This is a genomic window from Campylobacter concisus (genome assembly GCF_002913045.1).
Taxonomy (GTDB): Bacteria; Campylobacterota; Campylobacteria; order Campylobacterales; family Campylobacteraceae; genus Campylobacter_A; species Campylobacter_A concisus_AP.
Genome location: NZ_PPAF01000038.1, coordinates 56,877 through 113,941 on the forward strand (window position 1 = coordinate 56,877; position 57,065 = coordinate 113,941).

At 38.4% G+C, this 57,065-nt stretch carries 60 protein-coding genes (2 of these 60 cut by a window edge); 19 read left to right on the forward strand and 41 right to left on the reverse strand.

Annotated elements, in window-relative coordinates; genetic code table 11:
* From rpsB to CYP43_RS07535, 13 genes are all read right to left on the reverse strand, one after another.
* Positions 1 to 132, reverse strand: the 5' portion of a protein-coding gene (rpsB, locus tag CYP43_RS07475) for a 30S ribosomal protein S2 (RefSeq protein WP_084109563.1). The gene continues 657 nt to the left of window position 1, outside the view; the window shows 132 of its 789 coding nt (coding positions 1-132); it begins with the start codon at positions 130 to 132; its stop codon lies off the left edge, out of view.
* A gap of 145 nt (positions 133 to 277) precedes the next feature.
* A complete protein-coding gene (locus tag CYP43_RS07480; protein WP_103583094.1) occupies positions 278 to 493 on the reverse strand; it encodes an acetyltransferase in 216 nt (71 codons plus the stop codon).
* Between the two features lie 77 nt (positions 494 to 570).
* A complete protein-coding gene (locus CYP43_RS07485) occupies positions 571 to 1,350 on the reverse strand; it encodes a DUF4198 domain-containing protein (RefSeq protein ID WP_103583095.1) in 780 nt (259 codons plus the stop codon).
* Between the two features lie 155 nt (positions 1,351 to 1,505).
* Entirely contained in the window at positions 1,506 to 2,237 is a 732-nt protein-coding gene (locus tag CYP43_RS07490) for a polyphenol oxidase family protein (protein WP_103583096.1), read from the reverse strand.
* A 10-nt stretch (positions 2,238 to 2,247) separates the two neighbouring features.
* A complete protein-coding gene (locus tag CYP43_RS07495; protein ID WP_103583097.1) occupies positions 2,248 to 2,862 on the reverse strand; it encodes a riboflavin synthase in 615 nt (204 codons plus the stop codon).
* Positions 2,863 to 3,133: 271 nt separating this feature from the next.
* Positions 3,134 to 4,105, reverse strand: coding sequence for a YwqG family protein (locus tag CYP43_RS07500; protein WP_180998664.1), 972 nt, complete (start codon positions 4,103 to 4,105; stop codon positions 3,134 to 3,136).
* Complete coding sequence (locus CYP43_RS07505) at positions 3,996 to 4,850, reverse strand: CbrC family protein (protein ID WP_103583099.1); 855 nt, start codon at positions 4,848 to 4,850, stop codon at positions 3,996 to 3,998. Before CYP43_RS07505 ends, CYP43_RS07500 begins: the two co-directional genes overlap by 110 nt.
* A gap of 192 nt (positions 4,851 to 5,042) precedes the next feature.
* Complete coding sequence (gene accA / locus CYP43_RS07510) at positions 5,043 to 5,978, reverse strand: acetyl-CoA carboxylase carboxyl transferase subunit alpha (RefSeq protein WP_103583100.1); 936 nt, start codon at positions 5,976 to 5,978, stop codon at positions 5,043 to 5,045.
* Position 5,979: 1 nt separating this feature from the next.
* Positions 5,980 to 7,191, reverse strand: a complete 1,212-nt coding sequence (locus tag CYP43_RS07515) for a beta-ketoacyl-ACP synthase II (protein ID WP_103583101.1) — start codon at positions 7,189 to 7,191, stop codon at positions 5,980 to 5,982.
* Positions 7,192 to 7,224: 33 nt separating this feature from the next.
* On the reverse strand, positions 7,225 to 7,458 hold the full coding sequence (acpP, locus tag CYP43_RS07520) for an acyl carrier protein (protein ID WP_021091725.1): 234 nt from the start codon (positions 7,456 to 7,458) through the stop codon (positions 7,225 to 7,227).
* Between the two features lie 87 nt (positions 7,459 to 7,545).
* A complete protein-coding gene (fabG, locus tag CYP43_RS07525) occupies positions 7,546 to 8,289 on the reverse strand; it encodes a 3-oxoacyl-ACP reductase FabG (RefSeq protein ID WP_021083753.1) in 744 nt (247 codons plus the stop codon).
* 56 nt (positions 8,290 to 8,345) lie between these two features.
* Positions 8,346 to 8,765 carry a pyridoxamine 5'-phosphate oxidase family protein gene (locus CYP43_RS07530; protein WP_103583102.1) on the reverse strand — a complete coding sequence of 140 codons (420 nt, stop codon included), beginning with the start codon at positions 8,763 to 8,765 and terminating at the stop codon, positions 8,346 to 8,348.
* Complete coding sequence (locus tag CYP43_RS07535) at positions 8,766 to 9,134, reverse strand: L-arabinose ABC transporter (RefSeq protein ID WP_180998665.1); 369 nt, start codon at positions 9,132 to 9,134, stop codon at positions 8,766 to 8,768.
* An 83-nt stretch (positions 9,135 to 9,217) separates the two neighbouring features.
* Here CYP43_RS07535 and CYP43_RS07540 point away from each other — a divergent pair, with 83 nt between their 5' ends.
* Positions 9,218 to 9,739: an ATP/GTP-binding protein gene (locus CYP43_RS07540; protein ID WP_103583103.1), complete on the forward strand. Its 522-nt coding sequence runs from the start codon at positions 9,218 to 9,220 to the stop codon at positions 9,737 to 9,739.
* An 18-nt stretch (positions 9,740 to 9,757) separates the two neighbouring features.
* Here the strand turns inward: CYP43_RS07540 and CYP43_RS07545 are convergent, their stop codons facing one another.
* Complete coding sequence (locus CYP43_RS07545; protein ID WP_103583104.1) at positions 9,758 to 10,498, reverse strand: EI24 domain-containing protein; 741 nt, start codon at positions 10,496 to 10,498, stop codon at positions 9,758 to 9,760.
* Positions 10,495 to 11,190 carry a dUTPase gene (dut, locus tag CYP43_RS07550; protein ID WP_103583105.1) on the reverse strand — a complete coding sequence of 232 codons (696 nt, stop codon included), beginning with the start codon at positions 11,188 to 11,190 and terminating at the stop codon, positions 10,495 to 10,497. Before dut ends, CYP43_RS07545 begins: the two co-directional genes overlap by 4 nt.
* 129 nt (positions 11,191 to 11,319) lie before the next feature.
* Between dut and CYP43_RS07555 the strand changes: the two genes are divergently transcribed.
* Positions 11,320 to 11,508 carry a hypothetical protein gene (locus tag CYP43_RS07555; protein WP_021091806.1) on the forward strand — a complete coding sequence of 63 codons (189 nt, stop codon included), beginning with the start codon at positions 11,320 to 11,322 and terminating at the stop codon, positions 11,506 to 11,508.
* Here the strand turns inward: CYP43_RS07555 and CYP43_RS07560 are convergent.
* Complete coding sequence (locus tag CYP43_RS07560) at positions 11,505 to 13,709, reverse strand: EAL domain-containing protein (protein WP_258032188.1); 2,205 nt, start codon at positions 13,707 to 13,709, stop codon at positions 11,505 to 11,507. The two genes, CYP43_RS07555 and CYP43_RS07560, sit on opposite strands and share 4 nt — an antisense overlap.
* Before the next feature lie 241 nt (positions 13,710 to 13,950).
* Between CYP43_RS07560 and CYP43_RS07565 the strand changes: the two genes are divergently transcribed.
* Entirely contained in the window at positions 13,951 to 14,490 is a 540-nt protein-coding gene (locus CYP43_RS07565; RefSeq protein WP_103583107.1) for a hypothetical protein, read from the forward strand.
* Here CYP43_RS07565 and CYP43_RS07570 read toward each other — a convergent pair.
* Both CYP43_RS07570 and ciaB read right to left on the reverse strand, forming a co-directional pair.
* Complete coding sequence (locus CYP43_RS07570) at positions 14,483 to 16,213, reverse strand: putative bifunctional diguanylate cyclase/phosphodiesterase (protein ID WP_258032189.1); 1,731 nt, start codon at positions 16,211 to 16,213, stop codon at positions 14,483 to 14,485. The two genes, CYP43_RS07565 and CYP43_RS07570, sit on opposite strands and share 8 nt — an antisense overlap.
* Before the next feature lie 606 nt (positions 16,214 to 16,819).
* Positions 16,820 to 18,661 carry an invasion protein CiaB gene (ciaB, locus tag CYP43_RS07575; RefSeq protein ID WP_103583109.1) on the reverse strand — a complete coding sequence of 614 codons (1,842 nt, stop codon included), beginning with the start codon at positions 18,659 to 18,661 and terminating at the stop codon, positions 16,820 to 16,822.
* Between the two features lie 90 nt (positions 18,662 to 18,751).
* On the opposite strand from ciaB, the gene CYP43_RS07580 reads away from it, so the two are divergent.
* Together CYP43_RS07580 and CYP43_RS07585 are read left to right on the forward strand one after the other, a co-directional pair.
* Complete coding sequence (locus tag CYP43_RS07580) at positions 18,752 to 19,165, forward strand: acyl-CoA thioesterase (RefSeq protein ID WP_021091795.1); 414 nt, start codon at positions 18,752 to 18,754, stop codon at positions 19,163 to 19,165.
* Between the two features lie 143 nt (positions 19,166 to 19,308).
* Entirely contained in the window at positions 19,309 to 19,947 is a 639-nt protein-coding gene (locus CYP43_RS07585; RefSeq protein ID WP_103583110.1) for a Crp/Fnr family transcriptional regulator, read from the forward strand.
* 91 nt (positions 19,948 to 20,038) lie between these two features.
* Here CYP43_RS07585 and CYP43_RS07590 read toward each other — a convergent pair whose 3' ends face one another.
* From CYP43_RS07590 to CYP43_RS07640, 11 genes are all read right to left on the reverse strand, one after another.
* Complete coding sequence (locus CYP43_RS07590; RefSeq protein ID WP_103583111.1) at positions 20,039 to 20,899, reverse strand: formate/nitrite transporter family protein; 861 nt, start codon at positions 20,897 to 20,899, stop codon at positions 20,039 to 20,041.
* Positions 20,900 to 21,062: 163 nt separating this feature from the next.
* Complete coding sequence (locus tag CYP43_RS07595) at positions 21,063 to 21,509, reverse strand: hydrogenase 3 maturation endopeptidase HyCI (protein ID WP_072594541.1); 447 nt, start codon at positions 21,507 to 21,509, stop codon at positions 21,063 to 21,065.
* Positions 21,509 to 21,853: a formate hydrogenlyase maturation HycH family protein gene (locus CYP43_RS07600; protein ID WP_021091884.1), complete on the reverse strand. Its 345-nt coding sequence runs from the start codon at positions 21,851 to 21,853 to the stop codon at positions 21,509 to 21,511. The genes CYP43_RS07595 and CYP43_RS07600 overlap by 1 nt, the downstream gene beginning before the upstream one ends.
* Entirely contained in the window at positions 21,850 to 22,674 is an 825-nt protein-coding gene (locus CYP43_RS07605; protein ID WP_021091627.1) for an NADH-quinone oxidoreductase subunit B family protein, read from the reverse strand. The genes CYP43_RS07600 and CYP43_RS07605 overlap by 4 nt, the downstream gene beginning before the upstream one ends.
* Positions 22,671 to 23,210 (reverse strand): formate hydrogenlyase complex iron-sulfur subunit, encoded by a 540-nt coding sequence (locus CYP43_RS07610; RefSeq protein WP_103583112.1) that lies wholly within the window; start codon positions 23,208 to 23,210, stop codon positions 22,671 to 22,673. The genes CYP43_RS07605 and CYP43_RS07610 overlap by 4 nt, the downstream gene beginning before the upstream one ends.
* The gene (locus CYP43_RS07615) at positions 23,207 to 24,943 is read right to left on the reverse strand and encodes an NADH-quinone oxidoreductase subunit C (RefSeq protein ID WP_103583113.1); all 1,737 of its coding nucleotides are present in this window, start codon (positions 24,941 to 24,943) and stop codon (positions 23,207 to 23,209) included. Before CYP43_RS07615 ends, CYP43_RS07610 begins: the two co-directional genes overlap by 4 nt.
* Positions 24,940 to 26,421, reverse strand: a complete 1,482-nt coding sequence (locus CYP43_RS07620) for a hydrogenase 4 subunit F (protein WP_103583114.1) — start codon at positions 26,419 to 26,421, stop codon at positions 24,940 to 24,942. The genes CYP43_RS07615 and CYP43_RS07620 overlap by 4 nt, the downstream gene beginning before the upstream one ends.
* Positions 26,422 to 26,423: 2 nt before the next feature.
* Positions 26,424 to 27,068: a hydrogenase 4 membrane subunit gene (gene hyfE, locus CYP43_RS07625; RefSeq protein ID WP_021091711.1), complete on the reverse strand. Its 645-nt coding sequence runs from the start codon at positions 27,066 to 27,068 to the stop codon at positions 26,424 to 26,426.
* Between the two features lies 1 nt (position 27,069).
* Entirely contained in the window at positions 27,070 to 27,990 is a 921-nt protein-coding gene (locus CYP43_RS07630) for a respiratory chain complex I subunit 1 family protein (protein WP_072594545.1), read from the reverse strand.
* 9 nt (positions 27,991 to 27,999) lie between these two features.
* Entirely contained in the window at positions 28,000 to 29,967 is a 1,968-nt protein-coding gene (locus tag CYP43_RS07635; RefSeq protein ID WP_103583115.1) for a proton-conducting transporter membrane subunit, read from the reverse strand.
* Position 29,968: 1 nt separating this feature from the next.
* Complete coding sequence (locus CYP43_RS07640; protein WP_021091760.1) at positions 29,969 to 30,538, reverse strand: 4Fe-4S dicluster domain-containing protein; 570 nt, start codon at positions 30,536 to 30,538, stop codon at positions 29,969 to 29,971.
* Positions 30,539 to 30,952: 414 nt separating this feature from the next.
* On the opposite strand from CYP43_RS07640, the gene CYP43_RS07645 reads away from it, so the two are divergent.
* Positions 30,953 to 32,029, forward strand: a complete 1,077-nt coding sequence (locus CYP43_RS07645) for an MBL fold metallo-hydrolase (RefSeq protein ID WP_103583116.1) — start codon at positions 30,953 to 30,955, stop codon at positions 32,027 to 32,029.
* Between the two features lie 44 nt (positions 32,030 to 32,073).
* Positions 32,074 to 32,361, forward strand: coding sequence for a hypothetical protein (locus CYP43_RS07650; RefSeq protein WP_103583217.1), 288 nt, complete (start codon positions 32,074 to 32,076; stop codon positions 32,359 to 32,361).
* Between the two features lie 484 nt (positions 32,362 to 32,845).
* On the opposite strand, the gene CYP43_RS07655 is transcribed toward CYP43_RS07650, so the two are convergent.
* From CYP43_RS07655 to mnmG, 4 genes are all read right to left on the reverse strand, one after another.
* On the reverse strand, positions 32,846 to 33,889 hold the full coding sequence (locus tag CYP43_RS07655; RefSeq protein WP_103583117.1) for a c-type cytochrome: 1,044 nt from the start codon (positions 33,887 to 33,889) through the stop codon (positions 32,846 to 32,848).
* A gap of 2 nt (positions 33,890 to 33,891) precedes the next feature.
* Positions 33,892 to 35,136, reverse strand: a complete 1,245-nt coding sequence (locus tag CYP43_RS07660; RefSeq protein WP_084041924.1) for a cytochrome b — start codon at positions 35,134 to 35,136, stop codon at positions 33,892 to 33,894.
* Positions 35,137 to 35,146: 10 nt separating this feature from the next.
* A complete protein-coding gene (gene petA, locus CYP43_RS07665; protein ID WP_021091707.1) occupies positions 35,147 to 35,650 on the reverse strand; it encodes a ubiquinol-cytochrome c reductase iron-sulfur subunit in 504 nt (167 codons plus the stop codon).
* 175 nt (positions 35,651 to 35,825) lie between these two features.
* Complete coding sequence (mnmG, locus tag CYP43_RS07670; RefSeq protein ID WP_103583118.1) at positions 35,826 to 37,691, reverse strand: tRNA uridine-5-carboxymethylaminomethyl(34) synthesis enzyme MnmG; 1,866 nt, start codon at positions 37,689 to 37,691, stop codon at positions 35,826 to 35,828.
* 168 nt (positions 37,692 to 37,859) lie between these two features.
* Here mnmG and CYP43_RS07675 point away from each other — a divergent pair, with 168 nt between their 5' ends.
* From CYP43_RS07675 to CYP43_RS07700, 6 genes are all read left to right on the forward strand, one after another.
* Positions 37,860 to 41,312, forward strand: coding sequence for an acyl-[ACP]--phospholipid O-acyltransferase (locus CYP43_RS07675; RefSeq protein WP_103583119.1), 3,453 nt, complete (start codon positions 37,860 to 37,862; stop codon positions 41,310 to 41,312).
* A 173-nt stretch (positions 41,313 to 41,485) separates the two neighbouring features.
* On the forward strand, positions 41,486 to 41,707 hold the full coding sequence (locus CYP43_RS09750) for a transporter substrate-binding domain-containing protein (RefSeq protein ID WP_258032190.1): 222 nt from the start codon (positions 41,486 to 41,488) through the stop codon (positions 41,705 to 41,707).
* A 9-nt stretch (positions 41,708 to 41,716) separates the two neighbouring features.
* On the forward strand, positions 41,717 to 42,469 hold the full coding sequence (locus tag CYP43_RS07685) for an amino acid ABC transporter substrate-binding protein (RefSeq protein WP_103583120.1): 753 nt from the start codon (positions 41,717 to 41,719) through the stop codon (positions 42,467 to 42,469).
* A 9-nt stretch (positions 42,470 to 42,478) separates the two neighbouring features.
* Entirely contained in the window at positions 42,479 to 43,231 is a 753-nt protein-coding gene (locus CYP43_RS07690) for an amino acid ABC transporter substrate-binding protein (protein WP_103583121.1), read from the forward strand.
* 23 nt (positions 43,232 to 43,254) lie between these two features.
* Complete coding sequence (locus CYP43_RS07695; protein WP_021088124.1) at positions 43,255 to 43,923, forward strand: amino acid ABC transporter permease; 669 nt, start codon at positions 43,255 to 43,257, stop codon at positions 43,921 to 43,923.
* Entirely contained in the window at positions 43,923 to 44,660 is a 738-nt protein-coding gene (locus CYP43_RS07700; protein ID WP_103583122.1) for an amino acid ABC transporter ATP-binding protein, read from the forward strand. The genes CYP43_RS07695 and CYP43_RS07700 overlap by 1 nt, the downstream gene beginning before the upstream one ends.
* A 33-nt stretch (positions 44,661 to 44,693) precedes the next feature.
* Here CYP43_RS07700 and fldA read toward each other — a convergent pair whose 3' ends face one another.
* The 4 genes from fldA to CYP43_RS07720 form a co-directional block, all read right to left on the reverse strand.
* Positions 44,694 to 45,185 (reverse strand): flavodoxin FldA, encoded by a 492-nt coding sequence (fldA, locus tag CYP43_RS07705; protein WP_103583123.1) that lies wholly within the window; start codon positions 45,183 to 45,185, stop codon positions 44,694 to 44,696.
* 11 nt (positions 45,186 to 45,196) lie between these two features.
* Positions 45,197 to 45,910, reverse strand: coding sequence for a UDP-N-acetylmuramate--alanine ligase (locus CYP43_RS07710; RefSeq protein WP_103583124.1), 714 nt, complete (start codon positions 45,908 to 45,910; stop codon positions 45,197 to 45,199).
* Between the two features lie 3 nt (positions 45,911 to 45,913).
* Entirely contained in the window at positions 45,914 to 46,225 is a 312-nt protein-coding gene (locus CYP43_RS07715) for a DUF2325 domain-containing protein (protein ID WP_002939277.1), read from the reverse strand.
* A gap of 132 nt (positions 46,226 to 46,357) precedes the next feature.
* The gene (locus tag CYP43_RS07720; RefSeq protein WP_103583125.1) at positions 46,358 to 47,521 is read right to left on the reverse strand and encodes a sugar transporter; all 1,164 of its coding nucleotides are present in this window, start codon (positions 47,519 to 47,521) and stop codon (positions 46,358 to 46,360) included.
* A gap of 169 nt (positions 47,522 to 47,690) precedes the next feature.
* Here CYP43_RS07720 and nifJ point away from each other — a divergent pair, with 169 nt between their 5' ends.
* Entirely contained in the window at positions 47,691 to 51,275 is a 3,585-nt protein-coding gene (gene nifJ, locus CYP43_RS07725) for a pyruvate:ferredoxin (flavodoxin) oxidoreductase (RefSeq protein WP_103583126.1), read from the forward strand.
* 179 nt (positions 51,276 to 51,454) lie between these two features.
* A complete protein-coding gene (locus CYP43_RS07730) occupies positions 51,455 to 52,324 on the forward strand; it encodes a hypothetical protein (protein ID WP_103583127.1) in 870 nt (289 codons plus the stop codon).
* Between the two features lie 66 nt (positions 52,325 to 52,390).
* On the opposite strand, the gene CYP43_RS09535 is transcribed toward CYP43_RS07730, so the two are convergent.
* Positions 52,391 to 52,642: a hypothetical protein gene (locus CYP43_RS09535; RefSeq protein WP_141090594.1), complete on the reverse strand. Its 252-nt coding sequence runs from the start codon at positions 52,640 to 52,642 to the stop codon at positions 52,391 to 52,393.
* A gap of 191 nt (positions 52,643 to 52,833) precedes the next feature.
* Here CYP43_RS09535 and CYP43_RS07740 point away from each other — a divergent pair, with 191 nt between their 5' ends.
* The 3 genes from CYP43_RS07740 to CYP43_RS07750 all read left to right on the forward strand — a co-directional run bounded on the left by CYP43_RS07740 (position 52,834) and on the right by CYP43_RS07750 (position 55,058).
* Positions 52,834 to 53,346, forward strand: a complete 513-nt coding sequence (locus tag CYP43_RS07740; RefSeq protein ID WP_103583129.1) for a DNA-deoxyinosine glycosylase — start codon at positions 52,834 to 52,836, stop codon at positions 53,344 to 53,346.
* A 107-nt stretch (positions 53,347 to 53,453) separates the two neighbouring features.
* Positions 53,454 to 54,599: a toxin-antitoxin system YwqK family antitoxin gene (locus CYP43_RS07745; protein WP_103583130.1), complete on the forward strand. Its 1,146-nt coding sequence runs from the start codon at positions 53,454 to 53,456 to the stop codon at positions 54,597 to 54,599.
* A gap of 141 nt (positions 54,600 to 54,740) precedes the next feature.
* A complete protein-coding gene (locus tag CYP43_RS07750; RefSeq protein WP_054197178.1) occupies positions 54,741 to 55,058 on the forward strand; it encodes a hypothetical protein in 318 nt (105 codons plus the stop codon).
* 102 nt (positions 55,059 to 55,160) lie between these two features.
* Here CYP43_RS07750 and CYP43_RS07755 read toward each other — a convergent pair whose 3' ends face one another.
* Positions 55,161 to 55,709, reverse strand: a complete 549-nt coding sequence (locus tag CYP43_RS07755; protein ID WP_054197179.1) for an NAD(P)H-dependent oxidoreductase — start codon at positions 55,707 to 55,709, stop codon at positions 55,161 to 55,163.
* Positions 55,710 to 55,774: 65 nt separating this feature from the next.
* Between CYP43_RS07755 and CYP43_RS07760 the strand changes: the two genes are divergently transcribed.
* Positions 55,775 to 56,086 carry a hypothetical protein gene (locus tag CYP43_RS07760; RefSeq protein ID WP_103583131.1) on the forward strand — a complete coding sequence of 104 codons (312 nt, stop codon included), beginning with the start codon at positions 55,775 to 55,777 and terminating at the stop codon, positions 56,084 to 56,086.
* Between the two features lie 9 nt (positions 56,087 to 56,095).
* Here CYP43_RS07760 and CYP43_RS07765 read toward each other — a convergent pair whose 3' ends face one another.
* Both CYP43_RS07765 and CYP43_RS07770 read right to left on the reverse strand, forming a co-directional pair.
* A complete protein-coding gene (locus CYP43_RS07765; RefSeq protein WP_103583218.1) occupies positions 56,096 to 56,518 on the reverse strand; it encodes a Sua5 YciO YrdC YwlC family protein in 423 nt (140 codons plus the stop codon).
* On the reverse strand, positions 56,515 to 57,065 hold the 3' portion of the coding sequence (locus tag CYP43_RS07770) for a DMT family transporter (protein ID WP_103583132.1). The gene runs 337 nt beyond the window's last position; only the last 551 of its 888 coding nucleotides appear in the window; the start codon falls outside the window, past its right edge; it ends in the stop codon at positions 56,515 to 56,517. Before CYP43_RS07770 ends, CYP43_RS07765 begins: the two co-directional genes overlap by 4 nt.

Genomic DNA, 57,065 nt, shown 5'->3' on the forward strand with positions numbered 1-57,065 from the left:
AGTCTTTTGTAGATCTATAATATAGATACCTTTTCTCTCGCCAAAGATAAATTTTTTCATCTTTGGGTTCCAGCGGCGTGTTTGGTGACCAAAATGTACGCCACACTCTAATAAATCTCTCATAGTTACCATGAGTTTCTCCTTGTTTTAGGCATTTTGCCTTGAATTTAGTTTTATCCTCCACGACCATTAATACTTTCGCACAACCAAATTTAGGATTGTCGTGTGTGAAATAAAGGGGGATTATACTTAAAGTAATATGAATTTAAACTAAAGTTTATTTACTTAATTGTGAGTCTTCTTCGATTTTTATTAACTTAGCAAAAATTTCTACCAATGCTTGCCTTTGTTTGGATGAAATTTCAAACTTCTTAACATTTAAAAGAATGCTTACAAACTCCTCATTTTGTAGCGTTTCTACGCCAAATTTTCTTGCATTTGTAGTGATTTTTAGCACAAGAGGATTTTTTGATTTAAAGTTTTCGTAAGACATTCTTTCTCTACTTTCAAAATTACAAAGCAATTATAAAAAATTTATAATAAATTCGGACTCAAATTTATATCAAACTTTTATTCTTTTATCTCAAAACTAAGTGTCGTTTTTAACGTCTCTTTATCACACTTCGCAGCATTTGGATAAGGTCTTTCATAAATCACATCAAATACCCAAAATCCTGGTCTTAGAGCTAACACTTCAGTAATGCCTTGCTCATCAGTCATACCGTAAAATGCGTGCTTATGGTCTAAAAATCCAGCAAAAATACCAGTTAGCTTAGCTCGCTCTAGCGGCTTTCCATCAGCAAAAACCTGCAATTTAAAAGGCTTATCTACTCTAAATTCCGCTGGGTTTTGTAGCGGTACGATCTCAATTTTAACTCCAACAGGTTTAGTTACGAAGTCGTTTGTTTCACCTAAATTTAAGACTCTCTTAGATGTTATCGTCATCAGCCGACAAATCTGTATATCACTTAGATCCTTTAGATCAAGCTTTGTTTTATCTATTAGCCACTTGCCATCACTACGTTTTTTAAGCGAATACATAGGATTTTGCTGTGCTAGTAAGATATATGTGCCTTTGTCTAATCTTTCGCCCTCATAGCGGTAGTTCTCGCCACTTTGTGTAAGCTTCTTTTTGCTACCATCTTTACTTATTACAGTAATTGGCGCAAAAAGATGGACGCGTTCAGCAATAATAGGCTTTAGCTTTGGAAAATCATCGCTATAACCCATATTTGCGATAAATTTTCCTAGCTTTTCATCATTAGCTCCATCTACCCAAAACATGTGTGCTTGCACCATATAAAAGGCTCCTGTTAACATAACAGCGGTCAAAATTTTACCTATTTTCATGATTTTCCTCGTTGTTATTTTTGAGATTTGACGTCAAATTGTAGCTAAAAATTATTATATTTAGCCATTTTTTAGATCAGATTAAATATCAAAACGTTCAATACAATTTAGCTAGCAAATTTTAACAGGCAAGTAATGAAGCTAAAAATTTGCTTTTATTTTTTAGTATTTATTGATGCAACTCTATTCATCACAAATCCGCAAAAACGCCCGGTCCTGATCTGTTTGCGGTATGAGAATAATTCATCTCTCTCAAAAGTACAACGAGGATTTAGCCATATTTGCTCTACTCCAAGCTTAGCAAATTCGTCTAATAAAGCTGCGTTTATATCAAATTTTCCATCTTTTTTATATCGGTTAAATTCACCAAGATCTAGCTTGCCTACTTCGTAGTTTTGCACTTTAATATTTGCGCCTATAAATACGCGTAAATTACTATCGCGACAACCAAACTCACTCGTCATCAGCCCCACTGCATTTGTGCAAATTTTACTAGTAACACCTGCGCGTCCCGCATGCACAGCTGCGACTACGCCAAGATGTTCATCTATTATCAAAACAGGTGCACAGTCAGCGACTAAGACGCAAAGCGCCACGCCTTTTAATGATGTTATCACACCATCGCACGGAGGTAGAGTATCGTTAAAATCTTGCAAAATTTCCACTCGATTTGAGTGGATTTGGTTCATAAATTTTAAATTAATAGGCATAATGCCAAGCGCCGTTGCTAAAATTTTACGATTTTGTGCGACCTTTAGTGGATCATCGCCAACATGATCTGCTAAATTTAAGCTCTCATAAGCGCCCTCACTCACACCGCCAAATCTATTTGTAAAGCCAGCTAATACGCCATTTTTATCAAAAACGATCTCCAAATTTTCACGCATCTTCGCTCGCTTAGTAGAGGCTCGAAATTCTCTCGACTTCATCCCAGCTAAGGCTGCCATTTTGCTTAGCTTCAAGCATCCTAGCCACGTAGCGAGCCAGCAGATCGCTCTCGATATTTACGCGTCTGCCCACTTTAAAAGTGCCAAAAAGGCTATCTCTAAAAGTGATGGGTATGATAGTTAGCCTTATACCCTTTGACAAAATTTCATTTATCGTAAGGCTCACACCCTCAACGCCCACTGAGCCCTTGTTTGCCATCAGAGCCATCGCCTCTCGCGGTAGATCGATGTAAAAATCAACGCCATTTTCATGCTTTTTTATAGCTGAGATCACGCCGATAAAGTCGATGTGGCCCTGCATCAAATGCCCATCTACTCGCTCTCCAAGTTTCATCGCAGGCTCGATATGCACCTTACCAGTTAAATTTTCAACCGCGACATTTGCTCTGCTTTCTGCGCTTAGCTCCACACTAAAGCCATCATCATATAGTTTTGTCACACTTAAGCAAGCGCCATTTACTGCGATACTATCGCCTAAATTTGGGCGAAATTTAGCCTTTAGCCTTAATACATTTTGCGAGTAGCTAACGATCTCGGCAAGCTCCCTGATTAAGCCATTAAACATATTTTGCCTTTAAAATTTTTTGAAGATTTTACTAAATTTTGCCTAAATTTGGGTATTAGCATATTTAATTATTTTCTATATTCAAGTAGATGGCAGGAATGGAGAAACTTTTAGTAGTAGCGTCAAGAATATTAGTAAAAATTTGGTGGCAAGCTACTTATTTAGAAAAATTTATTAGGCAAGTCTGGTGTAAAACTTTGCTATAAATTTTAGATAGCATGCCAAAATCAACAAATACTCTATGAATAAAAATAATATTTATTTTTCAGCATTAGCTTGTCTGTAAGATCAGCCACGTTTTGCTAAAATCGCGCACTAACAGATCATCTCTCTTTATCCACAGATAAATTCTGCCCTCTCCGTCCCAGTCCATGTCGCCCTCATCATCACTATCTATCTGTAAAAGTAGTTGCCACTGGGCAACATTTTTCTCAAATTCTGCTATTCTTGGGTGGTGATAAGCACTACTATCACCGCAACTAAGCCCATTTGTAACTAGCTCACACTCTAGCTCCATACCATCTTGGACATTATCGGAGTGCCCAAGGAGCTTATTTTCTTTAGCCTGCCAGCTTGGCTCAATAACCTCATGATAGGCCTCCCACTCAGCTTCACTAATTTTACTAAATGGCATAATTGAGCTTTGTAAATTTGGCAAATTTATCTCATTTTCAAAGCTAAGCAAGCGCGCATTAAATGTAAAATTTTCTCCCTCTAAGCTCTCCGCTCTCCTGCGAGAAAGTGGCCCATGATTTACATCAGAAAAGATCACTGCAAAGCCATTTTTATCGGTAGGATCATAGCCCCAAATACGCAAATTTCTATCATAAAAAAGATAGAGCATACCACTTTTTGGCAGTAGTGAGTCAATGTCAAATTTGCTAGCTTCAGCAAAATTTATCTGTGCCACAAAACTTAAAGCGCCATTTTCATTTGAAGGCCATGATAAACCATCTGGTAGATCTGGCGAACCGCCAAATTTAGACGCTCCAACGGCGATATCATCGTCATTTTTAGCTTGCGTATCTATCCTTATGGCATTTCTTGCTAGTGGCGATAAAAGTTTAAAAAGTTCATCCAGCCCACGTTCTTTACAACCTTTAGAAATTTTTGCAATATCCATATTTTCCTCTTTAACAAGCATCACCGTATATATGATACTTCTTACAATGCAAACAACGAAACAAATATCCAGCAATATCGCCAGCTTTAACAAGATGTTCGCGTAGCATTTTATCGTCATACTCGGCTCTTTTTGCATAGTCCTCAAAGACATCGTCTGCTATACCCATTTCTTCAAGCTCTTTTGTGCCAACGTCACCTAAAAATTCGCAATAATCATCACAACAAGCTATCCAATGCTCGCCCTGCCAGCTCTCGTAGCCCGGGGTTCTTCTAAAGAGTTCGTCATCCTTTTTAGCATCACTTGTATTTAGTTTGTCAGCATCTTGCACAAATGTAGCGTCAAATTTCTTAGCAGCCTTACCACTAGAAATACAAGTAGGACAAAGATACGAAATATCTTGCTCGCAATAAATGCTACCGTTATAATAAACTTCAGTATCTTTGCCGCAGCACTCACACACTATATTCATATCATCTTTAAATGCGCCGGTTCTTAAAGGATTGGGATGGTAAATAAATTTTGGCAGCGTAGTGGCTTTGTCTTTTTGAGCTAAAATTTGACCTCTACTTTTTGGGCGAGGCAGCGCCCATTTATCATTTTCGTCAATGAATTGCACTAGATAGCCAAGTGTCTTTAGCTGTTTTTTATCACTTTTGTCATGTATTTTTAAAAGTAAGTCGTAAGCACTCTTTCTCATAGATAAAAGCTGATAAACATCGACCAAAACATACTTTGCGCAAATGTCATCACAATTTTCCAACTCTTCTTTAAACTGATAGAGTGCCTCAATACTAGAAGCATTGCCATTATTTTTATAATATTCTTTTGAAAGAGTGATATATTTTTCTTGAAATTTATTCATTAATATTCTTTATATGGATTTGACATTAACAATTTTAGTGTTTAAATCTTAAAGATAAAAAAGCTAGTGTAAAAATTATGGCTGTTAAAACTATTAAATTTATATCGATTTTTAAATTATTTTAGTATTTTGGTAGATGATGCCACAAACAAATTTGATAAGTATTCTTATAAAATTGTTGTGACTATAAATTTATTCTTCAAATGCTCCGATAGAGAGAATTTTTTCTATTCTTTTTGCAACAAGATCATTTATATCAAGCTTTTCAAGCTCAGCTAGCTCTGAGATAAAATAATTTGCAAGTGCTTTTGCAGCACCATCTTTATCTCTATGGGCTCCATTTATCGGTTCATCTATAACAGCATCAATCAGTGATAGACTTTTTAAATCATCAGCTGTTATTTTCATAGATTTTGTAGCTTGTTCCTGTTTAGCTGGGTCATTCCAAAGTATTGCTGCACAGCCTTCTGGAGAGATAACTGAAAACACAGAATTTTTCATCATAGCAAGTCTATCAGCCACACCTATAGCTAAAGCACCACCACTTCCACCTTCGCCTATGACAACAGCAATTATTGGAGTTTTTAAATTTGCAAACTCAAACAAATTTCTAGCTATAGCTTCACTTTGTCCTCGCTCTTCAGCTCCAACACCTGGATATGCGCCTGGAGTGTCTATGAGAAATAAAATGGGTAGATTAAATTTCTCAGCCATTTTTGCAACTCTAAGAGCTTTGCGATAACCCTCAGGATGAGGCATACCAAAATTTCTTCTTAATTTGTTTTTAGTGCCACGTCCTTTTTGCTCGCCTATAACGACAGTCTTTTTGCCTCCGATATAGCCGATGTAGCAAACTATCGCTGGATCATCTCTAAATGCCCTATCTCCATGAATCTCATATCCATCAATCAAAAACGCATTAATATAATCAATAGAATATGGTCTATCTGGATGACGAGCAAGTTGCAAACGTTGATATTCGTTTAAATTTTTATATATTTTTGATATCTCTTTAGATAAATTCTTATTTAAAATTTCAACAGCATGTTCATCGCCTCTGATCTTAGCATTTGCTATATCTTCATCAATTTGTTTTATGCTTTTTTCAAAATCTAAATAATTTGACATCTTAATCCAACTTTTTAAATATTACGACGCCATTTGTGCCGCCAAAGCCAAATGAATTGCTCATAACAGCTTTTATATCAGCTTTTCTAGCTTTATTTGGAACGTAGTCTAGATCGCACTCTGGATCAGGTGTTTCATAGTTTATTGTTGGAGGGATAATGCCATCTCTCATTGCCATTATAGATATAACAGCCTCGATCGCACCAGCACCACCTAGACAGTGTCCAGTTTGACCTTTTGTTGAGCTAACTGGTGGACATTTATCACCAAAAACCGCTTTTAGTGCCGCAGTCTCATTCTTATCATTTACAGGTGTTGAAGTACCGTGCGCATTTACATAATCTATCTTTACACCTTTTGCCATATCAAGTGCTTGTTTCATCGCACTTAATGGACCTTCAAGTGTTGGTGATGTGATATGATGTGCATCTCCGCTCTCACCAAATCCAACTACTTCAGCATAAATTTTAGCACCTCTTGCAATAGCTGACTCATACTCTTCAAGTACAAGCGCACCGGCTCCTTCACCCATTACAAAACCATCACGATTTGCGTCAAATGGCCTTGATGCCTTACTTGGCTCATCATTTCTAGTTGAGAGAGCTTTCATTGCTGCAAAGCCGCCTATACCTACACCACAAATAGTAGACTCAGCGCCGATAACTAGCATATTTGTAGCTTGACCAATCATAATGCATTTTACAGCTTGCGATATCGCATGAGTGCTTGCTGCACATGCTGTTACACTAGACAAATTTGGACCCTTAAGTCCGTGATTTATAGAAACTATACCACCTAGCATATTTACAAGTGCAGATGGAATGAAAAATGGTGAAATTCTCTTTACACCTTTTTCAAAATATGTAATCGAGTTTTTCTCAATATTTGGCAAACCGCCTATACCAGCTGCTGAACTAACGCCAAATTTATGAGCATCAAACTCTTTAAAATTTGCATCAGCCATAGCTTCATTAGATGCTTTTATGCCAAGCTGTATGAAACGATCTACTTTTTTCACCTCTTTGCCGTCTAAAATGCTATTTGGATCAAAATCAGTTATTTCGGCAGCAATTTTAACAGGAAAGTCACTTACATCAAAGCTTGTGATCTCTTTCACACCTGTTTTACCCTCACAAATAGCCTTAAAAGAACTCTCTTTATCAAGACCAAGTGCGTTTATCATGCCTATACCAGTTACAACGACTCGTTTCAATACATCTCCTTAAATCAAACTGTGTAAATTAAATTATTTACCTAGTTTTTCTATATAATTTACAACGTCTTGAATGCTTATTAATTTCTCTGCTTCACTATCAGGAATTTCTACTTCAAATTTCTCTTCTAAAGCCATAACTAGCTCTACAACGTCAAGTGAGTCAGCGCCTAAATCTTCGATGATTTTAGACTCTAGTTTTACCGCTTGTGGATCTACGCTTAGTTGCTCTACAACTACGTCTCTTACGTCTTCAAATACTGCCATTTAAGGTCTCCTTATAAAAAATGTCTGTTATCTTATAATATTTACGCTTTTATTTATTTTAAATTTCAAAACTTGTCTGAAATTTACCTACATATAAAGTCCGCCGTTTATTTTTAGCGTCTCTCCAGTTACGTAGCTTGCGTGATCACTTAGTAAAAACGCCACTGCCTCAGCCACCTCGCTAGCGCTACCAAAACGTTTTAGCGGAATGTTATCGCTATAAGTTTTCTTCACCTCATCGCTTAGTCCATGCGTCATATCAGTCTCGATAAAACCAGGAGTTACGCTGTTAAAGCGTATATTTCTACTTGCACCCTCTTTTGCAAAGCTTTTGCTCATGGCGATTAGTCCGCCCTTGCTAGCTGAATAGTTTACCTGTCCAGCATTTCCCATCTCGCCAACGATAGATGCGACGTTTACGACCGCTCCAAAGCGCTTTTTACTCATCACTTTTAAAGCCTCTCTACATCCGATGAAAGCTGAAGTTAAATTTGCATTTATCACATCTGTAAATTCGCTAGTTTTCATGCGAAGCGCTAGCTTGTCATTTGTGATACCAGCGTTATTTACGAGGTAGCTTAGCTCGCCATCGCTATCAACTATCAAATTTATACCTTTTATAAACTCATCTTCGTCAGTTGCGTCAAATTTTATCACAGCAGCCTTGCCGCCATTTTGCTCGATCTCGGCCTGTAAAGCGTCTGCTATCTCAGGCTTTGAGCGGTAGTTTATCCACACTTTTAAGCCCATATTTGCAAGCGTCTTTGCGATCTGCGCACCGATACCTCTGCTTGCACCTGTTATTAGCACGTTTTTTCCGCTAAATTTCATAAATTCTCCTTATTTTTCTAATTTTTCAACGATTGTAGCTTATATAAGCTTAACGTCTAAATTTTATCGTTTCTTTCCCACTTTATCTTTTTGCCAAAACCAAGGACATTACTCGTAAATTTTAGTTTTTCAAGATTTATGCACCAAATTTTTGGATCCATTGTTTTTGCATAAAAAAATCTTTTAAAGTAAATTTCTCGTTCACTTACGCTAGCCTCTCTCATCACTCCTTGAAACTGCACACCCTCTATCTTGCCAACGATCTTTGTATCAAGAGCAACCGTACCAGCAACAAGCTTTGAGTTTTTTAAGAATTTAACATGTGAGCTCTCATCAGAGCTAGCTAACAAAAGGCTAAAATTTAGCTCATCAAAGGCGTAAAATGCACTAAAAGCGTAAGGCTGCCCATCATCATCGATGGTGCAAACACTTGCAAGATGCATCTTTTTTAAAAATTTTACTATCCTCTCATCCATCTAAATTCCCCTAAAAATGTCAAGAATGGCTTGAAATTTAAAGATGACTACGGCGATTATCAGCACCCAAAGCGTAAAAATAATAAGCTCTACTAAAGTAAATTTATCTTTTGCAACTTTTTTAAAAACAAGCATCGTTAAAAATGCTCCCAAAAAGCCGCCAATTAGCGAAAAATAGTGGATCGCATTAACCTTTACAAAGCTTGGCAAAAGCCCTTTAAAAAATAGTGAAAACATCAAAATAGCAAGCAAATTTGCAAGTATCAAATAATAGCCAACGACTGGTAAAACTGGGTAGAGCCTAGCAAAGCCAAAGCTTAAAACAGTGATAAGCATAAGCAAAAAGATCCTAGTCCCAAAACAACACATCGCCCGTCCTTTTTTGACGCATTTTACAAAATTTTGCTTTATGAAATTAAAATTTTGCCGATTTAGCCTCAAAAGGATTTAAAATGCAAACAAATTTTTACTCTCAAGGAAGCTACAACAACATGAGCTTTTCGATGAAGACTAGCTCAGGCGATGAGATAAGCTTTTCGATGTATGACAACAAAAGTTTGGAGTTTTCAAGCCAGAAAAATGGTACTTCAAGCCAAAGAAGTCTTACTCTCACGCACGAATACGGCTATGAGTTTTTATATAAAGGAAACGGCATAGACGAGCAAGATATGAAAGAGATCGAAGAAGCGATGAAGCAAATTCGCCCACAAGTTGATGAATTTATGAAAAACGTCAAAGAGGGCGACAAGATCGCTGGCAGCAGCCAAAGCATAAGTGATCTTTCAAACAAGATCAAGCAAATGCTACCTGACGCAAAAGATCTAAATCATAAAAATTTCATAAATGACAATATGCTAAAGATGTTTGACGAGCTTCTAGCTAAAAATGACGCAAATAAAAATCTACTAAGTGCCACAAAAAGGCTATTTGACACTTTGCTTGATGAGAGCAACAAACTATCTTACTACGCTTAAATTTAGAGCCTTTTGGCTCTAAATTTTAACTAGTGCCTCTCTTCGATAAAAGAGGTGCGACAAGACTATCACGAAATAAAGCTGAAAAAATAGTCCCACAAGCGGTACAAGCGAGATGAGATAAAACAAAAGTGTAAAAATTATAAATTTTATCCCGCCACCTTCAAGCAGTGCTAGCTCAAATTTATCACTATCAAGAGTGTTTGAGCCAACGTCTATCAGTAAAAGTTTGTAATAGATATAAAAAAACGGCACATTTATGATGAAAAAATTTAATACTGGTACAAATAAAAGCGGTAGGCAAACGAGCAAGATCCCAAGAAATTTCACGATCTCAACCATCATCATCTTTAGCACTCTAGCCGTGCTAGCCTCACTTTTAAGCACGTAGTTGTAGTGCCTTTTGTTTATCTCTTTAGTCACAACCGGCGTTAAAAAGCCAGCTACGATTAGAGCAATCACGATGCTAATAATGATCGTTAAAAAGGTGCTCAGAATATAAAAAAGTATACTAACTATCCATTTTGTGGCGCTAAAGCTTAAAATTTTAATAGCAATAAAAGAGAGTGCCGAGTTTGGCTCTAAAAAGGCAAAATTCTCATTTTTGGCGCTATCACTTAAAAGATCAAATATCTCACCGCCGCTCCAGATCGTAAGCCACGTGAGACTAAAAATGCTAAGGCAAAGTGGCAAGATGGATAGCGCTATAAATTTGGCTGTAAAAAAATCTTTAAAGCCAAGGCGAAGAAGGTTTATCATTTCACCTTTTTATATTCATGCTCAAGTGCTGCGTAAATTTCATCGATCCTGCTAACGCCATTTAACAAAATTTCACTCATCACCTCATTATCTTCGCGTCCGTTCCAATTTTTCTTATAGCTGCCTTCTTTGTAGCCATTATTTTGACGGAAGCGATTCAGCACGTTTTTAGCGATGTAGCACTCATAAAGTGAGTATAAATTTACGCCACATTTTAAAGACATAGAGAAGTAAATTTTTAAAATATCAAATATATCGTAGTCAAACCCACTACACTCATGTATGAGCATTTCAACGTCATTCATTATCTCATAAATGCTCTCGTCTTCGATCCTTAATGGCTCTTTACAAAACTTACTAAAACCGCTTGATTGGCAAATATCATCGGCTAAAGTTTCTATATCTCCAAGCTGTTTTGATTTATAAATTTGCAAAGCTAGGCTCATAATAAAGTGCCAGATATCAACAACTTCTATGCGTAAATTTTGCTCATCAGTCTTTGCATCGATGCTCTTCCAGTGTTTCCAAGCAAAGCTATCAATCAGCTCAGCGCACTCCATATATATGCAGCGCCTCCAGCTGATTAGTTTATTTTTATTAGTATAACCATTTTCCCAGCCAAGCCCATTTGTCTCATCATTTAGGCTTTGCTGCATCTTTAACATCTCTAAAATAATCGTTCTTTCATTCATTTTAGGCCTTTTAAAATTTTAAAGGATTATAACAAAAAATTATTAAATGCCACGAGGCAAGCTTGACTTAAATCATTTTATGTATAAAATTTAGGAGCTAAAATAGGCAAAAATTTCAAAGGAGAAAAAATGAGAGAAAAAGATCTAGTGGTTTGCAATGTTTGCGGACTAAAAAGCAGTGATGATACAAATGCAGTTTTTATCCACGCTCATAAAAATGGTGAAGAAGTTGATATCTGCACCAGTTGTGTTCCAAGCGTAATCCATGGCTCAGGTATGGTCGTAAAATCAAACGAAGAGATAAAGGCTGAAATTTAAACTTTAGCTATCATTTGAGGATCTTGTCTTACAAGGTCTTCAAATTCTTCTGCACCCATAGGACGAGATAAGAAAAGTCCTTGCACTTCATTACAATCAAGCTCTTTTAAGAAACGAATGTCTTCTTCTTTTTCTACTCCTTTTGCGCCAACTTTTATCTTCATTGCCTTCGCTAAATCGATAATTGCGGATACGATTTGTGCATCTATTTTACTATTTGATGCTTGAGCAACAAATTCACTTGCTATTTTTATACGCTTAACACCGTACTTTCTAATATAAATAAATGAAGTATATCCAGAGCCAAAATTATCTATACAAACATCTATATTATTTTCTTTAAGAATAGAAAAAATTTTATCAAGCGTTTTAGAATTATTTGTCCATATTTCTTCGCCAAATTCTATTTCAAAAAGCTCCGGGCTTATATGCTGCGAGCGTAAGCTAGAAATAAAATCTAAAACAAATTTTTCTGATTTACTTTGAATCTGCGCAACATTTATGCTTATTTTTGGTATCAAGAGTTTTTCTTTTTGCCATCTATCTACATACTCTATGGTCTTTGAAACTAAAAGCGAGTAAATATCGTTTAAGATATCACTATTTACATTGACCTCTTTCATAAATTTACTTGCTTCCATCAAGCCAAATTTTTCTGATTTCCAATATAAAAAAACCTCCGCGCAGATCATTTTTTCGATTTTTAGATCAAATATTGGTTGAAAAAATACATGAAGGTCTTCTTGTAAATTAGCTTTTTTAAGCGCGATCTCGATACTTGAGCTTAGGTGCATTTCATTGCTAATTTTATCGCTATAAACCATAGGATTTAAAGCTGGATTTTTCTTGGCGTAATACATTGCCATATCTGCATTTTTTATAATATTTCTTGGGTTTGACGAGCTATTTTTTGTTGCTACGTCTATGCCTATTATGCACTTAAGTCCAAAGTGATATCTATCTATTTGAATTGGTTTTTCAATAGCGTCTTTTAAGGCAATACCAAGATTTAAGCGTTTTGTATGACTATTTATCTCCATTTTTGCTAATACGATAAATTCGTCCGCACTAATCCTTGCTATGGCCTCTTGTCTATTGCAAACTTCAAGTATCCTTTTTGCAACTAGCTTTAAAATTCTATCGCCTATTTCATGCCCGTAAGATGTATTTATGCTTTTAAAACGGCTTAAATTTATATAATAAACTGCGATTTCCTCATCTTCGGAGATGCTTTTGCACATTCTTTCAAGCTCATTTACTATAAAATTTCTATTGCCAAGATCTGTTAGATAGTCTTTTTCGGATATATCTTGAAGTCTTAAATTTGCGAGCATAAGTTCATTAGTTCGCTCATGCATCGACTTTTCCATCTCTCTATGAAGATTTCTCTCATAATCTAATATTTTTCTGCTTGCAATAGAGCTTTTAACATAGTAATTAACAATAGCATTTACAACTAAAACAAAAAGTGAGATGAGCGCACTAAAAGATGTTAAATCTTCCTGTAATAGCAAAGGTAAAACTATTATTATTGGTAGCCATTTTGATCCTATTGAGATATCTTTATCGGTATTTGTAACATATTCATTTTTAGCTTTTAAATGAAAAGCTCCTATCATCAAGAAGAAGAAAGGAACGATATATAAAAAATCTATTTTATGGCCAAAATTTACATTTGAGATCTGACTATAGAAAATAAATAAATTTAGCATCGTAAATAAGATGCTAGCTGATATAAGGTAAAAGCCACTAATTTTTATATGAAGCAAACTGCTTGTAAAAATCTCACTTAAAGTAATAAAAAGTATAAGAAAATTTATGGCTACAATAGAGAGAAAAACGATATTTGATCTATTATTTATCATCGATGAAATATCTATTTCGTCAAAAATACCATATATTAACATTGCTATTAAAAAAAAGACACTTATGCTATCCATAATAATGGCTAGTTTTTCTTGACTGGCTGCAAATTTTGAATACAAAAATATACTAACGCCAGCTAAAATAGATATCATCGGCAACATAAAAAATACATCAAGATACGCATAAGAACTATGAGCCCGCAATAGTGCATCTTGATTTAACACCATTAATGCATCGCAAATAGACCATAAAAAAACACCAAAACATATTGCAAGCCAATGCGTTATTTTGGTTTTTACTTTATCCATTGAAGTATAAATGCCAAAAGTTATCATAAAGAAACTAAGCAAAATAGATATTTTTCCAATTAGATTATAGTCTAGTAAAGATGCTAATAGTGCAAATACGAATAGCGCTACAACTGCAACTAAGATCCATTTTTGCATGCCAGTTATAGATGATTTTGATAATAAAAAAATAGTGTCCCTCTCCTAAGAAATAGTCCAAATTATACAAAAATTGACTTTGCTTTTGGTTATAATTTCCCAAAAATTTTAAAATTCACAAAGGTATCTTATGAAGTGCAATATCGTCATAAATGGACAAAATTTAATAGATTATAAATCTTTTATCTTATTTTTCTCAAAGGCGGCAAGAAAGCAGTATTTTATAAACACTTTTATGATATTTACTGAAGCCATCATAGCTGGTTTTGTTGCTGATATGCTATTAAAAAGTAAAATTTTTACTGTTATTGGAGCTGTTTTTGCTATATTTTGGATCATTTTTTATCCTATTTTTTTAAAAAGAAGTCGCATAGCTGCATTAAAGAGAATTGAAATTTCAGACGTTCAAAAGCAAATGAATTTTGAAGTAAATGAGAAATTTCTGGCTTACTATGAAGGCGAACCCAAAGAAAATGAAAAATTTGACCTAAATGAAGTTAGTGAAATTTATGAACTAAAAAATATCTTTATCATTTTTTTAGAAGAAAAGATTCATCTAATAATCCCAAAAGATGAAACTAGCTCAAAAATGATAAATGAGCTGGCCAAACTTTGCCATAAAGATATTTTGAAATTTGAAAATTTTAGCGCAAAAAGCGTGCTTAAATAGCACTTATTATAAGCTTTTCAAAATCCTCTGCACTCATTGGCTTGCCCCAAAGATACCCTTGCACCTCATCACATCCAAGCTCTCTTAAAATTTCAAGCTGGATTTCATCTTCGACGCCTTCAGCGATAGTCTTTAGCTCCACATTTTTAGCTAAAGCTATAACGCTTTTTACTACGTCTTTATCTATATCATTTTTAGCAATATTATCTATCAGCTCTTTAGCGATCTTTAGGCGGCTCATAGGATATTTTTTGATGTAATTCATCGATGAAAAACCGGTACCAAAATCATCTATGGATATGCAAATTCCTCTATTTGAAAGCTCAGATAACGCGCTTTGCATCATCTCTTCGGCATTGACAAGGCTGGCCTCAGTGATCTCAACATCTACACAAGATGGATCGATGCCGTATCTATCTATGTAGCTTAAAAATTTAGATGCAAAATTTATATTATCAATCTGTTTTGGAGAGATATTTATACCTATTTTTAGGTTTGTATTATATTTTTCATTCCAAAAGGCCATTTGTTTTATAGCGTTTTTTGCTACCCATTTTCCTATCGCATTGATAATCGAGCTTTGTTCGGCTATTGGAATAAATTTTGATTGATCTACCGGACCTTTTATAGGAGAGTTCCACCTAACAAGAGCCTCTGCTCCTACTATTTTTTTACCTTCTATTAGATACTGAGGCTGAAACTTTAGCTCAAATTCTTCATCAAAGCTTATGCTATTTAGCAATATTTCTATATAGTTTCTATCCTGAATCATGCTTTTTATATCACTATAAAAAACATACTTTTCAGATGCATCTTTCTTTGCTGCTTCTAGTGCTGCTTCTGATTGCATGATAAAATCATCAGCCAAAATTTCACTAGTTTGTGTCGAGCTAATCCCTATTTTTGCATCAAGTACAATTTTATAATCATCTATAACGATTGGCTCTGAAATAGCTTTTAGTAGATAATGTAAAAATTCCCTGCAATGCACATTTTCGTTTTGCTTGATAACAACGATGAAGTCATCTCCACCAGACCTTGCAAATAAAGAATCGTTTGGTGGCAATATTGACTCAATATTTGAAGCGAACTTTGCTATTACATCATCACCGATATAATGCCCATATGAGTCATTTATCGCTTTAAAATGGTTTATGTCAATACTATAAATATCTATCTTTTCGCCAAGTGCCTTTGACTTTATCATCTCTTCAAGCCTTGCAATAAAATACTGGCGATTTAGAGCATTTGTTAAATAATCATATTTACTGATCCTTTGTAGGTGCCTATTTGTCTCTTCAAGCTCTTTTACTTTACTTTCTATCTGATTATTTAACACTTTTTTGATATGTATTTCACGTTTAATTAAAATATCCATCTTTCTAACATTAGAAAATGTATAAGATAATGCCCCGTATGCAAGCAGAGTAACCAAAATAGAAAATAACCATATCAAATTTATCTTCCAAGAGTACAAGATCATGATCGTCAAAAATACAGCGAAAACAAATAGCTTTTGTATTAAAATTTTATCAAAATCATTTCTGAGCGCCCTAAATTTTAGATTTGCCTCACCCTCTCTTAAATGAAGCGTAGCAACAAACAACATAAAAAATGAACTCTTAAATACAATGTCGTATCCAAAAAAGGATATTTCATCTATCCAAAAGTCCATTGTAGTGGTAAAAACATCATAAGTGCTTATTGCAATAAGCGCTATCAAGCATAAAAGTATAGATAGTCTTCTTTTTGAAAATTTAAGTGAAAAAAACGTAGTAAATGAAGTACAAAACATAAATAAATCTATGGCGATGTAACTTAGATTAAAAAAATCTTTTTGGCTTAAAACTTGAGTTAAATTTCTATCAAAAATCATAAACCACATAAAGCTAAAATATATTGCGGAAATAGAAACTGAGTCCACAAATACTTGCATTAAAAATAAATTTTTCAAATTTTTGATCAAAATGTAAAAAGCAGAAAATGCAAACATAAAATATGAAACTACGTATGAGATTTGTATAAAATTGACTTTAGAAAGAAATTGTTTAAGAAAACCAACCTTATCATATAGCATCCACATAGTATCTGATGCTACCCAGCAAGTAAGGCCTAATAATATATATATCCAATATGTTTTTAAATTTCTTGTCTCTTTTAGCTTTAAAAAGATAAATAATGTGATCATAAAATCAAATAGAGTAGTAATTATGTCTTCATAAAAACCACTAGCAATAAAATAACTAACAACATATACACAAAAAAGTATCAACATAAATAAAAAAGATGCTTGATTATCGTTGCTTATTTTACTTATCATGTTCTGTCTTTATCTATCTTTCTCTGCCTTTTTGGCTAAACTTTGCCATCTTTGCCACTCGCCACTATCATCAACGTCGTTGCCGATAGCTTCGTATCTAGCGTAAAAATATTCAACAAATTTCTTGCACTCTTCATCTTTTGGCAGATAGCTTAGCTCATCTTTTTGGCAAAATTTCTCCAAAAACGTGCTCGCATCAGCTTTTTTGGCGTATGTTCGCGCTAGATCGTAATAGTTCTCTAAGCAAATTTCTTTAAATTTAGCGTAAGCTTGCTCGCTCATATCTACGCTTAGCTTGCCATCAAATTTAAGCACTCCGGCTCTAAAAAGCAGGCTAAGATGTATGAGCCCCTCGCAGTAGTAAGCCCTCACCTCATCAACCTTTCGCCAAGCAATAAGCCCAACTGCACGGGCTATTAGCTCGTGAAAGACGGCCATTTTATACTCCGCCTCTTCGTGTAAGAAGAAATTTACTAACCCACCAGTTGTCGCCTTGTACTCTTCGATAAATTTGAAAACACCACTTTTATTCATACTCATCTCAGTATCAAGTCCGATAAAGAGAATGTGTCCAAACTCATGGCCAATCGTTGAAATCTCATATACTTTTTTCCAAATTTTTGGCTTTAAAAATAAAATTTCCCTACCAAAATCCAAAAATTCCTTGCTAAAAATTTCAGCCCCAAGCTTCATAAATGGCTTTGCCTTTGCGCTTTCATAGACGTGATTTACAAAGGCAAAAATTTTCTTACCACATTTTGCGCTCACACTTTCATCATTTGGCACTACCTGAGCGCTAAAAAGTCCGTTTAGCTCCGCGCCATAATAAATCATCGGCACACTTATATAAAGCTGCGTCCTAGCGATATTTTCGCTAACTGACTTATTTGTCTCAGCGTTATCAAACTTGATCTTTTCGCAAACGCTCTTATAAGTTTTTGCCACTTTTTCTTTAAATTTAAGCTCATCAATGCCCTCGCTATCAACCAGCCTGATATCCCACTCAAGCGCAACCGCGTGCGTGTAGGCATCCTCGTAGTACTCTAGCGGATGGCCCGGTTGAAGTGCGCCTTTTACATCCATCCACGCTATCTCAGCCTCTTGCCAAGCATTTATCACCTTTGCGTTGTCCTCTTCACAAAAGGCATTTTGTAGCTTTTCAAGGTATTTGACATAAGATTTTTGCTCGTCATTTTTGGCTAAATTTCTTAAAATTTCAAGATTTTTAGCAAAGACGCTTTTAAGCTCTCTCACCTCATCTTTAAAAGCAAGTGCATAAGGCAAAAAGCTAAATTTATTACCTTCTTTTACTACCGCGCCATACGTTCTATCGGCCCTTACGCCGTTACTATCACACTGAAATAAAGCATTTTTAGTAATAAACTCATTTGCCTGGCTTAGATCTTTAAATTTAGTCTCAAACTCTTTGTTTGTAGTGTCGATAATACGATCCTGCCATGAAATTTGCCACGCATTTAGACTAAGCCCAAGTTCATGCATAGCCTGCACAAAAGCTTGGTTAAACGGATCTAAAATTTTCTCTTCTTTGGCCTTTTCTAAAAGCTTGGCGTGCAGATTTTCATATAAATTTCTAACGTAGCCATACATTAAATTTAGCACTCGTTTTTGCTCGTCTTCGCCTAAATTTAGCTTTTTTAGCTCATTTTGAAGCGGATCAACTTTAAGATCTACTATCCTTCTTGCAAGAGCTAGTTTCTGGCTTGGTGTGCCAGCAAGACCACAAATTTTAACAGCTTCGTTTATAATGTCATCGTCTAAATTTTTATAAATAGCATTTAACTTATTTTTTTGCTCTTTTGTGAGTTCATTTAATCTTTTAAAATCATTCATTTTTTCATCCCCTGAAGTTGCAAGATTTTAGCATAAAGCCTTAAAATTTGCTACAATCAACCAAAAATTTTAACATCTAAAAGGCAAAAAATGGATATTTTAAAGGATTTTGGTGAGCCACGCATAAAACAAGTTATGTTGCCAAAGGACACAAACTCAGCTGGAAATATTTTTGGTGGCTGGATAATGAGTCAGATCGACCTTGCAGGTGCACAAGCTGCAAGAGAAATTTCTCCTGAACGCGTTGTGACGATCTCTATGAAAGAGATCATCTTTAAACAACCTGTCTTTGTTGGCGATGTGCTAAGCTGCTACGCTAAAATCATCTCTGTTGGTAAAACCTCGATAACAACGCAAATAGAAGTAACCGCTCTTAGGCTAAATCCGGGCGGATATAGAGAAACTATACACGTTACTAGCGCTACCGCAACTTACGTAAGCGTAACAAAAGATGGGCTTAAAAAGCCAATCGATGAGAAGCTAAAACAACTTCATGGATTTTAAAAATTTGGTTGCGATTTATGCAACCAAATTGAAAAATTAATACTACTTTTAAAAATTATTGAAATTTAAAAATTAAAAAGCAAAAATTTCAACTTGATTAAATACTTTCTAAGATAAAATCCAAAACTACTTTTGGGAGAATCATGAAAAAGTCACGTTTAGGCCTTTTGCAGACACAAATTTTAGATATCCTAACTCAATCCGAGCTTGATAAATTTGAGTACAAAAACCTTCCAAAAACAAGCATCATTTACGCAGAAGAGATCAAAATCGTCATTTTAAAAAGCGGCTGTGCAAAGCTTTCGTTTTTTGAAGACGGGGAAGAATTTATCCTTTACCGTTTGGAAGCAAACAACATTGCAGTTCTTGATGATAATTGTGCATTTGAAATTTTAGAAGACGCAAAAATTTACTCCATAAACTTAAGCGAAATAAGTGAAATTTTATCAAATGTAAATGTTGTAGATGAAATTTTAAAAGCGGCGTTAAACGCCATCATCGTACAACGTCAGATCATAAAATCAATACTTTTTGAAGATGCGAAAGGCAGGATTGCAAATTTTTTGATTGAGCTTGCACGCGAACAAGATCTAAAACAAAATGGCTATCATTATGTCTTTTTGCCATTTTCTTTAAAAGTACTATCAAGCTTTGTGGGGCTTAAAAGACAAAGCGCCTCAACTGCATTTAATGAGCTTATAAAAAACGACATCATAAGAAAAATAACGCCACACGAGTTTTTGATCATAGATTACGAAAAGCTCGAAAGTTACACAAACTAAAAATCAAAAATTTTTAATAAAAAAGATAATTGTTAGCAAAAAGAGTAATTTTAAAAGATTAGTCTTTGCTAAAAAGCAAAGACTAAGAGTTTTAAGCTTTTTTCTTCATCTCAAATTTATTAGCCATGAAGCCAACTAAACCAACAAAGAAAACTCCTCCGACGATATTGCCAAGAGTAACCGGAACTAGGTTTTTACCGATAAAATTTCCCCAGTTTAGTACTTCTAGTTTATCGGCTGTAGTATGAAGCAACGCTGCTGCAGCATTTATATCACCACCGCTTGCTGCGATATAGTGAGCTTTAGAAATGATGGCTTCAGTTATGATGAACATATTTGCCACGCAGTGCTCCATAGAGCATGCAACAAACGCACCGATCATCCACATAATAGCAAAAAATTTACCAGTTAGATTGCTCTCGCTTGTCGCAGTCCAGACAGACATACAGACAAAGACGTTACAAAAAATTCCACGGATAAATAGCTCATGAAATGGTGCTGTAATCTTACCAATAGCAGCTGGAACAAAGTGTTGTAATATGTAGCCATCATACTTTAGTGGCAAGCCTGAGTAGTAGTACATATACGCAATCAGTGCGCCGCCAACGAAGTTAAATATCCAAACAATAGCCCAGTATACGATAGTATTACCTAGTTTTAGTTTGCCTTCATATGCGCTAACACCGCTTAAAACAGAGCTCGTAAAGAGGTGACCACCATAAAAAACAACCATCATAAGACCACAACTAAATGTGATACCGCCGATAAAATTTGAAAGGCCAATAGACTGGTTTTCAGCCATACCAACTGTTGAGTGAGCCCAAAAAATATCACCCATAGCAATAGCAGCTCCAGCCATGATAGCAAGAAAAATAATACTAGTAAGCGGCATATGAGCCTTATGCTCCATAGAGCTTGAGACCGCTTGAGCGGTTTCTGCCGGATTTAACATCACATTCTCCTTTTTATTTTCAATCTCGCACATGAGCCAGGCTCATCTTTGCGACCAAAGTTTAACACTTTGCAAAATCACTAAAGTCAAATCACTGCTTGCGATTAAAAGCAAAATTTTGCCTTTAGTAACCAAAAAGATTAAAATTAGCCATTTGCCAAATTTAACCAACTAAATTTTTATCAATCTCTACAATTCTCAAAAAAGCTTTTCTGGCACTTTTTTTAGCCTGCTCGCTTAGTCCCTCTTCAAAATTTAAGACATTTTCGAGCAAGACGCTAATGCCTAAAAACAGCGTTTTAGGGCAAATTTTTCGCAAATAACTCAAAAGCACTGGCGTTGGTAGATTGTGAGTTGAGTAGATATAGTCTCTATCGTCACTTAGGTCAAAAAACTCTATCTTATCCTCATCAAAGCCGCTCATCGCATCGACTACTATCAAGATATCAGGCGCAAATTCTCTAATGGCCGAGAATTCATTCTCAGGCACATCTTGCCCAAAAAAGACCTTCCACTCTTTTAGCTCGTGCTCCACGATGCGGCCGACTTCATTGCCCACATCATCATCGCCACGCATAGGATTACCGATGCAAAGGATGGCCTTTTTCATCAAAAGTCCTTCCTAAGCACGATATATCCCTCTTTTAAATTTGCCAAAATTTCTTTAAGCTTACACTCACAAAGCTGTGGCAAGAGTTTAGCGATATGCTCGGCAAAAATTTCAACTTCAAAATATTTGCTTAAATTTCCGATCTTAAATTTCACATATTCGCCTGAGTTTTTGATCATCTCGTCAAATTCCTCATCGCTTAGCTCTAAAATTTTCTCGCTAAAATCAATTGTGCCAACGCCATGTCCCACGCAAGTGGAGAAAATTTTTATCTCTTTTAGCTCGCGTGGAAGCTTATCGTTGTCGTCCATATGCCTTTTTGTAAGCTTATAAACTTGTATCATCTCTTGCTCCAAACCTCGCTATCAACATCTATCGCAAAGCTTTTATCAGCTTTTGCATATTTTAGATAGACATCATTATGCAAAAGCCCCATGCACTCAGCATATCTAGGATCTTCTTCTTTTTTGATAGCTGTAAGCACAGCCTCTCTTGAAATGCTTGGGTCATGGACATCTTTTGAACATTTGATAGCATTCATATATTTTTCAAAAAGGATTCTACCAAAGATATAGCTCATTAGTCTTCTGCTTTCAGCTTGCAAGTCGCGCTCAAATAAAATATCACCTATGACCGACTTCTCAACTGAAGGTGGCAATGTATTATCTTCTTCATAGCTTTTTTTATGAAGCTTTTGATCTATGATACCAAGAGCCATACCAAGGCCGTAAATAATGCTTGCTGGGTGTGGAGGACAGCCTGGGATATAGACATCAACTGGAATTATCTTATCGATGCCGCCCCAAACGCTATAAGCGTCATGGAAAATTCCGCCACTGCTTCCGCACGCACCAAGAGCAACCACGATCTTAGGATCTGGAGTTGCCTCATAAGCACGAAGAAGCGGATAATACATCTGTCTTGTTACAGGACCAGTACAAAGCAAAATATCAGCGTGTCTTGGGTTTGCAACAAGTTTAAAACCAAAACGCTCAGGATCCCACATTGGCGTAATAGCTGCAAAAATTTCTATCTCACAGCCGTTACAGCTTCCGCAGTCGATCCTATAAACGCTAAAGCTTCTTTTGATATTTTTTAGATGCTCTAGCTTTGCAGTTAGATCATTTGCTGTTTTTATGTCCTCTGGGACTTGATATAGACTCATTTTATAGCCTCCTCAATGCCTTTTGTTAGCCTCTCAGCAGATTGATTTTTCTTGCACTCTGGGCAGATATAAAGGTAGTCTTTTGCCTCTTCAAGTCTGCCTGGGAGTAAATTTGCTGTGCCAAGCTTTTCAAGGGTGAAATTTATAAGCCTTTTTGGCGTAAATGGCTTGCCGCAGCATTTGCAAGTTTGCATCTCAAGCTCGCCCCTTTGTATAAGAGCGCTCTTGTCAAATTTAACCGCAAGCTCAAAGCTATCACTTAGGCGAACGGCTCCAGTTGGGCAAACCTCATCGCAGCGACCGCAAAATATGCAGCGCCCACAGTCAAATTCCCAAACAAGCTTTGTTTGCTCCTCGTTCATCTTAAGCTCTATCGCGTTACTAGGGCAAGCGATACCGCAAGCCGCACAACCTACACAAAGATCGTATGTATAGTTTGGCTGACCACGGAAATTTTCAGGAACAATATATGGCTCAAATGGATAGGCGTATGTCGCTTTTCCATATTTTTCTGTGATGTCAAATAACTTCATCATCTTAAATCCTTCTTACTAACCCCGCCATCTTGACAGAATTTTTTAAGGTCTTTCTCTGTTAAAATTTTGCTCTTTTTAGTCCTTACATCGACTAATGTAACACGCTCTGTACATGAGTAGCAAGGGTCAAGTGAGCAAACGATAAGCGCAGCGTCACTTATGTTGTTTCCTCTAAATTGATACCTTAGGCTTGGCCAGTTGTTATATGTTGCAGCCCTGCATCTCCAGCGATATACTTTTTGAGCGCTACCTTGCATGATCCAGTGAACATTCTCGCCACGTGGTGCTTCATCATGACCAAGTGCAAAATTTTCAGGTTTGATCATAGTCACAGGATCGATCATGATCGGAGTTTGAGGCATCATCTCAAAGCATTGGCGGATGATGTGGATAGAGCTTTTTAGCTCTTTATATCTAACCATCTCACGAGCAAAAACGTCGCAACCATGCTCAACTGCTACTTCAAATTCTATCTGTTTAAAAAAGTCATATGGGTGATCATAGCGGTTATCGCGTTTAAAGCCAGAGCCTCTCATATTTGGACCAACTGGGCTAAAGTCGCGTGCTATTTGGCGATCTAAGATACCCACACCTTTCCAGCGCCCGATTTGGCGTTTATCCTCCATAACTGCGTCCCAAATTTCTGAAATTTGAACGTCAAGTTTATTTATGATCTCGATACCTTTTTTGATCTCTTGGTTTGTCATATCACGTCTTAAGCCACCCATAACGACGTTGCCGTATGTTTTACGTCCACCAGTTACAAGCTGAGCTAGCTCCATAGAGTACTCACGAACCCTAAAGATGTGCATGAAAGCGTTGTAGTTACCAGTGACCTCACAAGCTAGACCGATATTTAAAAGGTGGCTGTGAAGACGCTCGATCTCAAGACAGATGACGCGTATAGCTTGAGCTCTTAGTGGAATTTCAAGCTTGATAGCTTTTTCTGCTGCTTCGATACAAGCGATAGCGTGAGCATAACCACAAATTCCACAAACTCTCTCTGCAAGATAGCCCATTTGATCATAGTTCATTCTGTTTTCAGCTAGCTTTTCCATACCGCGGTGTTGATAAAAGAGGCGGTAGTCAGCATCGATGATCTCGTCGCCGTCACAGAAAAGTCTAAAGTGACCTGGCTCATCTGAAGTAATATGTAGTGGTCCAAGTGGCACATCAACTACTGCATCGCCTATTGGAAACAAAAACTCAGAATCAGGCTCATCTCTATGATCAACCGGATCAGGTCGGTAGCGATAATCCATCGCATCTTTTCTAAGTGGGTGAAGTCCGTCTGGCCAGTCATCACTTAAAACTAGACGTCTTTTATCAGGCAAACCTTCAGCTACAAGGCCAAACATATCATAAGCTTCTCTTTCGTACCAAACACAAGCTGGCACTAGCGGAGTAACAGATGGGAATGTCGGATCACTTCCTGGAATAAGAGTTTTAACAGTGATAAAGCACTTATCCTCAGCCGCAAAGTCATCCGCCTCAGTCATCTTACTACCTTCCATTGAGATAGCGTAGTAAAGCGCATAGCTGCCATTTATCTGGCGCTCGTCATTTGGTATCATTGTGCTTATAAAGCCGCCGATATCATAGTAGAGCGTTTTAACAGCTAAAGGGAGGTCATTTCTATCGACTAAAACAGTGATCTGATCGTCTGCTTGACGAGTTACCTCTAAAATTTTTACTTTAGTTTTTAGGATTTCTATAAATTTATCGCCTCTCATTTTAAAGCTCCCATCATTATATTAACACCGTTATCTACTAGCGTATAAAAGCTATCTACATGCCATACGCCAAAGATTATGATAAGGGCACAAAGTGCTATAAGAGGTAAATTCTCTAACAAACTCATCTCTTTGTTGTGAACGATCACACCTTTTGGCTCGCCAAAGCTTGCCATGTTAAAGTGTGCAAAGTCAGCTATGAAAATAACTGCAAGCGCAATAGCAAATAGTGCAACTGCGATGTATTGACCGCTTGTGATAGCTCCTACAAAGACGTTATACTCACTAACAAATATAGCAAATGCTGGAACACCAACTAGTGAGCAAACAGCCGCGCCAAACATTATAGTGGTGATCGGTGCGATCTTAACCATGCCGCCCATCTTACTCATATCTTTGTGGCCATAAATTCTTGCGATATTGCCTGTTGAGCAAAACGCCAAAGCTTTTGTGAAGCTGTGAGCTAAGCAGTGGAATATCGCTGCAAATAAGCCGTATTTACCGCCAACACCAAGTGCAAATGCAATAACACCCATGTGAACTATTGAGTGATATGCGAACATTCTTTTTACGTTGTGTTGTCTGATTAGGAAAAATCCCGCTACAAATAGAGTGATAGTTCCTGAAACGATCATTATGCCCTCAACAAAGCTAAATCCAACAGCTTGAGCAGTGATAGCATAGTATCTCAAGAGTGCCAGCATCGCACATTTTAAAAGTACGCCTGAAAGCAAAGCTGAGATAGGTGCTGGTCCTTCAGCGTGAACGTCTGGTAGCCAAGTGTGAGTTGGAGCAAGACCAGCTTTTGTACCAAAACCAATTAGAGCAAATACAAAGATAAGCTTTGCCGCATCTGGGTTTAAATTTTTAGCATTTGCCATTATTCCAGAAAATAGCATAGAAGCCTCACCATCTCCTAGAGTGCTAAATGTGGCTGAGTATAGAAGAACAGTCGCATAAAGTGCAAATGCTAGGCCGATTGAGCAAAGAACGATGTATTTATAGCCACTTTCTGTTGATTTTTGATCTTTGTGGATAGCGACAAGAAACACAGAAGCAAGAGTTGTTGCCTCAATAGCTGCCCACATAAACGCAACGTTGTTACAAATAACGCTTAGCGTCATTGTAAAGATAAATACATGGCTTAGTGCATAATATTTTTTAAGATCGCTTAGGTGGATGTGTCCATCTTCAAGCTCCCATCTCATGTAGTGGATAGAGTAAAAATTTACTATAAATCCAGTTACTGCTATAAGTACCAAGAAAACACAGCCTAAGCTATCTAAAAACAAAAATTTATCAAAACTATAAAAAGTTCCGCTACTTAAGACTTTAAGAACATTGTTAAGTAAAGCCACCGATGTCGCAGCAGAAAACAAAACGTGAAGTCCGCTTAATACCGCATAATTTTTAGGACTCAAAAACAAGACCAAAGCACCAAGGAGCGGTAAGATAAGTATTAAAGCTAAACTATCCATCTCTAACCCCTTAAATTTGAAGCTTTAGAAGTATCTAAACTATCATAAGCTTTATAAAATCTAATCGCTAAAATGCTCATGATGATAACGGCAAATATCGCATCTGTTAAAATTCCAAGCTCGACTAACTCATGTGAGTTATAAGCCATTAGAGCAAGACTTAGGTGGATGCCGTTTTCAAACAAGCAGTAAGCTAGAATTTGTTTTATAAATGAGTTTCTTAGCATGAAGCCAAAAATTCCCATCATAAAGACCGTTCCAGCTGCGATTAGCATGATCTCTTCTTTGATAAGAGAGAATTTTAAAAATATAGGGTGGATACTCATTGAAAGAGCTAGAGAAAATCCCATAGCAATAACAGGACTTACAAAAAATCCACCAACTGGCTCATCTTCGCTAACTACGCCAAGTTTTTTGATAAGCCAGAATAAAATTCCTGGCACAAGCAAAACTTTGGTAAAAAATGCAACGATCGCCCAAGTTTTGAGCTGCTCGGCGTTAAATTTCTCAGATAGCAAGAAAAATATGCTAACTAAAAGTAGTGTCTCAATCGCATAAGCGATGATTGAGAGCTTCAAGCTTCTAAGACCAAAAACCGCAAGCGAAGTTACGATCATGCAAATGGCTAAAATATCAAGTGTTTGCATCTCACACTCCTACTACATAAAGTGTTAGTGCAACAAACGAGATAGCAAGTGCACCAAGCGCATTTTTGCGTAAAGATGAAGTCATTTTAAAGCGTGGACCAAAGTTGTCTATAAAGACAGCCGCTACGTAAAATACTCCGGTTTTTATCACAAAAATGATGATAGCTAAGAAAGGATTGCTAAAATTCCATGGCTCAAATATAGTTAGGAAAAGTCCGATCATAGCAAACTGTTTTAATATAAGTGATGCTTGAACTAAACCAAGGTCGCTACCTGCATACTCGCCAAGCAAGCCTTCTTGAAGCTCTTGCTCTGCTTCAGCTACGTCAAATGGTTTTCTGCCAGTCTCAACATACATGCACCATAAAAATGCGATAGAAGCTACGGCAAAGCTTGGGATTTGATATCCGATAACACCGGTTTTTACCATCTCTTGGATCTCAATTAAATTTGATGTTTTAGCTGCAAGCATTACTACGATTAGACACATGATCATAACTGGCTCGACATATACGCCCAGCATTTGCTCCCTGCCGCCGCCTGTTGCTGCAAATGGGTTGCCGCTATCCATTGAAGCTGCACCAAATACAAATCTAAGCAATGCACCAAGATAAAGGATCACAAATATATCTGAATATGCTCCAAAAACAGTATCTTTGCTATATGTTATAGGTATAGCAGCTAGCACTGCAGCTGAAGTTGCAAAAAGGAAAAATGGAGCCCATCTAAATACCCAGTGAGAGCACTCAGGCACGGTTCTTCCTCTTCTAAAGAGTTTTATAATATCGCGATATGTTTGAAAGAAATCGCTACCTTGTTTTGATTGAAGTCTAGCCCTTAGTTTTCTTGCCATACCATCAAACAAAGGAGCTACCAAAACGATAACGACTACTTGAAATATCATTAAAAGTATAGTTTGCATTTTCGTCTCCTAAACTAAAAAGTAGCCCACAGCAAGTATGGCACATAAATAAACTAGGATATAAAGCGTATAGACGTTTGTATATCCGCTTTGAACGATGCCAAGTTTATCAGCAAATTTCATACACCATTTGATGACTGGCTCATAAAACATTCCCCACCAGATATCTTTTGGATGGTTGTGATATTCAACCGCGTCAAAATAATTTCTAGTAACGATCTTTTTATCAGCTCTAAATAGCCATTGCATGATCTTTCTAAGATCGCCTGTAAATGGACCACCTGTCATTTGCATACGTGAGCTATATTTAAAGCCACAAGCCCAAGGATCAGTTTCGCGTGGTTTATCTCTATTTGCTTTCATAACAGCAAGGATGATAAATGGCAAAATCATAGTCGAACATAAAACTAAAGCGATAAGCGGAGTTGAGATCATACTGCCTATTGGTGAAGTTACATTTATAGCTCCAAGGCTAGCTTTATAGTCACTTATAGCGATAGAATTTACAGCTTGCATGATGTAATCAACTATGTAGTTTGCGCCAAGGCCAAAGCCAACGCAGCCTATCATTAGGATGATCATACCAAGAACCATGCCTATTGGACTCTCTTTAGCATTTTCCCAAATTTTTTGATCTCTTGGAGTACCTGCAAAGATAACAGCGTAAAGTTTGAGGTGCATACCGACTAAAACGCCTGTTAGTGCAAGAGCTACGACGCCAAGCGTAAATGCATATCTAACTAATGTTCCCTCGCCCATCGCGCCTTGAAGCATACCTTGATATGTAAACCACTCTGAAACAAAGCCATTTACTGGAGGTAAAGCTGCGATACCCATAATACCTATAAACATACCAAGGCTTGTCCATGGCATCTTTTTAGCAAGACCACCAAGGATGTCCATATTTTGTGTATGAGTAGCGTGGATAACCGAACCAGCGCAAAGGAAAAGTAGACCTTTAAATATAGCGTGGTTAACTACGTGGTAGCAACCTGCTAGAAAACCTACTGCTGCAAGTGTTAAATTTCCAGCTGCAACGCCGTAAATTCCTGTGCCAAGACCTAGCAAGATGATGCCTATGTTCTCAACTGAGTGATAAGCAAGCAAGGCTTTAAAGTCGTGTTGGCAAAGAGCGTATAAAACACCAAATAGTGAGCTAGCTGCACCAAGAGCGAGTATTGTAAGTCCAAAATATGTACTAAGTGGTAAGTAAAGTGTAAATTTAACTAGTGTAAATAGAGCAACTTTAATCATAACGCCTGACATAAGGGCTGAAACGTTTGATGGGGCTGCTGGGTGAGCTTGTGGAAGCCAAACGTGAAATGGCCACATACCAGCTTTGCTACCAAATCCAACTAGGAATAGTATAAATGTAGCAACAGAAGCGCCAAATGGCATCTTAACACCCATGAACGCACTAAATTCTGTACTTCCTGCGTAGTATGCAGTGATAAGCAAGCCACAGGTGATACAAAATGCACCGATTTGTGCGATACCAAGATATACCATGACCGCTTTTAAAGTGTTTTTGCCATCATTTACTATGATAAGGAACGATGAGATAAGAGTCATAAGCTCCCATAAAACGACAAAGCAAAATACATTATCAGCGCTAATTACTAGAAGCATTGAGAGTATAAATGTATTAAACAAACATGCAAATACGCCAACGTTTGCTTTTTTGATGTACTCATCTGCATAGCTCATACCATAAACGCTACTTGCAAATCCGATGAAAACAACGACAAAGCTAAAGAAATTTCCAAGTGGATTTAGCGCAAATTTTGGCGAATATAAAAAGCCATCCGCAAGAGCAAAACTATCGCTTACTCCCATATTTGCAACAAAGTGACACATCGCGTAAAAACAGCTTAAAGCGCTTAGACCAAAACCAACCTTTACAGCGGCCTTTGGAGCACAATAAAGCAAGATGCTAACGACGGCACTTACAAGAAATAGCATATAAACCGTAGTCATCTTATGCTCCTTGTCCGTTTAAAATTTTAGTAGCAAATTTATTCGCTGCTTCATAATCTATCCTCTTGCCAAGTTTATGTTTACCCTCTTCTGGATCAATCATAACAAGAGCACTCGTTGGACAGACATCAACGCAAGCTGGTCCATTTTCACGACCAAAGCACATATCGCATTTAACAGCGATATTTTTTGCACCTGATTGTGACTCTATCTCAAGGTTGTACTTTGGCTCGACAGCGTAATTTACTGAAGGCATAAGCTCTGCACTTGAGCTTATTGCACCGTAAGGACAAGCGATCGTGCACATCTTACAGCCTATACAAATTTCCTCGTGAAGCTCGATGCAATTATCATTAAATCGCAATGCCCCAGTTGGACACACATTCGCACAAGGACCATCGTCGCATTGTCTGCACTGAGTTGGCATAACGCCAGTAGCTTCTCTTAGCACACTTAGCCTTGCACGTGACAGCTTGCCGCGTTCATAAGCGCTCTTAAAACATGCAGCCATGCAGGTTGCACATCCTATACAGCGTTTATAATCGGCAATCACAAATTTATGTTTTTTCATAAATTCCTCCCATTAAACAAGGCCAAACTGCCCTGCTCACTTTTAAAGTGATGGTTAGTCACCAAAATAGAGATAGTTAAATTTTTATTTAACATCTCAAACGCTCCTTCCTAATTTTTGTAATAATTCTATAACTTACAATGAATAAATTCCGTCATCTATCTGACAAATTTTGTATTTTTAGAATTAAATTTTTATTTTATATATCTTTAAGATTATCTACTTAATATCGATTTTTAGGTATGTTTATTTGCTAAAGGATAATATTTATTAATAAAATTTTCCTATAAAGAGTAAAAATATCTTAATTAAGTTTAAATTTACAAGTTAATTATTTAAGCTCGGGTTAATTAAATAAAGCTGAAATTTAAAAATCTAAAATATAATCCGACCTTTAAATTTAAAAGGCTTTTTATGGGAATTTTTATAGTTATACTTTTGCTTATTGTTGCAGTTTTTGTATTTATGAGATTTGCCCCAGTTTTTGGTGGCGTGCCAGATATTAAAAGCCAAAAGCTGATAAAGGCTTCGCCAAATTTTAACGGCAAAGTTTTTATAAATTTAGAGCCGACAATTGATATGGTAAAGAAAAGTCCGCAAGCATCTATGACAAAATTCGTCCTGCAAGCGCTCTTTCCACCAAAGGGCAAGCTACCAAAGCAACCTTTGCCAAATTTAAAATTTGATGCAAAAGCCCTCAAAAATGGCGAGTTTATCTGGCTTGGGCACGTTAGCCTCATCTGTAAGCTTGATGACAAAACCATCATCACAGACCCAGTTTTGCACCGAGCATTTCCACTGCCAATTGGCGGTAAGCCCTTTTATGCTATCGCCGCTAGTGACTACCCAGATGTGATCGACATCGCCCTCATCTCGCACGATCACTACGATCATCTTGATTACAAAACGATCCTTGAGCTAAAAGATAGAATTTGCAAGTTTCTAGTGCCGCTTGGTGTAAAAGCTCACCTTGTAAAATGGGGCGTTGATAAAGACAAAATTTATGAGTTTGACTGGTTTGGTGATCAAAAAATAGGAAATTTAAACTTCACGTTTTGTCCTTCAAGGCACTTTAGTGGGCGCACATTTAAAAGAAATACGACGCTTTGGGGTGGCTGGGCGGCTCAAAAGGCTGGCTTTAGCTTTTATTTTAGCGGAGATGGCGGATACGGCAAGCATTTTAAGATGATAAATGAGAAATTTAGCGCCTTTGATCTAGTTTTTATCGAAAATGGTGCTTACGGCGATGGCTGGCCTTACGTGCATATGAAGCCAGAGGAGTCAGCGCAAGCACTAAAAGATCTTGGTGCAAAGCTTGGTATGCCGGTGCACTGGGGCAAATTTGATCTATCTTATCACGCTTGGGATGAGCCGATCAAGCGTTTTGAAAAGGCAGCGACAAAACTTGAGCTAAACTACGCAACGCCGATGATCGGAGAAGTTTTCACCGCACAAAATCAGCCTAGGAAAAAGTGGTGGGAGAAAATTTAGGAATAAAATTTGCTCTAAATTTTAAAATCCAAAAGGAAATGCTGATGAAAATTTCTGAAAATTTAGCAAATCTAAAAAATATCATCGATAAAGCTGCAAAAAACGACCTTGATATGAGCGCAACTGGAAGCTTTTTACAAAATTTAGAAAAAGCAAATAAAGAGACTGAAAAAATTTATAAACAGCTAGAAAAAGAGTTAAAAAGCGATGCGCAAATGTTTAAACAATTTGACTTTATGCAGATGATAACAAAGCTTCAATACGGCAACCTAAAGCCAAATGAACGTGAAAAACTGCCCAATAAAATGAGCAAGATCGCCAAAGAAATTTAGTTTTAAATAGGCTTGATGCGGAGCTAAATTTTACTATTTCTGTGGAATTTGGTGGGTTTTGGTGAGTGATTTGCTTAAAATATAAATTTATTTACCTGGGGTGACTTCTTGAACTCGTATATATTTCTATATTTCTACCAAAACGCTTGTGCATTCATAGCTTACATGGTGGCATAGGCATACTACTGCTTTAGGTTTTAGGCAAATCTTTAAAATTTCATAAACGAGTAATTTTAGGAGTCGTTTCTTGGTAGCGAATGAAAGTTTAGCAAATTTTAAAATTTATGAGCGAGCATATCACGCTTCCAAATTCAGTGGCAAGTAATAACGAGACCTGAATTTGGTAAGTTGCTAATGCGAGTGAGTAAGATTTTAAAATTTGTAAGAGCATTTGATCAAATTTACAAAAACAAATTTAAAGAATACCTATTTATATATGTAAAATTACCAGATAGGATTTAAGAGCCAAAGAGGCTCTTAAATTTTAGTGGAGTTCGCTCCAAACTTTGCGTTTCCAAAGCCAAGCAAAAATTCCTAATATAAAGAAGTAGATCATGACATAAAGCCCTGTACTCTCGCGCTCAGCCTTCTTCTTGTCACCTACTTTTTGGATATAAGCTACCACATCGTCTTCAGCAGCTTTATTTAAACCAACTCTTGGCATTGCAGTGCCTGGTAACATCTTTTGAGTATCGTTTATAAATTTATGTAAATACTCATCGCCTTTTGAACGGATCATCATCGATAGGTCAGGTGGGTTTGAGCCCATATAAGCGGCAAGGCTTACTTTGTTGCTAAATGCATATTTTTTGTCATATTTTATATCATGACATCTTTGACATGCATCAGCGAAAACCTTTTCTTCAGTGATCTTATTATTTGCCTTTTCATAATCAGCAGATACCTTTTTCAAATAAGCTACTATATCGGCAGTCTCAGCATTTATATCGCCACCAGCACCCATAAATGCAGTCATCGGGAATGGATGCTCGTCGTTAAATTTATGAGTTAGCTTTAAAGCCATATTTGGATTTTTAATGAGTGCGGCCAAGAATTTATCATCATAAATTTTACCAGCGGTACTAAGATCTGGTGGCACTACACCAAAGCTTTGACTAGCTGTCTCAGCATCCATACCAGCTGGCATACCTGCTGCTTCTATACCGTGGCATCCTGTACATCCTGCTGCTACAAAAGTATCAGCACCCTTTGTAGCGTCACCTTTTGTAAGATCAATAGAGTTAATGTCATTCCAAAATGCTGTATAGTCATCAAGAATTTTTTGTGCTACTTCTACATCTTTTGTGGCCGCATCTATACTTGCCTTATTTCCGCTAGCCTTAGCAGTCTCAAGTGCTGTCTTTTTTTGCTCTAAAAAGTGCTTTGCATAGTCAGTATCTTCTTTTGAAAAGTTATATTCGGCATTTGCAGTATGAGGGTGAAGCTTTGTGTGAGCATAAGGCTCGATACCCCAATATAAAACACCTGAAAGAATAACAACAATGGCAAAAATTTTAAGCTCTTTCATAATTAGCCCCTCTTTCTTTCAAGTATTGTTATAACTGGCAATGCAATTATAAATAAGAACAAGAATAGCAATGATGAATAAAATCCTATCCAGTCATTATAACCACCTGTTGGGAGTTTGCCATATATAGATAAAACGATAAGATCGACAACTAAGACCCAAAACCATATAAAAAATAGTGGTCTTTTGTGAGCTGGAGCTACAAGGTCGCTTCTATCAAGAAGAGGTATAAGCATAAATGCAACACCTGCAAACGCAAACGCGATAAGACCGATATTATAAGCAGAAATTCCAGCGATATCAAAGAAGAAGCCACGTAAAATTTCATATTGCCACAAAAAATACCACTCTGGGTAGATATGTGGTGGGGTTTTTAGTGGATTTGCTGGCTCAAAGTTGATAGGATCCATTGCAAAGTTGAAGTGATAGCAAACAAGATAGATGACAAATATCATAAAGAATGATACATACATAAAGTCTTTTGCCAAAAATCCTGGCCAAAATGGTATAACTTTAGATTTCGCTCTATCGCCGTGTAGGTACTCTTGTGCCTCTACTTCAAAGTCTATATCTTCGCTTGTTAGGTTATTAACGTGTGGAACTCTTAAAGAGTAGAAGTGAATAACCAAAACAGCTATTGTTACAAGTGGCAATAAACAAACATGAAGCATAAAAAATCTAGTAAGTGTTGAGTCACCAACTGCGTAATCACCTCTAATCCACTCAACTAAAGCATCACCAATAACTGGTACACCGCCAAAAAGCTGAGTGATAACAGTTGCCGCCCAGTAGCTCATCTGTCCCCATGGGAGCATATAACCACTAAATGCTTCCGCTGAAAAACAGATAAATAGCACCATGCCACTTATCCAAATGACTTCTCTGCCTCTTTTGTATGAACCATAGTAAAGTCCAGTAAGCAAGTGAATATACATAATAAGAAATATCGTAGAAGCTGAAACAGCGTGAATATGACGCCAAAGCCAGCCATACTCGACCTCTTGCATGATAGTATAATTTACACTATCAAATGCCAAATTTACATCTGGTTTGTAATACATTAAAAGTAAAAAACCAGTAACAATTAAGAGCATAAAAAGCGTTGTTAAAATAACGCCCATTGCCCAAAGGAAATTTATATTTTTTGGAATCCAGTATTCGCTAACTAGAACCTTCATAAGTTTTGTAAAAGCTAGGCGTTGATCAAGCCAGTCAATAACGCCAGTTGATTTATGAGCTAAAGACATTGCTATCCTCCTAAGCTTTTGCTACTAATTTTTCGTATTCTGGGCTTGTTTCGCCTAGAACTAGCTTGGTTCCATCGATCTTAAATGGTGGTATATCAAGTGGTCTTGGAGGAGGTCCGTATGTTTGCATTCCGTCGGCATTAAATTCGCCGCCATGACAGGCACATACAAACATTTGTTTGCTTGCTTTATACTCAGGTATACAGCCAAGATGCGTGCAAAGTCCGATAAGAACTACATATCTAGCATCCCCTACGACAACATCTCTTTTGTCATTTTTAGCCATATCAGGACTTTTTTTAAGGATGAAAATAGGCTTTTTACGCCACTCAACCTGCCTCATTTCCCCATCTTTGATCGGACTTAGATCAACTGTTGTGAAACCAGCAGCTTTTACACTTGGAAGAGGATCCCAAGTCTTTTTAACAGCCACTAGTGACATAGCGCCGCCGACAGCTGCCACAGCACCAAACGCAAGGCCGATAAAGCTACGTCTTTCTTGCTTTACTGACATTAAATTCCTTTCTATAAATAAATTCTTAACGATTATACTCTCAAAAAATTAAAAAAGTATAATTTCTAAATATAATCTGCAAAAATAATGTTAATTTTAACTTAAACGTAAATCTTGATTTTAAGATAAAAATTTTTAGGTTTTATGACTTCTTAAACTAAACCAAAAATCAAAATCAGCCAAGCCTTTTCTCATTCATCTTTATATAAATATGTAAGATATCAATCGCAGCTGGCGTGATACCTGAGATTTCACTCGCAGCAAAAAGCGTAGGCGGTGCAAATTTCTCAAGCTTTTCGACCACTTCATTACTAAGACCACTCACACCTCTAAAGTCAAAATTTTCAGGAATTTTTACATCCATCATATCTTTCATTTTTTCTATCTGATTTTTTTGCTCATTTATGTAGTGCTGATATTTACACTCGGTTAAAATTTGATCCACACTCGCATCATCTAAATTTGAAAATTTCTGATCAAGCTTTCTTAGTTTCTCAGCTGTAAAGCTTTTGCGTGCGACTATCTTTTGAAGGCTAACATTTTGACTTATTGGCTCTTCATCAAGACTAGCTAAAAGCTCTAAATTTTGCTTACTTGGCGTAATTTGAGTATTGTTAAGGTAAGCAAGTCCATCTTTTAAATTTTGCCTGATAGCTTCAATTTCATTAAAAGTCTCATCATCAAGAAGCCCAAGCTCATGGCCATATCCACCAAGCCTTAAAATGGCATTTTCCTCACGCAAAAGCAAGCGGTACTCCGCCCTACTCGTAAACATCCTATATGGCTCTTTTGTCCCTTTTGTGACAAGATCATCGATCAAAACACCTATATAAGCCTCATCACGGCGCAAGACAAGCGGCTCTTTATTATCAAGTGAAAGTGCTGCATTTATGCCAGCCATTAGCCCCTGAGCGCCAGCCTCCTCGTATCCAGTCGTTCCATTTATCTGTCCAGCTAGATAAAGACCTTTGGCTTTTTTAGTCTCCAAACTATGTTTTAGCTGTGTTGGCTCGACGTAGTCATATTCGATAGCGTATCCATGCCTTACGATTTTTGCATTTTCAAAGCCCTTTACAGAGCGTAGCATTTGCACTTGCACTTCATAAGGCAGGCTAGTCGAAAAGCCGTTTATATAGTACTCTGTAGCTTCAAGTGTTTGAGGCTCGATGAAAAGGTGGTGTCTGTCGCGGTCACCAAAGCGGTTTATCTTATCCTCGATACTTGGACAATATCTTGGTCCGATGCCCTCGATCTGTCCTGTAAAAAGTGGCGCTTTGTCAAAATTTGAGCGAATTATCTCATGCGTGGTTTCATTTGTATAGGCGATGTAGCATGGCAGCTGTGTTGGTGAGAAATTTTTAGTTCTAAAGCTAAATGCAACTGGCTCTGCGTCGCCATCTTGCTTTTCTAAAATTTCAAAATTTATCGTTTTTGCATCGATCCTTGGACATGTTCCAGTCTTTAGCCTGCTTAAATTTAGCCCAAGCTCTCTTAGACTGCCGCTTAGATCCTTTGCACTTAGCTCACCAACACGTCCGGCTTCTAGCTTATTAAATCCAACGTGAATTAGCCCGTTTAAAAATGTACCAGTGGTGATTATCACCTTTTTTGCGTTATAGATGTTATTTAGGTGGGTTTTAACGCCCGTTACTTCGCCATTTTCGCTTAAAATTTCAGTGGCAATCTCTTGAGAAATTTCTAAATTTGGAGTGTTTAAAAGCAAATTTCTCATATAAACTCTATATCTATCCATATCGATCTGAGCGCGGCTACCACGCACAGCTGGGCCTTTGCTCTCATTTAGCACGCGAAACTGGATACCAACAGCGTCAGTTGTAAGTCCCATTTGGCCACCAAGTGCGTCGATCTCTTTTACAAGATGTCCCTTCGCAAGGCCCCCAATGGCTGGATTACAGCTTGCAGCGCCTATTTGCTCGGCTAAGATCGTGATCAGTAAAGTTTGCTTGCCCATTCTAGCAGCCGCAAGACTTGCCTCAATGCCTGCATGTCCGCCGCCAACGACGATTATTTCATAGTTCATGATAAATTTTTCCTATTTTTTGATTGCGTGATTTTATCCAAAAGCATATAAAATTTAAATTTTTTAAAAATTTTTATTACCAAATTTAATGTAGAGTTTTTTATTAATAATATTTTAAATATTTTGCTGTTAGATTTACAAAATTTTTAAAATCACAAAGGTATTTCTATGATGAGTTTATTAAAAGTTGCTGGCTTTTTGCCCTACCTTGCGATCGCATTTTTAAATGCAAGCGTCGATCTAGCACACAAAATCACCATACAAAATGTTCTTTTAAAAACATACGATGGCGACATACTTTTTATCTTAACAGCCGTCATAAACGCAATGATCTTGCTGCCATTTATCTTTTTATTTTCGCCCTCAAGCTTTATAAACGATAAATTTGCAAAAATAAAGGTCATAAGAATTTGTGCCATTTTTGGCGTTATTATCAGTGTAGCGGTGCTTTTTAGCTATCTTGCAGGCGCTTTTGGCGTAGCCTTTGCTTTAACGCTCATACTAGCCGCCCAAAGTGCTATCTACTCACCAGCAAAATACGGCATCATTAAAGCCCTGGTCGGCCCTGAGCGCCTTGGCACAGCAAATGGCATCATTCAAGCACTTACCATCGTTGCGATACTTTTTAGCTCATTTTTATTTTCATTTATATTTGAAAATTTATACATTCAAGGTGAAAACTCAGAAGAAATTTTAAAAAGCGTCTATCCTATCGGCATCTTTTTGGTTGTTTTTAGCGCGCTTGAAGCATACTTTGCCTATAAGTTACCTTGCATTGATGAAAAAGACGAAACAAACGAAAATTTTGATATTAAAAAATATATTCGCCTTAGCTATTTAAGAGAAAATTTAAAAGAAGTAAGGTCAGATAAAAATATCTGGCTAAGCATCGCTGGACTTAGTATATTTTGGGGAATTTCTCAGATCATCATCGCAGCTTTCCCGGCTCATTACAAAGCCGTTTTTAACGACGACAGCTCGCTAGCGGTGCAGGCGATCCTTGCAGCAAGCGCCATAGGCATCGCATTTGGCTCATACGTGGCTGGCTCTATGTCAAAGCTTCACATCGAGCTTGGCATCGTGCCGATGGGCGCTATTGGTATATTTTTTTCGCTTTTATTTTTCGCATTTGGCTCAAGCATTGGCGTAGTGAGCCTTAGCTCATTTGCATTTGGCTTTTTTGGTGGAATTTTTATAGTACCGCTAAATGCGATGATCCAGTACTTTGCCCCGCAAAAGACCACCGGCAAGATAATGGCGGCAAACAACTTCTTACAAAACGTCTCAATGCTGCTATTTCTAGCTATTGGCATAGGCTTAGTATATTTTGAAATTTCAACCACTGGGCTCTTTGTCTTTACAGCCCTTGTTTGTTTGATCGGTAGTTTTTACGCTATTTTGCAGCTTCCGCACCTTTTTACAAGGCTACTTTTATTGCCATTTTTAAAGACAAAGTACCGATTTTTCGTTGAGGGGCTTCAAAATTTACCACAAAGTGGCGGCGCGTTACTTCTTGGCAATCACATTAGCTGGATCGACTGGCTCGTGCTTCAAGCTGCAAGCCCAAGAGGCATAAGATTTGTCATGTATAGAACGATCTATAACAAATGGTATCTAAAGCAAATTTTTAAATTTTTTAAAGTAATCCCAATAGGCGCAGGGGCTAGCAAAGAGTCGATCGAGCTTGTGCGTGAGTGCCTAAAAAATGGCGAAGTGGTCGCACTTTTCCCAGAGGGGCACATCAGCTACAACGGCCAGATAAATGAGTTTCAAAAGGGCTTTGAGCTTATCATCAGAGATCTGGAAGAAATTTGCATCGTGCCTTTTTACCTTCGTGGCCTTTGGGGATCTAGCTTTTCAAGAGCTAGTAAATTCTATAAAGACCTCACTTCTAAAAACGGCAGACGTGACATCATCGTCGCTTTTGGCAAACCAATAACCACATTTATAAACGCTGCAAAGATGAAGCAAAAGGTGCTTGAGCTTAGCTTTTCATCGTGGGAGAGCTTTATCTCAAGGCAAAAACCACTAACAAGCGAGTGGCTAAATAACGCAAAAGAGAGCAAATTTAAAGAGTGCGTGAGCGACAGCACTGGGCTAAATTTAAGCAACTTGAAATTTATAACAGCCGTTTTAGTCTTTATCAAAATTTTCAAACGCGAGCTAAAAGATGAGAAAAATATAGGCATCTTGCTACCTAGCTCAAGCATCGCAGCTATCGTCAATATGGCGCTTCTTGCCATGGGCAAAGTGAGTGTAAATTTAAACTATACACTTAATGAGACCTCGCTAAATCACGCCCTAAGAAAGGCAAATATAAACACAGTGATCACCTCTAGCAAATTTCTTGAAAAGCTCGCACTTAAGGGCTTTGATCTAAAAGATGCGATGAGCGGCAAGGCTAAATTTGCAGAAGATCTCTCAGCCAGCGTCTCAAAAAAAGAGAAATTTTTAGCGCTTTTAACTGCCTTTTTTGCTCCAGTTTGGCTTATTAAGCTTTGCTATTTTAAGCGTGTAAGCTTAGAGGATACAGCTACCATTTTATTTAGTAGTGGCAGCGAGGGCGAGCCAAAAGGTATCGAGCTAAGCCACAAAAATTTACTTGCAAATATTAAGCAAATAAGCGAACTTCTAAATTTCAAAAAAGATGACGTGATCTTAAACTCACTCCCTGTTTTTCACTCATTTGGACTAACGGTCACCACGCTCATGCCACTTTGCGAGGGCATAAAAATGGTAAGCGTGCCTGACCCAACAGATGGAGCAACTATTGGCAAAATGGCTGCAAGGCACAGCGTTAGCATCATCTTTGGCACCTCGACCTTCTTTAGGCTCTACACAAGAAATAAAAAGCTTCATCCGCTAATGTTTCAAAGTGCCAGAATGGTCGTAGCTGGGGCTGAAAAGCTAAAACCTGAGATAAAAGACGAGTTTAGGCTCAAATTTGGCATAGAAATTTATGAAGGTTATGGCGCGACCGAAACGGCGCCGGTAGCTGCTGTAAATATGCCAAATATCCTAGAAAAAGAGAGCTTAAAAGAGCTTACATTTAATAGACCTGGTAGCGTTGGTATGCCTCTGCCTGGCACCATCATAAAAATAATCGACCCAGAAACTCTTGAAGAGCTAGAAACTGGCACAGACGGTCTCATAGTGATCGGCGGCTCGCAGGTAATGAAGGGCTATCTAAACGACGAAGCCAAAACAAGCGATGTAATCACGCACATTGACGGCGTAAGATACTATAAAACTGGCGACAAAGGCCACATAGATGAAAACGGTTTTGTTTTTATCGTCGATAGGTATTCAAGATTTGCCAAGATAGGCGGCGAGATGATAAGTCTTGGAAGCGTCGAAGAAGAGCTTGCAAAGGTGCTTGGGGGCGATGTTGTATTTAGCAGCGCAAACGTGCCAGATAGCAAAAAGGGCGAAGCGATCGCACTTTTAGTAAAAAGTGGCACAGAGCCTGAAAATATTGAACAAATTTTAAAAGAGAGCAGCCTTGCTCCTATAATGATGCCAAGCTATATCTTCATCGTTGATGATATCCCAACACTTGCAAGTGGCAAGGTTGATTTTAAGGGGGTAAAAGCTCTAGCGGTCTCGCTTCTAGCGGAGTGAGGCGCCGCTCTCTTTTTTGTGATAAAATAGCGCCAAAATACTATCCAGGTCGCCAGGTCGCAGTTGCAACTGACATTTGTATAAATCTTGAAAATTTTTTTGCAAATTCTGCTATTGATTTTATTTTTTTGCAAAGAGTTTTGTATAAAAATTTCTATTGCTTTTTAAATTTGGTGCAATTCGTGCGATTGTTTGCTAAATTCTGCCTTTACAAAATTTTACTGACAGATCATAAAAGATTATGCCATACAAATAGTGAACAAATGGGCTATAACGTAGAAAAAGGTAACAAAAAGCTGCTAATTAAGATAAATTTTGCCCTAAATGAGCTTAACAAAGAAGGAGCTTTAAGCGAAATTTCGCTTAAATACTTCGGCAAAGATATTTCTAAATAAGGAGAATCAATGAATTTTAAGCCCATTTTTGGCTTGATCGCAGGTGCTTTTTTAGCTTTAAATTTAAATGCTTCAACTATCAAAAAAGGCGAACTTACCGTCGCAACTGAAGGTACTTACTCACCTTACTCATTTTATGATGAAAAGGGCGAGCTAGTAGGATATGACGTAGATATTGCAAGAGCAGTAGCGCAAAAGCTAAATTTAAAAGTTGAGTTTCTAACAGCTCCTTGGGACGCGATGCTTGCTGCATTTGATGCTGGTAAGGCCGATGTTGTATTTAATCAAGTAAGTATAACTGATGATAGAAAGAAAAAATATGGTATGAGCGTACCTTACACTATGCCATATCCGGTAATTGTCGTGCATAAAGACAATAACGACATCAAAAGTTTTGCTGATCTAAAGGGCAAAAAAAGCGTGCACTCTGCAACTAGCAACTGGGCGGCGATAGCCGAGAAAAACGGTGCAACAGTGGTTGTGGCTGATGGCTTTAGCAAAGGCGTGGAACTTATCATCTCAAAAAGAGCTGATGATACGATAAACGATAACGTTACATTTTTTGACTACATCAAACAACGCCCAAATGCGCCACTAAAAATCGCATACACAAGCAACGAGCCGATGCCAACAGCTGCAATCGTTAAAAAAGGCAACACTGAGCTACTAGAAGCGATAAACAAAGCGCTTGATGAACTAAAAGCCGAGGGTAAGATAAGCGAAATTTCGATGAAATATTTTGGAAAAGATATTTCAAAATAAAGGATTAAAATGAAATTTACAAATTTATTAAAAGTAGTAGCTGTGCTTGCAATGGCTCTAAATTTACAAGCAAAAACTATAAAAGACGGCGTGCTAACAGTAGCAACTGAAGGTACTTACGCTCCTTTTACATTTTATAATGATAAAAATGAGCTAGTAGGATACGATGTAGATATCGCAAGAGCGGTAGCGCAAAAACTAAATTTAAAAGTTGAGTTTCTAACAGCTCCTTGGGATGCGATGCTAGCTGCATTTGACGCTGGTAAGGCCGATGTTGTATTTAATCAAGTAAGCATAACTGATGAGAGAAAGAAAAAATATGCTTTTTCGGTGCCTTATACTGTAACATTTGGTGCCATCATCACTAGAAAAGATAATAACGATATAAAAAGCTTTGCTGATCTAAAAGGCAAAAGAAATGCCGACTCAGCTACGAGCAACTGGGCGAAAGTCGCCGTAAAATACGGTGCTGAGCACGTCGTAACAGATAGTTTTGCTAAAAGTATGGAGCTTCTTATATCAAGACGCGTAGATGCTGTCGTAAGAGACAATATCGTATTTTACGACTTCATAAAAGAGCGTCCAAACGCGCCTGTAAAGATAGCTGCCTCACTTGATGAAAAAGACTACACAGCAGCAGCTGTTAAGAAAGACAATGCCGAGCTTGCAGAGCAAATTTCAAATGCTTTAACTGAGCTTTCAAAAGAGGGCAAACTAGAAGCTATCTCAAAAAGCTACTTTGGCAAAGACGTCTCAAAATAAATTTATAAACCAACAAGGCAAAAATGGAAAATTTAGATAGAGTGATCGAGCTTGTTTCAAGCTCGACGCTACCGATGATCATTGCACTTTTAAAGGTGACGATCCCGCTTACATTGCTCTCGTTTTCGCTAGGGCTTGTCATCGCCATTATCACAGCAGTAGCGAGGCTTTCAAATATAAAAATTTTAAAATTTATATTTGCTACCTACGTTTGGATATTTCGTGGCACGCCACTTCTTGTGCAGCTTTTCATCGTATTTTACGGGCTTCCTAGCATTGGCATCACGCTTGATACTTGGAGTGCGGCCACTATCGCATTTAGTCTAAACGTGGGTGCTTATGCCTCTGAGTCCGTAAGGGCTGCCATTCTTTCTGTGCCAAAAGGTCAGTGGGAGGCTGCCACATCGCTTGGCATGACGCACTATCAAATTTTAAAGCGTATCATCGCACCTCAAGCAGTGAGGATCTCGCTCCCACCGCTTTCAAACACATTTATAGGCCTTGTTAAAGACACTTCACTAGCGGCTTCTATAACGATGGTTGATATGTTTATGGTCGCTCAAAGGATCGCAGCAAGAACCTTTGAGCCACTCATCCTCTACATCCTAGCAGCACTTATCTATCTAGTGGTTTGCACACTCTTAACCTATCTTCAATCAAGGCTTGAAAAAGCTGTCTCAAGGTATGTCTAATGGCTATAAATTTTAAAAATATAAGCAAATCTTACGGCGATCATTTGGTGCTAGATAACATAAACACAAGCTTCAAAGAAGGACAAACGACCGTGATAGTTGGCTCATCTGGTTGTGGTAAATCAACACTTCTTAGATGTATAAATTTACTTGAGATCCCACAAAGTGGTGTTTTAGAGATAAATGACAGAGCTGTAAATTTTAAAGAGAAGCTTAGCTCAAAAAAGCTTTTAGAAATTCGTAAAAAAACAGGCATGGTCTTTCAAAGCTTCAACCTCTTCCCGCACCTAACAGCGCTTCAAAATGTCACCGAAGCTCCGATATACGTTCAAAAAAAGGATAAAAACGAAGCGATAAAAGAGGCAAAAGAGCTTTTAGCTAAAGTGGGGCTTAGCCACAAAGAAGATACCTATCCAAATAGGCTCTCAGGAGGACAAGCACAGCGCGTGGCCATCGCTAGAGCGCTAGCTGTAAATCCATACTTTTTACTGCTTGATGAGCCTACAAGTGCGCTTGATCCAGAGCTTGAGGCTGAAGTTTTAAAGGTTATTTTGTCTCTTGCAAAAGAGAAAAAGTCTATGATCATTGTCACTCATAATATGAATTTTGCTAGAAAGATAGCTGATAGAATTTTATTTTTAGACAAAGGCGTGATCGCATTTGATGGCTTGGTAGATGAGTTTTTCAATAGCCAAAACGAAAGAATAAAAAGCTTCATCTCGGCTATGGATATATGAAAATTTTAGCTAGAAAATCTAGCTAAAATTACATTAAGCAAAGTGAGGCTTTATCTGCTCTATCCAAGCTGAAATTCTACCCTCAGTTTTGTCGCTTTGATTGTCAGCGTCAAGTGCTAGGCCTACAAATTTTCCATTTCTTACAGCATCAGAACCATCAAATGTATATCCATCGGTGCTAACCTCACCAACTACCTTTGCGCCAGCTTTTACGACCTCATCATAAAGCTTTGCCATGCCGTTACAGTACTCATCAGAGTAGCTCTCGCTATCACCCATGCCAAAAACAGCAACTGTTTTTCCGCTTAGATTTAATGCTTTAAAGTCAAACGCGTCCCAGTCATCTTGAAGATCACCACTACCCCAGGTTGATGTACCAAGGATGAGCTTATCAAAGCTATTTATCTTCGCTGCGTCTACATCAGCAACGTTTAAAAGCTCATTTTCAAGGCCTAGACCCTCACTTATAAGTTTTGCTGCATCTTCGGTATTTCCCATGCTGCTTCCATAAACTATACCTATCATTTTTATCCTTTTTAAAAAATTTTACTAATAATCGTATAAGGCACAAGCTTGATCAAACCTCTCGCATAACAGTGCCTAACCTCAACGTGTCGCCTAAATTCCTCATTTCTAGGAAAAACGATATAAACCATCTCACACTCGTGACCAAGCACACCGACAGCTCTATCTATATCGTCGTTTAAATTTCTCATATCATCAAAGCTCACTTTTTTAAAGCTTGGCATGACACTGAGCAAATTTTTACCATCTTTTTTGACCGAAATGACACCACCATTTAGCACGACCTCTTTGTCTTGATGGCGGAGGCGTATTTTATCATAAACAAATTGACAAAACATCTGTGCCGCATCGATACAAAACTCAAATTTCCCACTTGCATAAAGCATTTTTATCATCTTTGCAGCCGCCATTCTTGGCTCTTTTGCTATAAATTTGATCTTTGAAAAGTCGCCTTTTAAATAAGCATTTATGATGATATTTGATGAAAAACAAAAGCGATCTGCTGGCTTAAAATTTAGACATTTTCCGCGAAGCAGGAAATTTATCCTAGCTTCAAAAATTTCTTTAAAATTTAGAAATTTAGCGTAAGAAAGTGGTATTTTTAGCTCACTTTCTACGCCAGAATTATAAAGTGCAATAAAAATTTTTGCACGCGAAAGCCTATCAAGCTTTGCAAAAATATTTGGAGTTATTTCGCCAATATCTGATAAAAGCCCGAATCTCATTGATTATTCTTTGCATCCAAATTCCTTATCTAGCCCAAAGACCTTGCAATACTCGCAAAATACGCAGCTAACACTTCTTTTTGCACAAACAATTGGAATATTTCTCTTTTTTGCTTGAGTTTTAATAGTCTTCATAGTGTTGTGGTTTAAAAAGCTAGTTAGCATCACCACGCACTCGGTATCTTGAGGGATTGGCTTGCGATTTACGCGGTTTTCATTTCTAGCATCCCAGTGCTCTATCTTTTCAGCTCCCAAATCATGTAAAACTGCCTTGATAGGCGTTATCTCATCTGCACCGATAACTAAAACTGACATAATAAGCTCCTAAAATTTATTCATTTTCTGATAATGATTATAAGGAAGATTAACTAAAATTTTTCTTAGTTATGATATTTATTATCACTTATATGTAGAAATTTGTAACGTTTTACTTAGATATTTAAACATCTAAATTCTCTTAACCTTAGATACCGCAAACAAAAATATGATAAGTCCGCTTGCGGCAAAAAAACTACCGACATTGCCGATATTTTGCTCACCTAAATGAACTATCGTCTGATGCCCTATTAGCGCTCCTGCTCCGATGCCTATGTTATAAATAGCCGAAAATATCGCCATTGCAGCATCAGTTGCATTTGAGGCTAAATTTAGCACTTTTATTTGAAAGCTCATATTTACACCAGCTATGCCAAGCCCCCAAATAAAGGCCAAGACTAGCATTAAAACTTCATTTTTAGCAATAAAATTTAACACAAGCAAGCAACATAAAATAAGCATAATAGAAATTGCTGAAAATGCATTTGGAATAATCTTATAAAATTTAGAGAAAAGCAGGCTTGCAACTACACCAGCAACGCCAAATATAAGCAAGAATATTGTGATAAATTTTCCATCAAAGCAACTGATATCTTTTGCAAATGGCTCAATGTAGCTATAGGTGCTAAAATGCGCACTTATGATAATTGCCGTTAGTAAAAATACGACCATTAAAAGGCCATTTCTTGCAAGCTCTGGCAAGCTTTTAAGTGAGCCTGAGTTTTTACTTGGCAGAAGTGGCAAAATTTTATATAGCCAAGCTCCAACACCAACAGCAAAAATTCCGATCAGCCCAAAAGTCACACGCCAACCAAGTGCGTCACCTAAAATTCTTCCAAGTGGTAGACCAAGTATCATCGCTAGCGATGTGCCAAGAGCTAGTAATCCAAGAGCTTGTGAGCTTTTATTTATCGGAGCTAGTCTAACAGCAAGTGAAGCAGTGATAGCCCAAAAAATGGCATGAGCAATAGCTATCATCAACCGAGCAACAATTAAAATTTTAAAATTCCAAGCAAAGGCACAAAGCGTATGAGCTATAACAAATACGATAAAAACCTTTAAAAGAAGAGATTTTCGCTCTAAATTTGCAGTCAAAAGCATAAGTGGCAAAGAGAGTATCGTGACACTCCACGCATAAATCGTGATGATAAGACCAGTATCAGCCGTGCTCATATCGAAATCTTTTGCAATATCACTTAAAAGTGGCACTGGAACAAACTCAGTAGTGTTAAATATAAAAGCACAAAAAGCAAGAGCTATAACTCTTAAATAGGCTACCCTATGAACACTTATCAAATTTTATCCTTAAATTTTTTCATTACGGTAATGGAATTTTACTTAAAGTTAGTAATTCAAAAGGCAAAATCCTCAGAATTTATTAATGACATAGATTAATAGTAGATTTTGGAAACTATCTCTATAATAAAAGATTTTTAAAAAACATAAGAAAATTTAAGGCGGAAAAATGGCTAAAATAATGAAAACTATGGACGGAAACGAGGCTGCGGCGCATGCGGCTTATGCATTTACGGAGGTTGCGGGCATCTACCCGATCACTCCTAGCTCGCCGATGGCTGATTACACCGATATGTGGGCGGCTCAGGGCAAGAAAAATCTATTCGGCATGCCGGTTAAAGTCGTCGAAATGCAAAGCGAGGGCGGGGCTGCGGGCACCGTACACGGCTCGCTGCAAGTAGGCGCGCTAACTACGACATACACGGCTTCGCAAGGGCTTTTGCTAAAAATCCCGAATATGTACAAAATCGCAGGCCAGCTGCTACCCGGCGTCATCCATGTGAGCGCGCGCTCTATCGCGGCTCAGGCGCTTTCAATCTTCGGCGATCATCAGGACATTTATGCCTGTCGGCAAACGGGTTTTGCGATGCTGGCAAGCGGCTCCGTGCAAGAGGTCATGGATATCGCCGGCGTAGCGCACCTAGCGGCGATCAAGGGTCGCGTGCCGTTTTTGCACTTTTTCGACGGATTTCGCACGAGCCACGAGATACAAAAGATCGAGGTGCTTGACTACGCGCACTTTGATAGGCTTCTTGACCGCGAGGCGCTGCAAAAATTTAGAGACGAGGCTCTAAGCCCGGAGAGTCCGAAAACTCGCGGTACGGCTCAAAACGACGACATTTACTTCCAGACGCGCGAGTTATCCAACCGCTACTACGATGCGGTGCCTGATATCGTAGCGGAGTATCTAAAAGAAATTTCAAAAATCACTGGACGCGACTATCGTCCTTTTAATTATTACGGCGATCCGCATGCTACGCGCGTCGTGGTCGCGATGGGCTCGGTCACGCAACCTCTAGAAGAAGTCGTCGATCACCTGCGCGCAAAGGGCGAAAAAGTAGGCGTGCTAAAGGTGCATCTATATCGTCCGTTTAGCCTAAAATACCTCTTTGACGTGATGCCTGAAACGGTAGAAAAGATCGCCGTGCTAGACCGTACCAAAGAGCCGGGAAGCCTCGGCGAGCCGCTATATCTGGACGTTAAGGCGGCGTTTTACGGACGAAAAAATCAGCCCGTGATCGTGGGCGGTCGCTACGGCCTAAGCTCAAAAGACGTCGATCCTGCGCAAATGCTGGCGGTTTTTGAGAATTTAAATTTAAGCGAGCCAAAAAACGGCTTTACCGTCGGTATCGAGGATGACGTGACCTTCACCTCGCTAAAAGTCGGCGAGAAAATTTCGCTAAGCGATGCAAGCGTTAAAGAGTGCCTGTTTTACGGCCTTGGCGCGGACGGTACCGTAGGAGCCAATAAAAACTCAATCAAAATCATCGGCGATAAAACCGGGCTTTATGCGCAGGCGTATTTTGCCTACGATAGTAAAAAATCAGGCGGCTACACTCGCTCGCACCTGCGTTTTGGCAAAAACCCTATCCGCTCGACCTATCTTGTCTCAAATCCGCACTTCGTAGCTTGCTCGGTCGCGGCGTATCTTGAAATTTACGACGTCATAGACGGTATCCGCGAGGGCGGGACGTTCCTGCTAAACTCAATCTGGGACGCCGAGCAGACGGCTGCTAAACTGCCGAATAAAGTAAAGAAAATTTTAGCCGCCAAAAAGGTAAATTTCTACATCATCAACGCCACCAAGCTAGCTCGCGAGATCGGGCTAAAAAACCGCACGAACACCATCATGCAGTCGGCGTTTTTTAAGCTTGCGGACATTATCCCGTTTGCCGACGCGCAAAAATACATGAAAGAGTACGCGCATAAAGCCTACGCCAAAAAGGGCGAAGCGATCGTGGAGATGAACTACAAGGCCATAGATATGGGCGCGGACGGACTGGTTAAGGTCGCGGTCGACCCTAGTTGGGCAAATTTGACGGATGACGCCGCTAACGAGGAAAAATACGTCGGCGACGAATTTATAGAAAAAATCGTTAAGCCTATCAATGCCGCTAGGGGCGATAGCTTGCCTGTTTCGGCGTTTGTGGGCTTTGAAGACGGACACTTTAAATCAGGCACAACGGCGTACGAAAAACGCGGCATCGGCGTGATGGTGCCTAAATGGATCGAGGAAAACTGTATCCAATGTAACCAGTGCGCCTTCGTCTGCCCGCACGCGGTTATCAGGCCATTTCTAATCGACGAAAACGAGCTCGCTGCCGCGCCGCAAACCGTGCAAGATCACGTCCTAGACGCCAAAGGCAAAGAGATAAAAGGGCTAAAATACAAAATCCAAGTAAGCCCTCTAGACTGCACCGGCTGCGAGCTGTGCGCTCAAATTTGCCCGAGCAAGGAAAAATCGCTCGTCATGGTACCTCTAGCCGAGGAAATGGAGAAAAACGAGCAGGAAAACGCCGATTATTTATTTAAAAAAGTAACCTACAAAGACGACCTGATGAGCAAAGATAGCGTCAAGGGCGTGGGCTTTGCGCAGCCGTTATTTGAGTTTCACGGCGCATGCCCTGGTTGCGGCGAGACGCCTTATATCGGGCTTGTTACGAGACTGTTTGGCGACCGTATGATAGTAGCAAACGCCACCGGATGTAGCTCGATCTACGGCGGTAGCGCGCCTTCGACGCCTTATACGACGAACAAAGAGGGCAAGGGCGTAGCGTGGGCAAATTCGCTGTTTGAGGATAACGCAGAGTTTGGCATGGGTATGAACGTCGCGGTAGAGACGCTGCGTCACCGTATCGAAGACGTCATGCTACGCACCAAAGACAGCGCGCCAAATGCCCTAGCCGCGCTATACTCCGACTGGATCGCGCACAAAAACGACGGCGAGAAAACGACGCAAATCGCTAAAATTTTAACGCCGATTTTGGAGCAAAATTTAAGCGTAGAGGGCGTAAAAGAAATTTTAGAGCTAAAAAGATACCTCGTCAAAAAATCCCAATGGATCATCGGCGGCGACGGCTGGGCGTACGATATCGGCTTTGGCGGTCTTGATCACGTGCTAGCTAGCGGCGAGAACGTAAACGTACTCGTACTTGACACCGAGGTGTACTCAAACACCGGCGGCCAGAGCTCAAAATCAAGCCGCGCGGGCTCGATAGCGCAGTTTACCGCTAGCGGCAAGCCGATGCAGAAAAAAGATCTAGGCTACATCGCGATGACTTACGGAAACATCTTCGTAGCTCAAATCAACTCAAATGCGAGCCAGGCAAACACGATAAAAGCCATCGCTGCAGCCGAAGCCTACGACGGACCTAGCCTCGTGATCGCGTATTCGCCGTGTATTGCGCACGGTATCAAGGGCGGCATGGCCTACTCCGGCGATCAAGGTGAGCTCGCGACCAAGTGTGGCTACTGGCCGACCTATGTCTACGATCCGCGCCTAATCAAAGAGGGCAAAAATCCGCTCAAAATGACCTCAAAAGAGCCTGATTGGTCGCTTTACGAGGAGTTTTTGCTAAACGAGGTTCGCTACAACTCGCTTAAAAAGACAAATCCGCAGCACGCAGACGAGTTGCTAGCTAAAAACAAGGCCGACGCGCAAAGACGCTACCGCCAGCTAAAACGCCTAAGCCTAGCCGACTTTAGCGATGAGGTCGAGTCTGGCTCGGAACAGGCTAACGAAAACGCCGAGTAGGGCGCAAATTTCTCTCGCCTAAATTTGACGGGCGAGGGAATTTAACCTTTTGTAGATTGTTGTTTAATTTTATATTAATTTACAGATATCTCAAACTATATCTTTAGCTTAGCCTTAATCATTATATATCGCTAAATCATTTTCTGCTATAATCAACTGTAATATTAAGGATAGTAAAAATGCTTTTTGAAAGATATGCGTTTAAATATAGAGAAAATGATAATATACAAAACAATGTATTTGATATACAAATATCAGATGATGATTTTATGCAAATAAATATAAATAATGAAAATTTTGATATTTTTACAGAGTTGCATGAATATAATTTTTATAATGCTGCTTTTGAAAAATTGATACTAACTTATACAAAGCCAACAATTGTTTATAATATACCCGCTACAAATAGGTTAATATATAAGATTCGCTTGGTTTATACAAAAACAAAAGAAGGTCAAACTATAGTGGATTTACAAGATTGGAGTACTATAGGTAGCTTAAACGGACATCAAGGCCTAGTTGATTTTGTTGATATTTTTATTATATCTTATGACAATATGGCAAAAATTGCTACGGAATATAAATATCATTCTATTTCTAAGCAAATTTTATATGGTGTTATTCATGAAATTTTTGATAGATATTTTTTGAGACATAATATTCAACGAGACTATTTTGAAATAGTCATGGATTTTTCCCAAACGGATTTTGAAGAAATTTTTAATAATTCCAGAAAAAACAAAAAAATAGTATTTCATATGGATATGGTAAATAATGGGGCTGAAATAATTAATTCTGGAAAAATAGAATACTCAATCAAGGCAGATACTACTTTTGATAATGCTTTTAGTTGGCTTCGTGGGAAATTTAATGACAATATTCAAAGATATTCCATAAAGTGTGAAGATATGAATAACAAGACCGCTTCTATTGATGGCTATTCGGACGACTTGACAACAAACGAATGGAGTGCACCAGCAAGAATAGAAATTGGTACGCAAAATAATGATGCTTTATATGGACGGTTGGCTCATTTTTTAAGGATCTAATATGTTTGAAGTAATAAAAAAGTATGTATTAAATAGACAAAAACTTCATATGAATACAAAGATTTTTTATTTTAAAAAGTTATTTTTGCCTCTTATACCAACTTGCATATTGTTGTTTTTTGGGATCAAATTTTGTATAAAACATGAAAATGTGGCAATATCGCTAGTATCTGTCACTGCTATAATCATAGCTTTTTTGGTTTTTTTAATGTCAACTCTTTTGACAAAAGATAGTAATAAAAATATACCCAATACAAATATAAAATATTCCGAAATTCTAGCCAATAATACGGCGCTTCTTACCCTTATATCATCCATTTCGTTATTTATAAATTTGATTTACGTATATGTGTCAAATTTAGAATGCAAAAGTATTATGGCCTTAAATTTTATAAGTTTTTTTGCATTATATTTTATTTTTCTCACTATAAAAATTGTTGTTGACGATATATTATTTTTATCTAATATTTTTAAGAATTAAAATATTATAGATATTTAAATGCATAAAAATGAATAAAACTCAAATCCATCCTTTTAAACCGATTTTTGATAAAAATTCTAAAATTTTAATCCTCGGCTCCTTCCCTTCCGTCGTTTCTCGCAAGTTGGGCTTTTATTACGCAAATCCGCAAAATCGCTTTTGGCGTGTGCTGGCCGGGATTTTAAACGCTCCGCTACCTACAAGCACGGATGAAAAGATAAATTTCCTGCTTGCCAGCCGCATCGCCATCTACGACGCTGCGATCTCGTGCAAGATAAAGGGCTCGAGCGATGCTAAAATGACCGCCGTTGAGCCTGCAAATTTGGAGCCGATTTTTAGCGGAGCTCGCATAGCGCAAGTTTACGCAAACGGCGGTAAGGCACACGAAATCTGCGAAAAATACCTAAAAACTCAAATTCTAAACGCAACGGACAAACCGCCCCTCAAACTACCCTCGACTAGCTCGGCGAATGCAAATTTTAGCTTTGAAAAGCTAGTACAAGAGTGGACGGTCATCTTGGAGGCGCTAAAAGACGGCTAAATTTGATACGAATTCTAAAATTTAACTCATCCGAAATAATCGCGCCTTCACCTTAAATTTAGTTTCAAATTTTAAAATTACCCAAATCAAACAAAACAGGAAAAACCATGAAAATCCTAAAATTTCTATTTTTACTTCCGCTTCTAGCCATCGGCGCGCAGGCACTGGAGCCAAAAATCGTAATGAAGCCTGAAGCGAGCCTAAAAAACGGGCTTTACTACGTAAAAGGCAAGCTCTACGACGGCACGCTAAAGATGCTTCGATACAGCGTCGAGGACTTATACGGCGTAAATGCGATGGGCATGGTCTATCCGAGGCTAAAACCGCTGCCGCCCACTCTTATACGCGAGATAGACGTACAGGGCGGCACGGCGGTGCGATACAGGGACTATTTTGACGGCAGGGACAAACCCTCAAACGAATATCCCCTAAAAAACGGAGTCCGCGAGGGCACGGCGAAGCACTACCACGCAGATAGTGGCACGCTTATGGGCGAGAGCGAATACAAAAATGACGTCCGCGACGGGCTCTACCGCCGCTACTACTTTGACGAGGGCGGCGCGTTAAAGCAGGAGGGCTTTTTCAAGGCGGACAAGCGAGAGGGCGTGTTTACCGACTATTACGTTAGCGGCGAGGTTAGCGCGCGCAGTCCATACGTCGGCGGGCTGCGAAACGGCGAGGACGTCGACTACTACAAAAGCGGCAAAATCCGCGGCAAGCGAACCTACAAAAATGACAAGCGAGAAGGCGCGGAGACGTGGTACTACGAAAGCGGCGCCGTAGAGGAGACGGGCGAATACAAAAACGACCGCAAAAACGGCGTTTGGAAGCGATTTTACGAAAACGGCAAAACGCGCGTGGTAGAAAATTACAAAGACGGCGAAAAGGACGGCGTCGCGCGCGAATATTACCCAAGCGGCAAGCTACGAGGCGAATACGAGTACAAAGACGGCCGCCAAACGGGCGCGGGGCTGGACTACTACGAGAGCGGGGCACTGGCGGCAAAAGTAATGTTTAAAAACGGGCGCTATCACGGGCTATATGAGGAGTATCACGAAAACGGCAAGCTAAAAGCCAGAGTGATGTTTGAGGACGGGCTGGAGGTCGGCGAGGCGCGCCACTACTACGCAAATAGTAAACTCGAAGCCGAAGGGGAGTTTGTGCGCGGCAGGCTCGTGCGCGCCAAAAAATACGACGAAGCGGGTAAGCTAATCAGCGATAAGTCTGATAAAAACGGACTGCCGAGGGAGTAAATACTAAAATAAGTTGCTACTGGCATCATTTGAATTTTTACCAAACCAAATATTTACGTCCTTTTGTATTTTGAATATTTTAATTAGCTTTAAATCACACTACAATAGTCGCACTTAATATTAAAATTTTATATTTATCTTTTGCATCTTAGTCATAAAAGCAGCAATCTCATTTATAAAATCATCAAAAAAGCATTAAAACCACTGGGCGAAGATAGTTTTATCGAGCTTATGATAGACAAACACTGGATAGAAAGCGATGTAAGAGAAAATAAAGCTGGCGGAGCATTTTTTGTAAGTTTGCCAAAATTTAAGCAACCAAGAATTTTTACCACCTACATGAATACTCTTTCGCACTTAATCCAGCAAGCTCATGAGCTGGGGCATGCTTGGCACTACTACTTGATGCGTGATCTTCCGGTTTTAAGCGCAAATTTTACTAAAAAACGTATTTTTTAATATCACGCAAACATCGTATAACACGTACCAGTCAGACGTATTGCAATGCTTTTAGCCACGTTGTTGTCGCGAAATTTTAACTCGCGGTCGCAAAAGACGAGGCTAAATTTGATATTCGCCTGGGCTTAGCTCTCCTCGTAAAAGCTTGCCAAAGCGCGCAGCTGCGGCATCTACGGCATCGTCGCCAAACTCGCCCGGCTCAAATCCGCTACTAATAAACGGCACGGCAAACTCCATCCCGCAGTAGTTTGCCGCGATCTTAAGCGGCGTTAAAATTTCATCCAAGCTAAAGCCGATCGCGCCCTGTTTAGAGTATTCGCTAAGCGGAGTACTGACGCTTAGCGCAAGCTGCAAGACCTTGCCTTTAAGCGCGCCGGAACCCACCAGCTCGTGCGAAAAGACGATGTCGATATAGGCTTTTAGCATAGGCGGCACGTTTAGCCAGTGCATCGGGTACAAAAATACGATGCGCTCGGCAGCCGCTAACGCGTCTTGCTCTGCGCGGGCGTCTATGCGCGCGATATCTAAGCCGTAAAGCCCCTCCAAATGCCGCACCTTAGCGTCCGCTGCGGCCTTTGCTACCTGAGATAAGGCTTTGTTTACGCGCGATGCGGCGAGATTTGGGTGCGATAAAATCACAAGAGTTTTCATGTTGTTTCCTTTGTTAAAATTTGCGGAATCATATCGCTAAAAAGCTAAAAGTAGATTAAAAATGCTTGCCAGAGCGAGACTTTTACAAGCAAGAAAGCAAAAAATTACATTTTTATAAAACAGACAACTATATCTACAACTATCCTTATAGCGTCGGTTATCTGCTATCACAATTCTTTCTAAGTGAGTTTAAAAAAGATGAAGCAAAATTTTGCAAAATTTATAAACAATTTTTAATAGAGTGTGGCATAAAAAGCGTGGAAGAGCTAATGAAAAAACACTTTAAAAAAGATACGACAAAGTGCGAATTTTGGCTGATTGGCATAGATGAAGCGCTAAAAAATTTAGATGAGTTTAAAAAGGTGGTGGCTGTATAAATTCACTAGTTATCTTAAACGCTTTATCTTTTTTCGAGAAATTTTATAAATTTTTGATGGAGTATCTTCGAAAAAATGATCATCTACTATTTCATCAGCCACGCTCATAGCCCAAGCTTCATTAAAATTTTGTCCATTTTTGTTCGCACTACTTGAATAAAGCCAGTCAAATTTAGCTAAAAATTTTTCGTGCTCGCACTCTTTTACGACTCTAATAGCCTTTAAATTTGGATACAAAAATGTAGTTTTTCTTGAACGGCGTATAAAATTTTTATACTTTTTTGGCACTCTAACAAGCTCATTTAAAACGCTAAATTTTGCCGTCGTGATAAGACAAGGTTTATTCTCATCACGCATTTTGGCCTTATTTATCTCTTTATAATCTTTACTTAAAAAGCCAGCTGTCGTATCAGTTTGTGCTAGAAATATCATATTTTTTCTCTTTTTGATAGTAAAAATATACAAGAGATTATTAGAGCAAATCCTAAAAAATCCCAAAATACAAATTTTGTTCCAAGCCAAAAGTAGCCAAAAAATGCTGCACTTAGTGGTTCTATGCAGGCTAATAAACTAGCTTTTGCTGCTCCTATGAGCTTAACACCTATCATATAAAAGCTAAATGCAAAAATGGTGCCAAGCGTAATAACAGCAATAAATGCCAGCCATTGATTTATCCCATTAAGCCAAGCAAAATCCCAAACTCTCATATAACAAGCAAGCACTACTCCGCCCATAACCATGCCCCAGCCAAGCGTGAGAGTGACTGAATATTTAGCATTCAGCCTTGCTGGAGCAAGATTATAAACACAAACACAAACGGCACTAACTAAGCACCAAAATAGCGCTTTTGGCGAGATGACAAGAGATGAAATTTGAGCATGTGTGCTCAGGAAAAATACGCCAAGCATCGCGCAAAGCAGAGCTAAAATTTCAAGTGGTCTTGGTGCTCGCTTCTCTTTTAGGCAGATGACGGCTAGGA

Bases quoted from the DNA above. Each gene is read 5' to 3' on its own strand.
- CYP43_RS07730 (WP_103583127.1), top strand. From the start codon at position 51,455: ATGCTTTTTGAAAGATATGCGTTTAAATATAGAGAAAATGATAATATA.
- CYP43_RS07490 (WP_103583096.1), bottom strand. From the start codon at position 2,237: ATGCGTGAAAATTTGGAGATCGTTTTTGATAAAAATGGCGTATTAGCT.
- CYP43_RS07620 (WP_103583114.1), bottom strand. From the start codon at position 26,421: ATGGATAGTTTAGCTTTAATACTTATCTTACCGCTCCTTGGTGCTTTG.
- CYP43_RS07765 (WP_103583218.1), bottom strand. From the start codon at position 56,518: ATGATATTTCTAGCACAAACTGATACGACAGCTGGCTTTTTAAGTAAA.
- CYP43_RS07640 (WP_021091760.1), bottom strand. From the start codon at position 30,538: ATGAAAAAACATAAATTTGTGATTGCCGATTATAAACGCTGTATAGGA.
- CYP43_RS07535 (WP_180998665.1), bottom strand. From the start codon at position 9,134: ATGTGTTGTTTTGGGACTAGGATCTTTTTGCTTATGCTTATCACTGTT.
- CYP43_RS07595 (WP_072594541.1), bottom strand. From the start codon at position 21,509: ATGAAAAAGGCCATCCTTTGCATCGGTAATCCTATGCGTGGCGATGAT.
- CYP43_RS07700 (WP_103583122.1), top strand. From the start codon at position 43,923: ATGGCTATAAATTTTAAAAATATAAGCAAATCTTACGGCGATCATTTG.
- CYP43_RS07480 (WP_103583094.1), bottom strand. From the start codon at position 493: ATGTCTTACGAAAACTTTAAATCAAAAAATCCTCTTGTGCTAAAAATC.
- CYP43_RS07745 (WP_103583130.1), top strand. From the start codon at position 53,454: ATGAAAATCCTAAAATTTCTATTTTTACTTCCGCTTCTAGCCATCGGC.
- mnmG (WP_103583118.1), bottom strand. From the start codon at position 37,691: ATGAACTATGAAATAATCGTCGTTGGCGGCGGACATGCAGGCATTGAG.
- CYP43_RS07545 (WP_103583104.1), bottom strand. From the start codon at position 10,498: ATGATAAACCTTCTTCGCCTTGGCTTTAAAGATTTTTTTACAGCCAAA.
- hyfE (WP_021091711.1), bottom strand. From the start codon at position 27,068: ATGCAAACACTTGATATTTTAGCCATTTGCATGATCGTAACTTCGCTT.
- CYP43_RS07715 (WP_002939277.1), bottom strand. From the start codon at position 46,225: ATGTCAGTTTTAGTTATCGGTGCAGATGAGATAACGCCTATCAAGGCA.
- CYP43_RS07610 (WP_103583112.1), bottom strand. From the start codon at position 23,210: ATGATGAAGTTATTTGACATCACAGAAAAATATGGAAAAGCGACATAC.
- CYP43_RS07690 (WP_103583121.1), top strand. From the start codon at position 42,479: ATGAAATTTACAAATTTATTAAAAGTAGTAGCTGTGCTTGCAATGGCT.
- CYP43_RS07485 (WP_103583095.1), bottom strand. From the start codon at position 1,350: ATGAAAATAGGTAAAATTTTGACCGCTGTTATGTTAACAGGAGCCTTT.
- dut (WP_103583105.1), bottom strand. From the start codon at position 11,190: ATGAATGAAAGAACGATTATTTTAGAGATGTTAAAGATGCAGCAAAGC.
- CYP43_RS07630 (WP_072594545.1), bottom strand. From the start codon at position 27,990: ATGCAAACTATACTTTTAATGATATTTCAAGTAGTCGTTATCGTTTTG.
- CYP43_RS07505 (WP_103583099.1), bottom strand. From the start codon at position 4,850: ATGAATAAATTTCAAGAAAAATATATCACTCTTTCAAAAGAATATTAT.
- fabG (WP_021083753.1), bottom strand. From the start codon at position 8,289: ATGAAATTTAGCGGAAAAAACGTGCTAATAACAGGTGCAAGCAGAGGT.
- CYP43_RS07555 (WP_021091806.1), top strand. From the start codon at position 11,320: ATGAGAGAAAAAGATCTAGTGGTTTGCAATGTTTGCGGACTAAAAAGC.
- CYP43_RS07605 (WP_021091627.1), bottom strand. From the start codon at position 22,674: ATGAGTCTATATCAAGTCCCAGAGGACATAAAAACAGCAAATGATCTA.
- CYP43_RS07600 (WP_021091884.1), bottom strand. From the start codon at position 21,853: ATGATACAAGTTTATAAGCTTACAAAAAGGCATATGGACGACAACGAT.
- CYP43_RS07655 (WP_103583117.1), bottom strand. From the start codon at position 33,889: ATGAAAGAGCTTAAAATTTTTGCCATTGTTGTTATTCTTTCAGGTGTT.
- CYP43_RS07585 (WP_103583110.1), top strand. From the start codon at position 19,309: ATGAAAAAGTCACGTTTAGGCCTTTTGCAGACACAAATTTTAGATATC.
- petA (WP_021091707.1), bottom strand. From the start codon at position 35,650: ATGTCAGTAAAGCAAGAAAGACGTAGCTTTATCGGCCTTGCGTTTGGT.
- CYP43_RS07495 (WP_103583097.1), bottom strand. From the start codon at position 2,862: ATGTTTAATGGCTTAATCAGGGAGCTTGCCGAGATCGTTAGCTACTCG.
- CYP43_RS07660 (WP_084041924.1), bottom strand. From the start codon at position 35,136: ATGTCTTTAGCTCATAAATCAACTGGCGTTATTGACTGGCTTGATCAA.
- CYP43_RS07675 (WP_103583119.1), top strand. From the start codon at position 37,860: ATGATGAGTTTATTAAAAGTTGCTGGCTTTTTGCCCTACCTTGCGATC.
- CYP43_RS07540 (WP_103583103.1), top strand. From the start codon at position 9,218: ATGCAAACAAATTTTTACTCTCAAGGAAGCTACAACAACATGAGCTTT.
- CYP43_RS07650 (WP_103583217.1), top strand. From the start codon at position 32,074: ATGAAAATTTCTGAAAATTTAGCAAATCTAAAAAATATCATCGATAAA.
- accA (WP_103583100.1), bottom strand. From the start codon at position 5,978: ATGTCAAATTATTTAGATTTTGAAAAAAGCATAAAACAAATTGATGAA.
- CYP43_RS07755 (WP_054197179.1), bottom strand. From the start codon at position 55,709: ATGAAAACTCTTGTGATTTTATCGCACCCAAATCTCGCCGCATCGCGC.
- CYP43_RS07530 (WP_103583102.1), bottom strand. From the start codon at position 8,765: ATGGATGAGAGGATAGTAAAATTTTTAAAAAAGATGCATCTTGCAAGT.
- fldA (WP_103583123.1), bottom strand. From the start codon at position 45,185: ATGATAGGTATAGTTTATGGAAGCAGCATGGGAAATACCGAAGATGCA.
- CYP43_RS09535 (WP_141090594.1), bottom strand. From the start codon at position 52,642: ATGGATGATATAAGGGTAAGAAGCGCCGTATTATTGGCTAGAATTTCG.
- CYP43_RS07615 (WP_103583113.1), bottom strand. From the start codon at position 24,943: ATGAGAGGCGATAAATTTATAGAAATCCTAAAAACTAAAGTAAAAATT.
- nifJ (WP_103583126.1), top strand. From the start codon at position 47,691: ATGGCTAAAATAATGAAAACTATGGACGGAAACGAGGCTGCGGCGCAT.
- CYP43_RS07580 (WP_021091795.1), top strand. From the start codon at position 18,752: ATGGATATTTTAAAGGATTTTGGTGAGCCACGCATAAAACAAGTTATG.
- CYP43_RS07560 (WP_258032188.1), bottom strand. From the start codon at position 13,709: ATGATAACTTTTGGCATTTATACTTCAATGGATAAAGTAAAAACCAAA.
- CYP43_RS07695 (WP_021088124.1), top strand. From the start codon at position 43,255: ATGGAAAATTTAGATAGAGTGATCGAGCTTGTTTCAAGCTCGACGCTA.
- CYP43_RS07645 (WP_103583116.1), top strand. From the start codon at position 30,953: ATGGGAATTTTTATAGTTATACTTTTGCTTATTGTTGCAGTTTTTGTA.
- CYP43_RS07500 (WP_180998664.1), bottom strand. From the start codon at position 4,105: ATGACGATAAAATGCTACGCGAACATCTTGTTAAAGCTGGCGATATTG.
- CYP43_RS07710 (WP_103583124.1), bottom strand. From the start codon at position 45,910: ATGAGATTCGGGCTTTTATCAGATATTGGCGAAATAACTCCAAATATT.
- acpP (WP_021091725.1), bottom strand. From the start codon at position 7,458: ATGGCAGTATTTGAAGACGTAAGAGACGTAGTTGTAGAGCAACTAAGC.
- CYP43_RS07565 (WP_103583107.1), top strand. From the start codon at position 13,951: ATGAAGTGCAATATCGTCATAAATGGACAAAATTTAATAGATTATAAA.
- ciaB (WP_103583109.1), bottom strand. From the start codon at position 18,661: ATGAATGATTTTAAAAGATTAAATGAACTCACAAAAGAGCAAAAAAAT.
- CYP43_RS07685 (WP_103583120.1), top strand. From the start codon at position 41,717: ATGAATTTTAAGCCCATTTTTGGCTTGATCGCAGGTGCTTTTTTAGCT.
- CYP43_RS07590 (WP_103583111.1), bottom strand. From the start codon at position 20,899: ATGTTAAATCCGGCAGAAACCGCTCAAGCGGTCTCAAGCTCTATGGAG.
- CYP43_RS07635 (WP_103583115.1), bottom strand. From the start codon at position 29,967: ATGACTACGGTTTATATGCTATTTCTTGTAAGTGCCGTCGTTAGCATC.
- CYP43_RS07740 (WP_103583129.1), top strand. From the start codon at position 52,834: ATGAATAAAACTCAAATCCATCCTTTTAAACCGATTTTTGATAAAAAT.